Origin of the sequence: Streptococcus sp. CCH8-H5 (genome assembly GCF_001556505.1) — a bacterium.
Classification (GTDB): Bacteria; Bacillota; Bacilli; order Lactobacillales; family Streptococcaceae; genus Streptococcus.
On the sequence record NZ_LSIZ01000109.1, the window covers coordinates 1 to 57671 of the forward strand.

Sequence of the window (57671 nt, forward strand, 5' to 3'; positions counted from 1 at the left end):
CATTATAGTTCTTATGGGACTTTTTGTGTATACTCAAAAAGCTCTATAATCTCTATAGTGGTTTTACCCACTACAGAAATTATAGAGCCGTAATCAGATAAGATCAGCTTTGGCTGGTCTTTTTTTAACCATTTGTAGGCTAAAACTCTCCATTAATGATTTCTTGTAGCTTAATTTACGAACTTTTATTCTAAACGTTTCGGACGGGCTAGTTGGGTTTTGTGGCTCTTTAATTTAGGGATGATTGTTGCTATAATTAGTTCAAGCATAGGAGGATGAATCATGATTGGACCTGTGGAAATGGGTGCTTTGTTGAAAAAAATTCGTTTATCAAAGAATTTGACATTGAAAGAACTTGCTAGTGATTATTTATCAGTATCTTTCTTATCAAAATTTGAACGTGGAGAATCTGATATCTCATTATCTAGATTTTTTCTTTTGTTAGATAAATTGGATGTCAGTATTGAAGAGTTCTATGGTATTTTATCTCAAGATAATCCGACTCATACTGAAAAGTTATTAGAAAGTGCTAGTAAGGCTTATTATCAAAACGATAGTTTATCGTTACAGAAGTACGCTGGAGAAGAGCGTCGTAAATTTGAGCTCACACAAGACAAATCATTTCTCTATAACAGTATTATGCTAGAATCTTTTTTGGCAAGTGTTTCAAATAAAGAGGTTGATGAAAATAAGGTAAGGGAATTAACAGACTATCTTTTTAGCATTGAACAATGGGGAAAAAGAGAGTTAATCATATTAGGAAATAGTATGTCGTTTATTTCCACCCAGACACTTAATGTTTTGACCAAGGAGATTGTGTATAGAACTAGACTTTTTGGAAATAGCGACTCAAATCAAAGAATCCGAATTAGTCTTCTTATTAATGCAGCTTATGAATTTTTACGACGTGATGAACTAGATTCAGCGAAATACTATTTAGATTTAGTCAATGATAGTGGAATTCCTGAGGTCCTCTTATATGAAAGACATGAGTTGATATTTGTAATGGGGTCTTACTTGATAAAGTCGGGTGAAGTTGCTGAAGGGAGAAATCTAATTGAGGGGTGTTTAGAAACTCTTAGGACTTTAGGTGCGGAAAAGTTATTGCTTGCTAAGGAATCAGAGTATCAAGAGTTGTTAAATTCCACTATATGACAATTTTATAGAGTGAGTTAAAAAATAGAATAAACTAAGACCATAGTACGACATCACTATGGTTTTTAATTTTCAATGGATATATGGTATTCCAATGTCTTCAATTTATCCAACTGATTATATACCAAGGTGATTTAGATTGTGAGGAAATCTATGAGAACCTATATTCTTAAATACAAGTATGACAATTTAGTTCATATCCTACTGTTAGCACTGAATGCTGCTATTTTCGTGAGTGCCTCGGTAACCTTAGCTTTAATGACGAATCAGCTGGTATCTAAGCGAATCCAATCTTTTTTAGCTCTCTTAGGTCTAGAGGTAGGTCTTTACATTATTTATTTAGTTTTGAATTATATTATTGCGGTACATCAAACAAAATTAATCCAAAAAATGACTTTGTCTATTCGTCAGTCTTATCTTAGTAAAATTATTCACCATTCTTTTAGTGAATTTAGAAAGAGTGATATTGGAGAGCATCTCTCAGTATTAAATAATGATATCCAATTGATTGAATCAAATGGCTTTTCAAGTATTTATACTCTTTGTTCAACAGTATTCACCACTTTGTTTTCAATTATCGCCTTATTAAGTTATGATGTAAGGATTGTTCTGCTAGCCATTTTTTTAACTTTGTGTCTGACTTATCTTCCCAAACCATTTACCAATAAAATGCAGAAATCAATGGAGATATTTTCCAAAGCGAATGAGGAGCTTGTTTCTGGAATAAGCGATCAGTTATATGGATATGCGGATGTTTATTACGCTAGTCGTAAACAGATATTTCTTAGACAAGTGAGGTCCATTGTTGAGAAATATATTGTACAAAAAATTATTTTTACAAAAAGAAAGACTAGCACTGAGACGCTGATGGCTTTATTTTCAGTTATCGCCCAGATGTTGATACTTCTTCTAACTGGCTTGTTAATTATTTTTGGAAATATTACTGTTGGAACCATTACCTCAGTAGGACAGATATCAGGTAATATTTTTAACTCTCTATCCACCATTAATCAGCTGCAAGTGACCATTAAGTCTGTCAATCCTATCTTAAAAAAATTTCACGATTTTCCAGAGGGTCCAAAGACTTGTATAGCGACAATTCAGGATGTTCATTTTGAGAATGTAAGTTATCATTTTGGAGAGAAGGCTATTTTTGAGGGATTCACCCAAACCTTTAAAAAAGGAGGCAAGTATGCTATTACTGGATGCTCAGGTAGTGGGAAGTCAACCCTGCTTAATATATTCCTAGGCAATCTTAAAGATTACGAGGGAACAATCTTGTTTGGAAAATTGGAGTCAAAAGAGATTGATGAGAACTCAATCGTGTCTAAATGTGCCTATGTTGGGAGTCAAACTCATATCTATAATGATACCTTGAGGAACAATCTAACTCTTTGGAATGAAGTTATTACTGATACGCAGATCAAGGAAGTTCTTGAAAGAGTTAATCTTTTATCTTTCTTAAGTCGTATAGATGAGCAAGTAAGCGACGGTAGCTTTTCGGAGGGTCAAAAACAAAGAATAGGCCTGATAAGAGCGTTTTTAAAAGGAAGTTCTGTTGTGATTTTTGATGAAGCCACTGCAAATCTTGACCATAATAATGCTACTCGTATTGAGCACCTTTTATTAAGTGATCCTAATATCACTTATATCACGGTTACCCACCATCTTATAAAGGGAAATGAACCATATTTTGATAAGATTATTCGTTTGGGAGAGGGGACTGAGTAAATGTTTCATATGATAAATGCTTAGGATTTATTTCAATTTTACTAACGGCAGTCAAAGTGCTATAATGTAAGGGATTGTGAATTTAGCAAGCTTTGCTATTTTCAAAAAAGAAAAAACAAATCAGAGATACAAATCTCTTAGAAGAGGTGAATCCCATGGGACGTAAATGGGCTAATATCGTTGCTAAGAAAACTGCTAAAGATGGTGCAAACTCTAAGGTTTACGCTAAGTTTGGTGTCGAAATTTATGTGGCTGCTAAACAAGGTGAACCAGATCCAGAATCAAACTCAGCTTTGAAATTTGTTTTGGAGCGTGCTAAACAAGCGCAAGTGCCAAAACACGTTATTGATAAGGCCATTGATAAGGCTAAAGGTAACACTGATGAAACTTTCGTTGAAGGACGTTATGAAGGTTTTGGACCAAATGGTTCTATGATTATCGTAGATACTTTGACTTCAAACGTTAACCGTACAGCTGCTAACGTACGTACTGCCTTTGGTAAAAACGGTGGTAACATGGGTGCTTCAGGTTCTGTTTCATACATGTTTGATAAAAAAGGTGTTATCGTTTTTGCAGGTGAAGATGCAGACGCAATCTTTGAACAATTGCTTGAAGCAGATGTAGAAGTTGAAGATGTAGAAGCAGAAGATGGTACTATCACTGTTTATACTGAGCCAACAGATCTTCACAAAGCTTTGGAAGCTCTCCGTGCTAACGGACAAGAAGAGTTCCAAGTGACTGAACTTGAAATGATTCCACAAACTGAGGTTACTCTTGAAGGTGAAGACCTTGAAGTTTTCGAAGGACTTATTGATGCGCTTGAAGCAGACGATGATGTTCAAAAGGTATATCACAACGTAGCAGATATGTAATCTCATTCAGCACTTTCCGTCATAAGGAAAGTGTTTTTATGTGGTCTGTCTAAGGATTTGTCTTGCTTGTCCTGACTTAATCTGATATAGTAGTAGCCAAGTGAATTATTGGAGGAATACGAAATATGAATATGATGCTAGTTTTGGCCATTTATGTGGTCGCAATTGTTGCTTATGTGGCTTTCAGCCGTCGTCGCCAAGCAAAGGCCCAGGAAGATCGTTTTGCAGGTCTTGCTAAGGGTGCTGAAGTTGAAACAATTGGTGGTTTGATTGCTGTTGTTGATGAGATTGATAAAGAGAATAACCGTATCGTTTTGGATGCAGAAGGTGTCTTCTTGACCTTTGATTTGAGTCGTTCAATCATGAAAGTGATTACGCCAGCACCAACTACAGAGACAGCAGAAACAACTAAAAAGACAATTATTGAAGAAGATTCAGCAATTGAGTCTTCTGATGAAAACTAAGATGTGTATTTGAGACTAGGTTAAATCCTGGTCTTTTTGCGTTTTCTAATCTTATCGGTATTAAAAGCTGTTCAGAACCCCTGAAAATGTGGTAAAATAAAGGGTAAACTATATTTAGAGGATATTCCATGTTTAAATTTAGAAAAAAATCTCATCAAGAGGTTCTAGTCAATATTCCCAACCATATTGGCATTATTATGGATGGAAATGGCCGTTGGGCTAAAAAACGTCTACAACCACGTGTGATGGGGCATAAGGCTGGGATGGATGCCTTGCAAAAGGTAACTATCGAAGCGTCACAACTTGGAGTTAAGGTATTGACAGTCTATGCCTTCTCAACTGAAAACTGGTCACGCCCACAGGATGAAGTGAAATTCATCATGAATTTGCCAGTTGAATTTTTTAACAAGTATGTACCAGAATTAGATAAAAACAATGTTCGTATTTTAACTATTGGGGATAATAGTCGTCTACCTAAGGAAACCTTAGATGCTCTTGAAAAAGCAGTTGAGCAGACGAAACATAATTCTGGTTTGGTACTCAATTTTGCACTTAACTATGGTGGCCGTGCGGAGATTGTATCTGCAGTTCAAGCGATTGCTAAAGAAGTTGAAGCAGGCAAACTCTCTCTTGAAGCTATTGATGAAGATCTTATTGCTAAGCATTTGATGACAGACAAGTTGCCTTACCTCTATCGTGATCCGGATTTGATTATCCGTACAAGTGGTGAGCTTCGTCTTAGTAATTTCTTGCCTTGGCAATCGGCCTATAGTGAGTTTTACTTCACGGATGTTTTCTGGCCAGACTTTGACCAGAAAGGTTTACGTCAAGCTATCTCTGACTACAATAAACGTCACCGTCGCTTTGGTGGTGTCTAGAAAGGACCTCTCATGCAAGAACGTTTAATTGGTGGGGGTGTGGCAGCAGCCATTTTCCTCCCATTGCTCTTTATCGGTGGTCTTCCTTTCCAACTTTTAGTTGGAGCTATGGCCATGGTTGCGGTGTCTGAGATGCTTCGTATGAAGCACTTGGAGATTTTCTCTATCGAGGGTATTTTATCAATGGTGGCAGCCTTTATCTTGGCTGTTCCGATTGACCAGTATTTTATCAGCCTTCCAACAAATGCTAGTGTGACAGGATTTGCTGTTATTTCATTTTTGATTCTAGCAGGAACTGTCCTTAATAGCGACCACTATTCTTTTGATGATGCAGCTTATCCCATTGCTTCAGCCTTTTATGTTGGTTTTGGTTTCCAAAATCTTATTGCGGCACGTATGGATAGCTGGGAAAAAGTTCTTTTTGCCCTTTTTATTGTTTGGGCAACAGATATTGGTGCCTACCTCTTTGGTCGTCAATTTGGTCAGAACAAGCTATTGTCAAAAGTATCACCAAACAAGACTATTGAAGGTAGTGTCGGTGGTATCTTATCAGCAATCATTGTGGCCCTTATCTTTGGTTTGATTAACCACGGAGTTTATGCCCCTCATAACTTCTTCTGGTTGCTTATCTGTACGATTCTCTTTAGTATTTTTGGTCAATTTGGTGATTTGGTTGAATCAGCTATTAAACGTCACTTTGGCGTTAAAGACTCAGGCAATCTCATTCCTGGGCATGGTGGTATTTTGGACCGTTGTGACAGCTGGATTTTCGTTTTCCCAATCATGCACTTCCTAGGACTTTTTTAAGAGTGGGGGTGTCTAGATGAAAGCTATTATTACCTTTTTACTGATTTTCTGTGTGATTGTCGTTTTCCATGAGTTTGGTCATTTCTTTTTCGCCAAACGTTCAGGAATTTTGGTTCGTGAATTTGCCATTGGTATGGGACCGAAAATTTTTGCACACACTGGTAAGGATGGTACCGTTTATACTATCCGTATCCTCCCTTTGGGTGGTTATGTCCGTATGGCTGGTTGGGGTGAAGATACAACTGAGATTAAAACAGGTAGTCCTGCTAGTCTAACGATTGGGTCAGATGGTAAGGTAAGACGTATCAACCTTTCGGATCGCCAGGTTGACCAGACGGCTTTACCTATGAACGTCACTGCCTATGATTTGGAAGATAAGTTAACCATTACAGGTCTAGTCCTAGATGAGACCAAGACCTATGAGGTTGACCATGATGCCACTATCGTTGAGGAGGATGGTACAGAACTTCGTATCGCTCCTAAGGATGTTCAATATCAAAATGCTAGCATTTGGGGACGCTTAATTACCAACTTTGCTGGTCCTATGAATAACTTCATTCTTGGGGTGCTTGTCTTTATTATCTTAGCCTTTGTTCAAGGTGGTGTTCAAGACACATCAACCAACCGTATTCAGGTGGCTGATGGTGGTGCTGCTCAGGTAGCAGGCTTGAAAAATGGTGATGCTATCGAGGCCATTAATAAGGACAAGGTTACTGATTGGGACAGCTTGAAGGAAGCATTGACAGAGAATACTCAAAAATTCTCCAAAGGTGACAGCCTTTCTGTGACGGTTAAGAGAAGTAACGGTCAGGAAGAAACGGTTTCTGTTAAACCTAAGGAGAGTCAAGGTAGCTACTTTTTGGGTGTTTCTCCAGCCTTAAAAACAGGTCTAAAAGATAAGATTTTTGGTGGTTTCCAAATGGCTTGGGAAGGGGCCTTCAAAATTCTCGCGGCACTCAAGGGGCTTATCACCAACTTTAGTTTGAATAAACTTGGTGGACCAGTTGCCATGTTCCAGATGTCTGCCCAGGCTTCAGAAAGTGGCTTGATTTCCATTCTTAACCTTATGGGGATGCTCTCAATTAACTTGGGAATTTTCAATCTTATCCCAATTCCAGCCCTTGACGGTGGAAAAATTGTTATGAATATTATTGAAGCCATTCGTCGTAAACCACTTAATCAAGAAATTGAAAGCTATATTACACTTGCAGGTGTTGCTATCATGGTTGTTCTTATGATTGCAGTCACTTGGAATGATATTATGCGTGCTTTCTTTTAATTAGAAACAAAGAAACGAAAGGAAGTCTAAGGGACTTGACCCAAGGGCCAGCCTCCTTAGTATGTAAATGATGAAACAAAGTAAAATGTTGATTCCAACACTTCGTGAAATGCCAAGTGATGCTCAAGTTATCAGTCATGCCCTTATGGTACGTGCGGGTTACGTGCGTCAGGTTTCTGCTGGTATTTATGCTTATATGCCATTGGCAAATCGTGCTATCGAGAAATTCAAAACTATCATGCGTGAGGAGTTTGAAAAAATCGGTGCGGTTGAAATGTTGGCGCCAGCGCTTTTGACAGCAGATTTGTGGCGTGAGTCAGGCCGTTATGAAACTTACGGTGAAGACCTTTATAAACTAAAAAACCGTGATAAATCTGACTTTATCCTCGGTCCAACTCACGAAGAAACGTTTACAGCCTTGGTTCGTGATGCAGTTAAATCATACAAACAATTGCCACTTAACCTCTACCAAATCCAATCAAAATACCGTGATGAAAAACGTCCTCGTAACGGTCTTCTTCGTACACGTGAATTTATCATGAAGGATGCTTATAGTTTCCACCAAAACTATGAAGATTTGGATGTAACCTATGAAGACTACCGTAAAGCTTACGAGGCTATCTTTACACGTGCTGGCCTTGAATTTAAGGGAATCATCGGTGATGGTGGTGCCATGGGTGGTAAGGATTCTCAAGAATTTATGGCGGTTACTCCTGAGCGTACAGATCTCAACCGTTGGGTAGTTCTTGACAAGTCAATTGCTTCATTGGATGAGATCCCAGAAGATGTCATGGAAGAAATCAAGAAAGAATTGACATCATGGTTGGTATCTGGTGAAGACACAATTGCCTACTCTACAGAGTCAAGCTATGCAGCTAACCTTGAGATGGCAACAAACGCCTACACACCAGCGACTAAGGTTGTGACTCAAGAAGAAGTGACTCGAGTTGAAACGCCAGACTGCAAGTCAATTGATGAAGTCGCTGCTTTCTTGAATGTTCCAGAAGAACAAACCATCAAGACTTTACTTTTCATCGCTGATGATGAACCAGTAGTGGCTCTTCTCGTTGGTAATGATCAGGTTAACGATGTGAAGTTGAAAAACTACCTTGCAGCTGATTTCCTCGAACCAGCTACGGAAGATGAAGCACGTCAAGTCTTTGGTGCTAACTTCGGTTCCCTTGGTCCAGTTAACCTTCCTGAAAATGTTCGCATCGTTGCGGACCGTAAGGTTCAAGATGTGGCTAATGCGGTTGTTGGAGCTAACGAAGATGGTTACCACTTGACAGGAGTTAACCCAGAGCGTGACTTCAAGGCAGAATACGTGGATATTCGTGAAGTTAAAGAGGGTGAAATTTCTCCAGACGGTCAAGGTGTCCTTCAGTTTGCGCGTGGTATCGAGATTGGTCATATCTTTAAACTTGGGACACGTTACTCTGAAAGTATGGGTGCTAACGTTCTTGATGAGAATGGCCGTGCTGTTCCAATTATCATGGGATGTTACGGTATCGGCGTTAGCCGTATCTTGTCAGCTGTGATTGAACAACATGCACGTCTCTTTGTTAACAAGACACCAAAAGGTCAATACCGCTATGCATGGGGAATTAACTTCCCTAAAGAATTGGCTCCATATGATGTTCACTTGATCACAGTTAACACTAAGGATGAAGAAGCCAATGCTTTGACAGAACGTTTGGAAGCAGCTCTTATGGCTGAAGGTTATGATGTCTTGACAGATGATCGTAATGAGCGTGTCGGTTCTAAATTCTCTGATAGTGACCTCATTGGACTTCCAATCCGTGTTACAGTTGGTAAAAAAGCTTGCGAAGGTGTTGTTGAAGTTAAAATCAAGGCAACTGGTGATACTATTGAAGTTAATGCCGATAACTTGATTGAAACACTTGCTATCTTAACAACAGAACAAGATGCTTAAGATTAAAAAATCTTTTCTTGCTGGAGCAGGAAGAGATTTTCTTTTGCAGTGATAATGATAAATTGAGAGAAAAGAGAGTAAATTCCAATTTGACAGAATTGTCTAAATAGTGTAAACTTAAAACTATCGTAACTACGGAGGCATCACATGCTTAATAAAGCGACCCATTTGGGAAATCTTAAAGCTTTTTATTACTTTAGTTTCTTTAGATAGGACGTTTGTGTTTCAGGATACAAGCGTCAGTCAGTTTGTATCTATGAAGCTAAAGCATTTTGTGATGGATTAGCCGATTAGATGAATAGGTCTAACCGGTGACATAAGCTAGCCTGTGCTAGTCAAGATGCATAAAACCAGTTGGGCCTGTCCTAACTGGTTTTTTTCATACCGTGGTCTATTTTTAATTTTCTTTTGACCCTATCGTCTCGGAAAAAGCATAAAAGAAAATTGGAAATAGATAGAATAAAAAATAGAGGTATACAAGATGAAGAAATTCTTGGTCAGTATGATGGCTGTTATCACAGCTGTCCTCTTGGTAGCATGTTCCAATGCTTCTAATAAAGATTTGGTTCACGTCGGTGTGCTCCAATATGTGGAACATCCTTCCTTGTCAGCGACACGTAAAGGGTTCATTGAAGAACTCAAAGAGGAAGGTTATGTTGACGGTAAGAACATCAAAATTGATTATCAGAATGCACAAGGGGATCAGTCTAACTTGCAGACGATTTCTCAGTCGCTTATTGAAGATAACGATCTTATGTTGGCTATCGCAACCCCAGCAGCCCAGTCTTTGAGTAGTTTGACAAAGGACAAGCCAATTCTCTTTACAGCTGTCACAGATCCAGTCTCAGCTAAACTGGTTAAGTCTATGGACAATGTTGGAGGAAATGTGACAGGGACAAGTGACATGTCCCCTATCAACAAACAAGTTGAGTTGTTGAAAAAGGTCCTTCCAAATACTAAAAAAGTTGGGATTATGTACACGACCAGCGAGCGTAACTCGGAAGTTCAGGTTGAAGAAGCCAAGAAATACTTCAAGGAAGCTGGTATTGAAACGGTTATCAAAGGAATTTCATCAACCAATGATATCCAAGATACAGCCAAGAGCTTGATGAGTCAGACCCAAGTCATCTTCATCCCAACTGACAATACCATTGTTAGTGCTATTAATACCTTGGTAGATCTTTCTAAAGAGACTAAGGTTCCAGTTGTTGGTAGTGACGCTGGTAGTGTAGAAAAAGGTGTCCTGTTCACTTATGGAACTAACTATGAAGCGCTTGGACGTCAAACAGGTAAGTTGGCAGGCCGTATTCTCCGAGGTGAGAAGGTCACGGATGTCGATGCCGAGTATCCTAAAACCCTCAATGTTGTGGTTAACCATGACATGGCTAAAGAACTTGGTATTGATGTTTCTAGCATTAGTGACGAGGAATCTAAAGCATCAACGCAAGATGACAAACCAATTGCTAAAAAAGATAAGGGTGTCATTAAGCTTAAGGTCAATAAGTCTTCTAAAAAAGGATTTTCAAATGTGGTGCTAACAGCCATTTCTCAGGGCCTTCTCTGGGCTATTATGGCTATTGGGGTCTTCATTACCTTCCGTATTTTGGACCTTGCTGATTTGACAGCTGAAGGGGCCTTCCCACTTGGTGCTGCTACGACAACTATCATGATTATCCGTGGAATCAACCCAATCTTTGCGACTCTCGGTGGTTTTGTGGCTGGTATGCTTGCTGGAGCTGTGTCTGGCTTTATGCATACGAAAATGAAGATACCAGCACTCTTAACAGGGATTATTACCTTAACGGGGCTCTATTCCGTTAACCTTTTGGTTCTTGGAAGTGCCAATGTCTCTCTATCAGGACATAATACGCTAGTAACTATGGTGATGGGACTCGGTTTGTCTAAGCTGAATGGTGTGATTCTATTAGGACTTATCTTTGTGAGTCTTGTGGTACTCATGCTAGTTGTCCTCCTTAATACTCAGGTTGGTCTGGCCCTTCGTGCAACAGGTGATAACCTTGCCATGGGTGAAGCTAATGGTATCAAGGTTGACCGTATGAAGATTCTTGGCTACATGATTTCCAACGGTTTGATTGCCCTATCAGGTGCCCTCCTAGCTCAAAACAATGGCTATGCGGATATGAATATGGGTACTGGTACAATCGTAAATGGCTTAGCTGCAATTATCTTGGCTGAAGTTATCGTCAAGTATCTACCACTTGGTAAACGCCTGTGGTCAATTGTTGTAGGAGCTGTTCTTTACCGTCTAGTCTTGGTTATTATCCTTGCCATGAACGTTGATGCTCAAATGTTGAAATTGGCTTCAGCCATCTTGCTTGCTGTCATCCTATATGTACCAGAAGTACGACAAAAATTGAAAATCAAACCTAACAAATCCTTGACTTTAGGAGGTGACAAGTAATGGCTTTACTTAGTTTACAACAGATTCACAAGACCTTTGAAAAAGGCACAGTCAATGAAAATCACGTCCTTCGTGGTTTGGATCTCGACATTGAGCAGGGAGACTTTATCTCTGTTATTGGAGGAAATGGTGCTGGTAAATCAACCTTGATGAATTCAATCGCTGGTGTTCTTAGCATTGATGAAGGGGATATCTTGTTGGAGGGACAATCTATTAAGAAAGCATCTGTAGATGAGCGCTCTAAAGATATTAGCCGTGTTTTCCAAGATCCTCGAATGGGGACAGCGACAAACCTTTCTATTGAAGAAAATATGGCGATTGCCTATCGTCGAGGTAAGAAACGTAGCTTCTTTAAAAAGTCTATTACTGAGAGCGAACGTCAAGTGTTCAAGGAAGCTTTGATAGATCTTGGTCTTGGGCTTGAAAATCGTATGAAGACCGATGCTAATTTCTTGTCAGGTGGACAACGTCAGGCCTTGACACTTGCTATGGCGACCTTGGTTCGTCCAAAGATTTTGCTTTTAGATGAACATACAGCTGCACTAGATCCTAAGACAAGTGATATGGTTATGAATTTGACGCGTAAGATTGTTGAAGAACAAGAGTTGACAACTCTTATGATTACCCATAATATGGAACATGCTATCGAATATGGGAACCGTCTGGTCATGCTCTACCATGGTAAAATCGTCGTCGATGTGCGAGGTGAGGAAAAGAAAAATCTCACTGTTGCAGAACTTATGGATCTCTTCCACAAAAATAGTGGACAAGTCCTCAATGACGATGCCTTGGTACTCGGTTAATAAGCAAAAAGAAACTATCCAAAGTTCAGATTTTGGGTAGTTTTTTCTTGACTATTTTTGACCAAGTGCTAAAATAAATATATAGATTAGCACTCTTGATTAATGAGTGCTAAAAATAACGTTTCACACGTTACTAATAACAAATAACATTTGGAGGTAATTGGTATGGCATTGAAACCATTGGGCGATCGTATCGTTGTCCGTTTTGAAGAAACAGAAGAAAAAACAGCTAGTGGCTTTGTATTGGCAGGAGCCAGTCATGAAGCTACAAAGACTGCTGAGGTTTTAGCAGTAGGTGAAGGAATCCGTACTCTTACTGGTGAATTGATTGCACCTAGTGTTGCAGCAGGCGATAAAGTCCTTGTTGAAAATGGTGCAGGTGTCAATGTTAAAGACGGAGATGATTCCGTTTCAATTATCCGTGAAGCAGATATTTTAGCGGTCCTAGCTTAGGTCAATGCTAATCAGATATAAACTAAGATAAAGAAGGAGTAACTATGGCAAAAGATATTAAATTTTCATCAGATGCACGCGCAGCAATGGTTCGTGGTGTTGATACTTTGGCTGATACAGTTAAGGTAACGCTTGGCCCTAAAGGTCGTAACGTGGTTTTGGAAAAAGCTTTTGGCTCACCTCTTATCACTAATGATGGTGTGACAATTGCTAAAGAAATCGAACTCGAAGATCACTTTGAAAATATGGGTGCCAAACTGGTCAGCGAAGTGGCTTCAAAAACTAACGATATTGCCGGTGACGGAACAACTACAGCCACTGTTTTGACACAAGCTATTGTCCGTGAAGGTCTAAAAAATGTAACGGCTGGTGCTAATCCAATCGGTATCCGTCGTGGGATTGAAGCAGCTGTGTCTACAGCGGTTGAAGAGTTGAAAGCCATTGCTCAACCAGTTGCTAATAAGGAAGCTATTGCCCAAGTCGCAGCGGTTTCATCACGTTCTGAAAAAGTTGGTGAATACATTTCAGAAGCTATGGAACGTGTTGGTAATGACGGTGTTATCACTATTGAAGAGTCTCGTGGTATGGAGACAGAACTCGAAGTGGTTGAAGGTATGCAGTTTGATCGTGGTTATCTTTCTCAGTACATGGTTACTGATAATGAAAAAATGGTAGCTGACCTTGATAATCCATTTATCCTTGTGACGGATAAGAAAATTTCAAATATCCAGGATGTCCTTCCACTCTTGGAAGAAGTGCTTAAGACAAGTCGTCCACTCTTGATCATTGCTGATGATGTGGATGGTGAAGCTCTTCCTACACTTGTTCTTAACAAGATTCGTGGAACTTTCAATGTTGTTGCTGTTAAGGCCCCTGGTTTTGGTGACCGTCGTAAAGCAATGTTGGAAGACATTGCCGTATTGACAGGAGCAACTGTTATCACTGAGGATCTTGGTCTTGAGCTTAAGGATGCAACTATGGCAGCACTTGGTCAAGCTTCGAAAGTAACTGTGGATAAGGATAGCACAGTTATCGTTGAAGGTGCAGGAAGCGCAGAAGCGATTGCTAACCGTGTTAACCTCATCAAGTCTCAATTGGAAACAACAACATCTGAATTTGACCGTGAAAAACTTCAAGAGCGTTTGGCTAAATTGTCTGGTGGGGTTGCAGTTGTTAAGGTCGGTGCAGCCACTGAAACAGCTCTTAAAGAAATGAAACTTCGTATCGAAGATGCCCTTAATGCTACCCGTGCGGCTGTTGAAGAAGGTATCGTAGCAGGTGGTGGTACAGCCCTAGTTAACGTCATTGCAAAGGTCGCTGAACTTGATCTTGAAGGTGACGACGCTACAGGACGTAATATTGTACTCCGTGCTTTGGAAGAGCCAGTTCGCCAAATTGCCTATAATGCTGGTTATGAAGGTTCCGTTATCATCGATAAATTGAAGAATAGCCCAGTTGGTACAGGATTTAACGCTGCCAATGGTGAATGGGTAGATATGGTTGAAGCAGGAATCATTGACCCAGTTAAGGTAACGCGTTCTGCCCTTCAAAATGCCGCTTCAGTAGCAAGTCTTATCTTGACAACCGAAGCAGTCGTTGCCAACAAACCTGAACCAGAGGCTCCAGCAGCGCCAGCTATGGATCCAGGAATGATGGGTTACTAAGAGTTTAAAAAGCAAAAGAAAAAACCTAGGAAAAGTAGAGAAACTTTTTCTGGGTTTTCTTTTTTATTGTTAATGATTAATTAGTGAAAAGGGTTAAACATATTAGAATTTCCTTGTTCACCTGCCATTTGCATCATCATTTGTTGCTGCTTGATACGCTCTGCTTCCTTATTCATATTGATAGAAACAACAAGAAGGATGACCCAACCGATGAATGTCCAGTTTAGGAGGATAGATAAGACAAAGATTAGCCATTTCTTGTCTGTTTTATTTAGGAGGGCTGGTAAGATTATAAGTGCTACAAAAGGTAAAGAAAAAATTAGGAGGAAAAGTGCTAAGGGTAACGTTGCCCCAACTTCATCGCTAGCAACTCCAATTAAATATATTCCGAGGGCCCAGATGATAAATGGAATATCAGCGATGGCTAACATGATGAAGTTTGTCTGGGTTTTCTTGTCTTGTTTCTTCCAAGTTTCGTTTAGATTTTTACTTGCTTGTTGGAAAGTTTCACCAGTTTGATTCGCAAATTGGTTAACAGTCTGACTGGCAGTTTCTACAACAGGTTTAACTTGTTCCTGGAAGGTCTTTGATTGCTTTTCTTGAGATAAGTTAGTTGCTTGGAAAGTTTCTTCTTCATCTGCTGTAGAGTTAGTGAGTGGCTCTTCAGCGACGTCATAGCTGTCAACATCATTTTCGGTAGTTTCTACAACTTCTGTTGATGGTGCAGGTTCTGTAGGCTCAACACCTTCTGAGTCTTGCTTAGTTTCTACAGTGTCTTTTTGTGGGACAGGTTTTGTTATTTCGACAGTTTGTTTGGGAGTTTCTCGGACAAACTCGCCTTTCTGAGCTGCTTCAGCCATTTCTTGAATACTTGGATTACGACCATTAACTGCTTGGAAAAAATCGATCCAATCTTGTTGCTTCATGTGTATAACCTCCAGATATCTTGATTATAAAAATGTTGATAATTACAATTATAGCAATAGTGTAAGGGGACTACAATGGGAGTCTTTACTTTATTTCCTTATAATCTTCTTATCACTAAAGATGGGAAAGAGAAAGAAATAGGTTAGGATATAGACCACTAGAGGATATATCAGTGGATTATAGTCCCAGGCTCCTTGCCAATCTAGGTGTAAGAGTCTAACACTAGCGCGTGTTAGACCGGCACTCCAAGCTTTAAGGCCAAATGGTCTTAGGATTAAACTGAGTGGTGTTGGAAGATGTAAAAGGTAGACTCCATAAACTGCCACTAAAACTAAGAGATATAATCTAAAAAAACGCTGGTGGTAGGCCCACAAGCGTGTGAAATAGTTTTTCATTAGCCAATAACTGCAAATAGTTTTTGAGCGTTTGATTGGCGAGTAGCATCCATGATGAGGAATAAGTCAACGATTGACCAGATACCACATCCACCACACGTCAAAAGTTTACCAACACCGAGACCAATTTGTCCTAATAGAAAGCGGTCAATTCCAAGAGTCCCACCTAGAAGTGAAATAATCAACAACATTGTTGGATCTTGGAAGCTGATTGAGTAAAGCATTGAAAGTTGTTGCTCAGGAAGTGCTTCAAGACGTTGACGGATGTACTGAACTTGTTCTGTTGGGAAATACTTGGCGTTAATGGTTATCCATTGATCGACTGGATTCATAAATTAAATACCCCTCAAATTTTAAATGATATGTAAAGGATAACATATTGTAAAGGGAGATTCAAGGCGGTCAAGGCTTTTGAAGTCAATAAAAGCAACTTATTTGCAAGCTTCCACTGTGTCATAACTAGAGGATCATTAGGATAATCCTTTCGCACTATGCTTGAGAATGAGCCTACTTCTATTATTTGTGATTTCTCAACCCTTTTTCAAAACTGTCTGAACTCGCCTTAACAGTGATTTTTTCGAGTGTTAAGGGATGGGTGAAACTAAGAGTGTGGGCGTGGAGCATGAGTCGAGATGCGGGGCGGTGGCTATAAAGAGGGTCCCCCAGAATGGCATGACCATGGTGGGCCAGATGCACCCGAATTTGGTGGGTCCGTCCGGTTTTTAGTTGACAATTGACCAGACTGGCTCCTTTGAAGGATTTGAGGCGCGTGAAGGTTGTATAGGCAACCTGCCCTTTTCTAGGATCAACCACTCGTTTTCTACGATCATGGCGGTCGCGTCCAATCTTGTCGTTGTACACAGTCTCCTTGGTCTGAAATTTACCTTCAGCCAATGCCCAGTATTGACGCTGAATCTTCTTATCTTCCAAGAGTCGATTGAGAATAGGGAGAATAAAAGGATTTTTTGCGAAAAGTACAGCCCCACTAGTTTCCATGTCTAGTCGATGAACGACGTAACAGGTTTGCCCACAATAGGCCGAAACATGGTTAAGTAGAGCAATTTCTGTGGGTTCATTACCATGCGTCTTCATTCCTTCAGGCTTGTTGACCACGATGAGATGTTGATCCTCGTAGAGAGGCTCTATCAAATTAGCATTTCCCATAGGGATAATTTTTTCAGGGTAGTCCTCCTTGTCAAAAGTCAGACTAATCTTATCGCCTTTTTCAACAGGACTCTGCCAGTTAATAGCTTCTCCATTGATGAGGACGTGCTTTTTCGTGCGTAGGAAATGACGAATCTTACGAGGAATGAGGAGCTTGGTTTCTAGCAAGTCTTTGACAGTTGTTGCAGGATAGGGATTGATAATTTCTACGTGTAAAGTCATGGTTTCATTATATCATGAACGTTTAAAAGAGGACAGAATCTGTAAAAACTTGGTATAATAGGGTTATGACATTTTTTGATAATCTAAAAAACAAACTTTTTAAAGAAGAAAATAGCGGAAAGGGTAAGGATTCCCAGCCTGCTGAAAAATCGAAGAATTTACAAAATAAGATAAAGGGACTCTTTGCTAAGAAACCTGATGAGGTTGAACAAGCTGTTGAAGACTTAGATATGTCTCAGGAAAGTCAAGAGACGTCACGTTATCAACGTTCTAAGCAAAAGAAACCTATTGATACCACCAAACCTTTAGGTAAGGTTCAGGCGTTCTTGAGCAAGTTTACACTTTCGCCAAGAAATCCTATTCGTCGTTTCTGGCGTCGTTATCATATTGGTAAAATTCTCTTTATCTTGGTAGCTATGCTGGTTTTGACAGTTGGTTCCTACCTTTTCTATATTGCCAAGACGACCAATGTTTCAGATCTTCAAGATGCCTTGAAAGCAACTACGGTTATCTATGACAAAGAAGGCAATCAAGCTGGTTCTTTGTCAGGGCAAAAAGGGACCTATGTGGAGCTGGATGCCATTAGTGATAGCCTAGAGAACGCTGTTATAGCAACTGAGGACCGTACCTTCTACGAAAATAGCGGTGTTAACGTCAAGCGATTCCTCTTGGCCATTGTATCTATGGGACGCTTTGGTGGTGGCTCGACCATTACCCAACAGTTGGCTAAAAATGCCTTCTTGACACAAGAACAGACAGTCACTCGTAAGGCCAAGGAATTCTTCCTCTCTTTGGAATTAACCAAGAAATACAGCAAGCAAGAAATCCTTACTATGTACCTCAATAATGCCTACTTCGGAAATGGGGTTTGGGGTGTTGAAGATGCTAGCCAAAAATACTTCGGGACAAGTGCTGCCAATCTAACTGTTGATGAAGCAGCGACCCTCGCGGGTATGCTTAAGGGACCTGAAATTTATAACCCAATCGATAATATCCAAAATGCGACTAACCGTCGAAACACTGTCCTCGCCAACATGGTTGATGACAAGAAGTTGAGTCAGGCAGATGCCGACAGTGCGGCTGGAGTTGATATGGCTAGTCGTCTGGATGATACCTATCAAGGGACTGGCGATGACTACAAGTATCCGTCTTACTTTGATGCTGTCATTGAAGAAGCTACGAAAACTTATGGTTTGAGTGAGGATGAAATCGTTAAAAATGGTTACAAGATCTACATAGAGATGGATGCCAACTCACAAGCCAATATGCAACAAACCTACGAAAATACCTATCTCTTCCCTACATCAGAAAGTGATGGTAGTACAGCTCAGTCAGCTAGTGTGGCACTTGATCCAACAACTGGAGCGGTCCGTGGTCTAGTAGGTCGTGTAGGTGGTACCAGTGACACAACCTTCCGTAACTTTAACTATGCAACCCAAGGTAAACGTAGTCCTGGATCGACCATCAAACCTTTAGTGGTCTATGCCCCAGCTCTGGCTTCAGGATGGAGCATCAATAAGGACCTTCCAAATAAACCAATCGACTATAACGGCTATACTCCAACCAACTACGGTGGTGTTGAGACAGAGGATGTGCCCATGTATCAAGCTTTGGCCAACTCCTACAATATCCCAGCAGTTTACCTCTTTAATCAAATCGGTATTCAAAAGGGGATTAGTTACGGTCAAAAATTTGGTCTTAACTTTGACAATGTTCCGGAAGAACTTGGAATTTCACTTGGTGGTGGTGTGACAGCCAGTCCTCTTCAAATGGCTCAGGCTTATGCGACCTTTGCTAATGGTGGTGAGATGAATACAGCTTATTTCATCACTAAAATTGAAAATGCCAGTGGAGACATTATTGCTACCCATAGTAAGAAGTCTAAACGTGTTATCAGCCAGTCAGTAGCTAACCAGATGACCAGCATGATGCTTGGTACCTTCTCAAATGGTTCCGCTGTGAATGCCAACTACACGGGTTACACAATGGCAGGTAAGACAGGTACTGTTCAGGCTGAATTCAACAAGGATTTGACTAGTGACCAGTGGGTGATTGGTTATACTCCTGATGTGGTCATGACGACCTGGATTGGTTTTGATAAGACTGACGAAAGTCACTACCTAACAGGAGCTAGCTCGGGAACAGCTTCGACAATCTTCAGCTATATCGCTGCGGATGTTCTACCAAATACACCAGGTACTGAGTTTACTGTTGAAAATGCCTATGCAGCTGATGGTCAAACCCTAGACTATACGGCAGATCCAAATGACTCACGTAATAGTAGTAACAAGTCATGGACAGATAAGGCATCAGATGTTGTGAATGACGTTAAAGATCAGGCAAGTAGCCTATGGGATAAGATTACAGACTCCTTCTCAGGTCTGTTTAGATAGCTTGTCAATTGCACCTAAAAGTGGTAAGATAAAAAGAACGGAGGCGTTATGGCACAGAAAAAAGCAAGCCTAGCGTGTGCTGAATGCGGGAGCCGAAACTACTCAATTAATGTGAGTAGCACTCCCAAACCAACACGACTAGAAGTTAACAAATTTTGTAAACATTGTAAAAAATACACCTTGCATAAGGAAACAAGATAGGAGACACCGTGAGACAAACTGGAAGTATTTTCAAAGTCTTGAAAGACACGACTTGGCCAGACCGTAAACAACGCTGGCATGATTTTATTTCAGTTCTTGAGTATACTGCGTTCTTCACTGTCATCATCTATGCGTTTGATGAATTGTTGAGTCGCGCTATGTCAGCACTGATTAACTTTTTCTAAAGAAAACACAAAAAGAGTGGGAATGCCTGCTCTTTTTTGTTATAATAAATGCAGATAAAAGCGAGAACAAGGGCCATCAGGCTTTTTTATTACGCTTTGAATTAAACCATAGGCATTCATTTACATTTAACACTCGCATCTAGAAGATAGCTAGCCAAAGGTGTTTAAATGTCATTTAGAAAAAAGAAAGGAATCCTAAAATGCTAGATTCATTCGACAAGGGCTGGTTCGTCCTTCAAACGTATTCAGGATACGAAAACAAAGTTAAAGAAAACCTTTTGCAACGTGCCCAAACTTATAACATGCTTGAAAATATCTTGCGTGTTGAAATCCCAACTCAAACTGTCAATGTTGAGAAAAACGGTAAAGTTAAAGAAGTGGAAGAAAACCGCTTCCCTGGTTACGTTCTTGTTGAGATGGTAATGACAGACGAAGCATGGTTCGTTGTCCGTAATACTCCGAACGTTACTGGTTTCGTTGGTTCTCACGGTAACCGTTCTAAACCAACACCACTTTTGGAAGAAGAAATCCGTCAAATCTTGATTTCAATGGGTCAAACTGTTGATGTCTTTGATACTAATATCAAGGTTGGTGATGTGGTTCAAATCATTGATGGTGCCTTTATGGGTCAAGAAGGCCGTGTTGTAGAAATTGAAAACAACAAGGTTAAAATCATGATTAACATGTTTGGTTCAGAAACAGCTGCTGAACTTGAACTTTACCAAATCGCTGAACTCTAAGATAGACAAATAGAGGTCGAGATAAGAGACTTCAACCTCGGAAGACTATCTCATTAAACTTGAGGGGAGAGACTAGAAGCTAGATTTTTGAAATTTAGTTCTGTGTCACTCCCTTTTTTCTAACGGATGATGAATTATAAACGATTTTACGATAGGATTAGTACTCCTTTACGTCCTTACGCTAAGGTTTTAGAAGGCTTGAACAAAATTATAACTAGGACTTTTTACCTGCTTTTTCCTATATTTCTTATTTGGGTTTTGCTAAGGGGTGGCTGGTTTATTCTCTCTACGACAGTGCTTATTATGGGGGGAGGCTTTTTCCTTCTTTCTCTTGGTCGTAGTCTCTATAATCGACCGCGTCCATACCAGACTTGGGCTATCCAATCCCTTATTAAGAAGGACAGTCTAGGCAAGTCCTTTCCCAGCCGGCATGTTTTCTCAGCGACTGTTATTGCTATGTTGGCGCTGACGCTTAACCCCTGGCTAGGTGGGGCTATGCTTTTTCTGGCGGGCGCTCTAGCTCTTTTGCGCGTGCTAGGTGGTGTTCACTATCCTAGTGATGTTTTAGCAGGCTACGTCATTGGAATCCTTGTGGGTCTTCTTCTTTACCTATAGAAAATCTAGTCCTTCTTTGAAAGAGGAGGGCTTTTTTCGTTGAAAAAAGAAAGGTACCTCTGGGGCACCTTTCCTTTTGTTCTAAAATTCGAGTTGGCAATTAAAGGCTGTTCCCACCATTAGATATTGGCTTAGTTTAGGACATGTTCTGTAATAGCTTGAGCCACACCATGTTCATCATTTGAAGTCGTTACTAAGTTTGCAGTTTCCTTAACCCCTTCAGGTGCATTGCCCATAGCAATTCCCAGGCCAGCTAGAGCCAACATAGGACTGTCGTTGAAGTTATCTCCGATTGTCATGACTTCTTCAAGAGGAAGGTTGTAATATTTGGCAACCTCGATGAGAGCGTGTTCTTTAGAAACATGTTTGGCTGTGACTTCAAGATAGTTATCTTTGGATAAGTAAAAGGCTGTCTGTGGAAAATCCATGCTTAGGAGTTTTTGATGGAGGTCCTGAATAACTTTAGGTTCATCAATCAACAAAAGCTTGTGGATAGGAGGCTCTGAATCTGAGACCGTGTCTTGCAGCTCCTTAATAATAGGAGATTCACCCGTGATACTTCCTTCCAACTGAGACCATTTGTCTAGTTTGTTGGTAATCCAGTCCTTGCCAGAGTAGATATTCACAGAGACACTTGGATAATCTGTGGATAAGTAGCTAAGAAGTTCTTGAATTTCAGCTTTATCCACAGGGTGTTGGATGATAGTACGGTCACCCTCAAGTACTAAGGCGCCGTTGTAGCAGGCGATGGGATTGTCATGAAGTCCCAGTTTATGAGCGATTGGTTGCATCCCTAGTGGAGAACGGGCAGATGCTAAAACAAAGGGAATATTTGCCTTTTCAAGCTCTGGCATTACCTCAATCAGTTGTTCATCTACCTGGTGGTTACTAGTGAGAATAGTACCATCAATGTCACTGATAATCAAACGGATATTATTCATAATCGCTATCCTTTCCATCATATAAAATCGTTACTCTGTCTTTAAGGGCTTCGACCAAATCAGGATCAGGTTTTTTATCTGTAATCCAGTAGTCAAAGTCTTTAATCTTACCCAAGATATATTTGGAATGTTTTTCATACTTGTCTGATTCAGCAATAAGAATCTTGGTTCGGGCAGCCTGCATGGCCAGTTGCTTAACAGCAACATCCTCCTCGTCCTCATAACTGACCACTCCTTGATTGAGACTAGCCGCTCCAAAGAAGGCTAAGTCAAATTGTAGATGTTGCAAGAGCTGGGCTTCGTGAAGCGAATAGTAGAAGCGGTTTTTACTGTAAAATCTTCCTCCCAAGAGATGGAAGTCAACGCCTTCTTTGCCACTTAGGACCAAGGCGTTGTCCAAAGAGTGGGAGTAGATAGTGACCTTCTTAGTCAATTTTTGTGAGACTTCAAGTATCAAGGTAGAGACATCGAAGAAGAGTAGAGATTGGTCTTTGATCAAGCTAAGCGCTAGGTCTGCCATTTTTTTCTTGTCTTCAGTGAGTCCTTTCTGACGTTCTTGGAAGCCAAGAACAGTGGTATTTTTTACTGGAAGAATGCCACCATGGGTACGCTGAGCCAAATTCCTCTGGCTGAGGCAGTCGAAATCTCTTCTGACGGTATCTTTGGAAACACCTAATGCGTCAACCATTTCCTTGACAGATAGGTTTCCGCGCTCCTCCAAAAGTGTTAATATTTTCTCTAATCGTTGTTCCTGATACATGAGTCACCTTCTTTCTGATACTAGTATAGCATCTTTTTGCTTTTTTGTTACATAAAAGCGCAAAAAAACTTAAAAAGAACGAAAAAGATGCAAAATAGACTCAGGTGAATTTGCCTCTTAAAGTTCCCTTATCATCTTTAAAAATCCTTCAAAAATGCTATAATAGAAGCATTACGAATATTGGAGAGAAACCATGAGTTTTTACAATCATAAAGAAATCGAGCCTAAGTGGCAAAAATACTGGGCTGACAATCACACGTTTAAGACAGGAACAGACGCCTCAAAACCTAAGTTTTATGCGCTTGACATGTTCCCTTATCCATCTGGAGCAGGTCTGCACGTAGGACACCCAGAAGGCTACACAGCGACTGATATCCTCAGCCGTTTCAAACGTGCACAAGGCTACAACGTCCTTCACCCAATGGGATGGGATGCTTTTGGTTTGCCTGCAGAGCAATACGCTATGGATACAGGGAATGACCCAGCAGAATTCACAGCAGAAAACATTGCTAACTTCAAACGCCAAATCAATGCACTTGGATTCTCTTACGACTGGGACCGTGAAGTCAACACAACAGATCCGAACTACTACAAGTGGACGCAATGGATCTTCACCAAGCTTTACGAAAAAGGCTTGGCTTATGAAGCTGAAGTGCCAGTAAACTGGGTGGAAGAATTGGGAACAGCCATTGCCAACGAAGAAGTTCTTCCAGATGGAACATCTGAGCGTGGTGGCTATCCAGTTGTCCGTAAACCAATGCGCCAATGGATGCTTAAAATTACTGCCTATGCTGAGCGTTTGCTCAATGACTTGGATGAACTTGATTGGCCAGAGTCTATCAAGGACATGCAACGCAACTGGATTGGTAAATCAACTGGTGCCAATGTCACTTTCAAAGTGAAAGGAACAGACAAGGAATTCACCGTCTTTACCACTCGTCCTGATACTCTTTTTGGTGCAACTTTCACTGTCTTGGCTCCTGAGCATGACTTGGTAGATGCTATCACAACACCTGAACAAGCTGAGGCTGTAGCTGATTACAAACACCAAGCTAGCCTTAAATCAGACTTGGCTCGTACAGACCTTGCCAAGGAAAAAACAGGAGTTTGGACTGGTGCTTATGCCATCAACCCTGTCAATGGTAAAGAAATCCCAATCTGGATTGCTGACTATGTTCTTGCTAGCTACGGAACAGGTGCAGTCATGGCCGTACCTGCCCACGATCAACGTGACTGGGAATTTGCTAAACAGTTTGATCTTCCAATCGTAGAAGTGCTTGAAGGTGGAAACGTTGAAGAGGCTGCTTACACAGAAGATGGCCTTCACGTCAACTCTGACTTCTTGAACGGTCTTAACAAAGAAGAAGCAATTGCCAAAATCGTGGCTTGGTTGGAAGAAAAAGGCTTTGGTCAAGAAAAAATCACTTACCGTCTTCGTGACTGGCTCTTTAGTCGTCAACGTTACTGGGGTGAACCAATCCCAATCATTCATTGGGAAGATGGAACTTCAACAGCTGTTCCAGAAAGTGACTTGCCACTTGTCTTGCCAGTAACCAAGGATATCCGCCCTTCAGGTACTGGTGAAAGCCCATTGGCTAACTTGACAGACTGGCTTGAAGTGACTCGTGAAGATGGTGTCAAAGGTCGTCGTGAGACGAATACGATGCCACAATGGGCAGGTTCAAGCTGGTACTACCTCCGCTATATCGATCCACATAACACAGAAAAATTGGCTGATGAGGATTTACTCAAACAATGGTTGCCAGTCGATATCTACGTGGGTGGTGCAGAACACGCTGTGCTCCACTTGCTTTACGCTCGTTTCTGGCATAAATTCCTCTATGACCTTGGTGTCGTTCCAACTAAGGAACCATTCCAAAAACTCTTTAACCAAGGAATGATCTTGGGAACTAGCTACCGTGACCACCGTGGTGCTCTTGTGGCGACTGACAAGGTTGAAAAACGTGATGGTTCATTCTTCCATGTGGAAACAGGGGAAGAATTGGAGCAAGCACCGGCTAAGATGTCTAAATCCCTCAAGAACGTGGTGAACCCAGACGATGTGGTGGAACAATACGGTGCTGATACCCTTCGTGTCTATGAAATGTTCATGGGACCACTTGATGCTTCAATCGCTTGGTCTGAAGAAGGTCTAGAAGGAAGCCGTAAGTTCCTCGACCGTGTTTACCGTTTGATCACAAGTAAAGAAATCGTTGCGGAAAACAATGGCGCTCTTGACAAGGTTTATAACGAAACGGTTAAATCTGTTACTGAGCAAGTCGAGTCTATGAAATTCAACACAGCCATTGCCCAACTCATGGTCTTTGTCAATGCAGCTAACAAGGAAGACAAACTCTACGTGGATTACGCCAAAGGCTTTATCCAATTGATTGCTCCATTTGCGCCTCACTTGGCAGAAGAACTCTGGCAAACAGTTGCGGAAACAGGAGAGTCAATCTCTTATGTAGCTTGGCCAACATGGGACGAAAGCAAATTGGTTGAAGACGAAATCGAAATCGTTGTTCAAATCAAAGGTAAAGTCCGTGCCAAATTGATGGTCGCTAAAGATCTTTCACGCGAAGAGTTGCAAGAAGTAGCTCTTGCTAACGAAAAAGTCAAAGCAGAGATCGATGGCAAGGAAATTGTGAAAGTAATTAGTGTACCTAATAAACTCGTTAATATTGTCGTTAAATAACGAGTTTATTAGCCTTATCTGCTACCTTCAACAGTCCACTGGACTATTGAAGCCGAACAAACTTGTTAACATCGTTGTGAAATAAAAATGAATCCTTCGGAGCTAAGCTCTGGAGGATTTTTTACTCTTCTTGACAAGAAAACGACATTTTGTTAATATCATTAACAAAAAGAAGGAAACTATGAATAAGAAAGAACTGCATAAGTTTAATAATCGTTTTAACAGCTTTGTTTTAGCCTTTGAACGGTTGAAAAAGGATCAGCATAGGAATAGTATTGATAAATCAATCACGATTAATGAAGTCCATTTGATTAATCTAATAGGTCGGAATCAGCCTGTGAATCTAGTAAAATTATCTGAGTTACTTGAAGTATCAAGGAGTGCTATTACTCAGAGTGTTAGACGTTTAACCAAGAAAGACCTCATTACTTTTGAATTTGCACCGGATAATGAAAAAAATAAATATCTGATATTATCCAAAAAAGGGGTTGAAGTTTTTAACGTCCATAAAGAGCAGCAAGAATATATTGAAAAAACCATTTTTTCAGTTTTAAGAAACTATAGTGAAGAGGACCTTCAAATGGTTATGAAACTGATGGATGATGTTGAACAGGTATGGCGAGAGTTACCGTGGTAAAAGTCACGGTAATTTTAAAACCATATTATTAATTATGTTAACAAAAAAGAGGAAGATATGACTATACAAATTGAACTGATCTCAGAGTCTGAGTTAGCAGACGAATCTTTTAGTATTGTCATCGATGGCTTAAAACCAAGGGAAACATATCGAGTCGAAATGTTTCTATCCGATTATTATTGTATCAATGCTCCCATGCTTTTAGCTCATGATGGTTTATGGAGATCAACAGGGATTTTTGTATCAGATAAGAATGGTATTATTGATATGTCACAAACTCCATCTTGTTCTGGCTCTTATGAAGGCATTTCAACAATGGGACTATTTTCTAATGCAAAGCCCTTGACCAATAAGAAAAAGAAGCTCCCAACCTCTCTTTCTAAAATTCCTTTACTAGATCGGTTTTTTGTGGAAATCAAAATTATGCAAGGAAATACTGTCATTGCAGAGAGAACTTTCACAAGACATTACATGAGTTCGCAAATTAGTCATAAAGATATTTACGGGAAATATTTTCAAGGGAGACTCTTCTATGATAAAAAGGCAATAAAAACACCAGCATTGATTATTGTGAGCGGTAGTGAAGGACGGATTGAAAAGGCACAGAATATAGCTCAGCTTTTATCTTCTAGAGGTTATATTTGCCTAGCAGTTGCCTACTTTGGTTTAGAGAGGTTACCAAATTATTTAGAACGTATTCCTTTAGAGTGCCTTGTGGAAGCAAAGGATTATCTACGTCAGCATCCTCAAGTAGATAGTGAAAAAATTGGAATCTATGGACGGTCTAAGGGAGCAGAATTCGTTTTAGCTGAGGAGAGCTTTTTTAATGACGTTCAATGTTTGGTGCTAAATTCACCCTCTGATGTGGTGTATGAAGGGATAGAAGGGAAATGGAACTCTCATACTTCTTCTTGGACGCATTTGCAAAAAGAACTTCCCTATCAAAAGTTTCGACTTAGAGATTATCTGTTCAGCAAACTTTTTAGAAAACCTATCCCTAAAGATTGCTCTGCTAGGATAGACATTAGTCAATTACATTCGCCAATTTTATTGCTCGGAAGTACTGTTGATGAAATATGGGATGCTTCATCAGCAATTAATGATATTATCTCGCATTATAAAGGACACTACATTACCTTTAAAAAATATCATGAAACAGGTCACATGTTGACAGTGGCTTATCAACCAAATCACCGTTATCGAAAAGATTGGCGTTTATTGATGAAAGAGAGTAAGGATTCTTGGTTGGCTACGATTCATTTTTTTGATAGGCATTTGAAGAAGCAATGCTACAAATCCTATGGAAATGATATAAAAAAGTAATTCATTCCCACTTTTGATGAGTTATCTCTAGTGAGAGATTGTGTTACTGTCTTACTAGCAACTAAAGTTGAAAGTCAATTTTTTCTTTTTTTATTGGGGAAATTGATTTTTATGAAAAATACTATTAATCTCTTCCATCTCGCCACTTAGCTCTTCATTTTGACCACTTATCCCCAAAAGCCGTTTTTTAAGCGGCTTTTTTGCTAGACTGGTTCTATCAAAAGGAGAGAAAAAAATGATTTTACAAGCTAAAAATATAAGCAAACGGTATGGGAACTACCTTGCTGTTGATAATATTCAATTACAATTTAAAAGAGGGACCTTCAATGCGATTCTAGGACCAAATGGGGCGGGGAAATCAACGTCGATTTCCATGTTGATTGGTTTGAAACAACCAACGCAAGGTGAAATCATCTATGAACCCGATACTAAAATTGGTGTGGTCTTCCAAAACAGTGTTTTAGATGAGATGCTGACGGTTAGGGAAAATCTGACCATTCGTGCCAGACAGTACAAAGGCCTAAAACCAAATCGTGTGTCTGATCTTATTGATCGACTAGGCCTATCAGCTTTCCAAAAGCAGAAATATGGGACGCTTTCAGGCGGCCAAAAGCGTCGGGTTGACATTGCGCGTGCTCTACTGCACGGTCCAGATCTTCTGTTCTTAGATGAGCCAACGACAGGTTTAGACATTCAAACCCGGAAGTCTATTTGGGATTTGCTCTATCAATTGCAGAGGGAAGAGGGGATGACCGTTGTACTGACCACGCATTATCTTGATGAAGCAGATGAAGCTGATCAGATTTATATTGTGGACCATGGGAAAGTGATTGCTCAAGGATCGGCACTAGATATTAAGAGTCAGTATGCAAAAAACATCTTGAAGATTCGCTTCAAGGAGAGACAGCAGATAGAAAGTCTCAAATCTTCGGGAATGTCAGTAGAGCAACAAAGTCAATTAGAGTATGTTCTTCAACCCGAGAGTGAAAGGGAAGCCATTGATTACCTGGCGCAAGTTAGAGATAAACTAGCCCATTTTGAGTTTCGTCCAGGGACCATGGATGATGCCTTTATTGCACTTACAGGAAGGGAGGTCCGCTAATGCTAGCCTTACTAAAACGAAATTTTTTATTGTATTTTAGGAATCGTTCAGGGGTTTTCTTCTCCTTGTTGGGAGCCTTGATTTCCTTTATTCTCTATATTATTTTTCTTCAAAAGAATCTAACAGATGCTTGGGCTCAGCTCCCCAATAGTGGTCCTTTGTTAAATAATTGGCTAATGAGTGGAACGTTAGCAGTGACAGGGATTACGACTAGTCTGGCTGCCTTTACTCAGCTGGTAAAGGACCGTGAACGTCAAGTAGATCAGGACCTTTATTTATCGAATCATGGGAAATGGCGATTAGCATTTTCGTATCTAGAGAGTGCAATCATCATTTCTTTATCTATGCAGGTTCTTATGTATGTGCTGATGTGTGGCTATTTTAGAGAAGTTCCAACCCTTTCTCTATTACCTGAGGTGCTCCTCATCATGCTGCTTAGTAGCCTGCTTTCTAGCTTGGTGAATGCCATTTTTGTTCACTTTTTCCAATCAGTAGATAGTCTTGGAAAGTTTGCGACCATAGTGGGTACAGCTTCCGGTTTTTTGGTAGGGACTTATGTACCTTTGGGCGTTCTACCTAATTTTGCTCAACTACTAATGAAATGTACCCCAGCAACTTATATTGCTGCACTTTATCGGCAAGTCCTCATGAATGAAACATTAAGTGAGACCTTTAAAGGTCAAGGTGATCTTCGTCAAGAGTTCCAAGAGAAAATGGGTGTTCAACTCAAGTGGCAAGAGTTGTTGACAAAGGAAAATACTTACTTTATAGTGTTAGGAGGTATTCTTCTAGTAGGCATTCTTTGGGTTGTTTTAGTGAAAAGGTCTAGTAAGAAAAAATAAGTGAGAGTTGGAATAGGAATGAAACTTCGTTTTGAAGAAAAGTCAGGTATTTCGACAAAGGACCCCTGTGTGGTTATCCAAGCAGAGCGATTGTCTGATCAAGCACGAGAGGTAATGGATTACCTCGAACAATTTTCAGTTGTAAATCAAGTGGTGATTCCTATTAAAACGGATGATCATTTGGTTATGGTAAAAATTGATGATATTATCCTAGCTGAGATTGATAAGAATGTGTTAACGATTTATACAATAGACAAAACCTATACGATGAAAGAGACACTGACAAACTTTCAGCATCGCATCAATCGTCGAAGTTTTTTACAGATATCACGTCATGCTGTTATGAATATAGACCATTTGGAATCCCTATCGGATAGTTTTTCTGGCAATATGATGGCCAAAATGACAGGTGGAGTGAAGTCTAGTGTCAGCCGAAAATATGTCAAATCCTTGATGGATTATTTAGGGGTCTAGGAGGAGCCTATGAAACGTTTTATTGCTTATTTTGTATCCGGCGTGAGAACGGGATCGTTCTTCTATCTTGCCCTCCTTTTACTAGGTCAATTATTTCCCCAGATTATCTATCCAAAAGTTAGTGTGGGAAATATTTTAGCCCTCTTTATGATGAGTGGCTTAATGGGGATGCTCTCGTGGATTTTGGAAGACCTTGACCGTATGTCCTACAGACTTAGAGTAATCTTGCATTTCTTGTTGACGGCGATTGTACTGATAGGGACTTGTCTAATAGCGGGTTGGATTGATGCTGTGCTGAATCCTATCATATGGATTGTCTTCATTTCCGTTTATATTATTATCTGGCTTTACCTCATTTGGCAAATGCATATGAGAACCCAACGTATTAACCAAGCCTTAATACATCGTCGAAGCCAGAAAAAGAAAGAAAAGTAATAAATTATAGTAAACTTCAAAAAAATACTCTTTTCCCCTTGACCCTCACGCCACGTCATAGCCTATACTCTTAATCAGAGAGGAGTTCTAATGAAATCTGTAAAAGAAGTGAGCCAACTATCAGGTGTCAGTGTGCGCACCCTTCATTATTATGACGAAATTGATTTGCTGAAACCGTCGGTTGTGGCTGAAAATGGTTACCGTTACTATAATCGCGATGCGGTTGTCCGTTTGCAGGAAATATTGCTTTACCGTGAGTTAGACTTTCCTCTCAAAAAAATTAAGGAAATCGTAGGTCAACCAGGTTATGATAAAGTTCAAGCGCTTAGGGATCAGATTAAGCTCTTAGAGCTGAAAAAGTCCCGTTTAGAAGCCGTCATAGCCCATGCTAAGGCCTTACAAATGGAGGAAGAAGAAATGTCATTTGAAGCGTTTGATCAAAAAGCTGTGGAAGAATTTCAGGAAGAAGCTCAGGCTAGATGGGGTCAGACAGAAGCTTATCAAGCTTTTGCGGCTAAGGGAGAGGAGTCCTTCCCTGAAGTCACAAAAGAGATGACTGCAATTATGTCTACCTTTGGACAGCTCAAAGAGTCTAATCCTGATGACAATAGTGTGCAGGAGCAAGTAAGGGTGTTACAAGACTATATTAGTCAGCATTTTTATCCATGTGACCAAACGGTATTAGCTGGTCTAGGTCAGATGTACCAAACAGATAATCGCTTTTCTAGCTTTATCGATCAAGTCGGAGGATCAGGGACTGCAGTTTTTCTCGCAGAAGCTATTCGTATTTATTGTCAATAAACTAAAGCCAAAGCCAAAGTCTTAAGGATTTTGGCTTTTTCTCATGTCATAGTGACATTTATGTCACTATTTTTATAATCATTTAATGTTTATAATCAATGTATCGTTTTAGAAGGCGATTAGTTAAGTGTTTCTGCTATTTTGCTTGAAATTTCCATGCAGATAATCAGCTGAAATTTAACCAAACTCTAATTTAAATAAAATTTATGGAGGAAACCATGTCCATTTTAACCATTGACCACATCTCAAAGTACTATAATCTCGACGGTACGAACCAAGAGCGCGCTTTGAACGATGTTACACTTGAGATTGCACCAGCAAAGATCACTGCTATCTACGGTCCATCTGGCTGTGGTAAGACCAGTCTGCTCAGTATTATTAGCGGCTTGGATAGTCAGTATCAGGGAAATCTGTATTTCAAGAATCAGAACATGCGTGATTTTTCAGAGCGTGACCTGACCTATTTTAGAAAGGCCCATATTGGCTTTGTCTTTCAAAATTTCAATCTTATCCCTCATCAATCAGTCCTTGAAAATGTCAAGATGCCTCTTTACGTTAAAAATATGACTGATAAAGAGATGATCGAGATTGCGGAAAAGGAGCTCAGCCGTCTTGGAATCGGAGAATTTATCAAGAAAAATGTTAAGCAGCTTTCTGGTGGGCAAAAACAACGTGTGGCCATTGCCCGTGCCCTAGTTAATAATCCAGAAATGATTGTGGCTGATGAACCGACTGGTTCTCTTGATTCTCAGTCTCAGGAAAATGTTCTCGAAATTTTTAAAGAGCTAGCCGAGGCAGGTAAAACTGTGATTATCGTAACCCATAACCCTGAGGTGGCGGATTATGCGGATGTTGTCATTAAAATGAAGGATGGTGAAGTCGTTGAAACAATCGAAAAATAAGGGATTGACCCTCAAGAATAAACTTAAATTGTCATTGAGCAACTTTATGGAACGTAAGTGGCGTAATCTTTTGATTGCGACGGCAACTTCCATTGGTTTTATCGGTGTTTTAATTTCCTTTGGTTTGGGGAATGCTATCGTTGGTATGATTAATGACAGTACCGATGGTGGTAACATTCCATCCCAAATTCAGATTAGTCTTAGTGCTAAATCAGCAGCCAGAGGGGTTCTAAATGCGGATGATGAGAAGTTTATTCGTAGTCAGATTAAGAGTGAAGACATTAAGTATTTGGAAAGTCCCTTTGGCATGAATATGACTAGTCTTACCCTAGATGGCAAGACCATGGATTTCAGCAAGGACCTTCCTAACTATTCTCAGGTTATCAGTCTCTACAAGAACACAAAAATATCTACATCTCGCAATGGTAAGGATAAGATTTCAGCCGGGAAGCCTTTTAAATCCGCAGATGAAAAGGGTTTAACCCTTCCGATGAGTTTTGTCAAACATTACAATGAAGAAACAGGGAAGAAGCTCAAGGCTAAAGACTTTATCGGCAAAGAAATCTCAGCTCAGATTGTTGAAAATACTGCTGAGGGAACTAAAGTAGCGGATATCAAGACTAAGATTGTCCGTATTGTTGATGACAGCGAGGATACTGAAGAGAGCAATAGCTATATGCCAGCCAAACAATTGGAAGATTTGCTCAAAGAAAATGGCTTTACTAAAACAGTCTCTTACATGCTTTTGGAGCTTAAGAATCCAGCCAAGACTAAGGAAGTCACTAAAAAGTTACAGAAAAACAAGAAGTACCTGGTTCTTTCACAGCAAGCTATCCTCGATGTCATTATTAAATTCATCCGTGTTATCCAAGCACTCTTGATTATCCTTTCGTCACAAGCTATCCTAGTTTCAGCTGTCATGATTGGAATTATCATCTATATTAATATCATGCAACGCTCAAAAGAGATTGGTGTCATGAAGGCTGTCGGTTACCTTAATCGTGACGTGAAAGCTATCTTTGTTTATGAGGCACTCTGGATTACGGGTATCTCACTGGCTCTTGCCCTCCTTGTATCACAGGGGATTGGAAGCCTGACCAACATGATTGTTTCACATCTCTACCCAAGTGTCAGCAAGGTATTTGATCTAAATCTGACATCAATTCTCATCATGTTTGGCTTCTCGCTCTTGATGGGCTATGTATCAGCCTACCTTCCAGCCCGTAAAATCAGTAAAATGGACCCTGTCGAGTCCCTAAGATATGAATAGAAATGAAGAGTAGTCTCCCTAGGCTACTCTTTTTTGTCAAAACAAACATTAGAAAATTCAGAAAATCCAAACAATAATTAACTTTCTGAAAAGTGGAGACAATTGCTCAAAAATGCTATAATAGTCAGCATATACAGGCTATTAATAACAAAAAAAGAAGTACCTATTCGATAGGAGGAATTCCATGTATAAAGATGACAGTTTAACCTTGCACACTGACTTGTATCAAATCAATATGATGCAAGTCTACTTCAACCAAGGTATTCACAATAAAAAGGCCGTTTTCGAAGTTTATTTCCGTCAACTTCCGTTTAAAAATGGCTTTGCTGTGTTCGCAGGTCTGGAACGTATTGTCAACTATCTTGAAAATCTGACTTTCTCAGAAACTGATATTGCTTATCTAAAAGAGTTAGGCTATCCTGAGGATTTTCTAGACTATCTAGCCAACCTAAAACTCGAGTTGACTATCAATTCAGCCCTTGAGGGTGATTTGGTATTTGCTAATGAACCGATTTTCCAAGTGGAAGGTCCCTTGGCTCAGTGTCAGTTAGTAGAGACTGCCTTGCTAAATATCCTCAATTACCAGATTCTTATTGCTACCAAGGCAGCTCGCATTCGCTCTGTCATTGAAGATGCTCCTTTATTGGAGTTTGGGACACGTCGTGCACAAGAGATGGATGCAGCAATTTGGGGGACGCGTGCAGCCGTGATTGGTGGTGCTGATGCAACGTCCAATGTACGTGCGGGCAAGATTTTTGGCATCCCAGTTTCTGGTACCCATGCCCATGCCCTTGTTCAAGCCTATGGCAATGATTACGATGCCTTCAAAGCCTATGCATCAACTCATAAGGACTGTGTATTCCTTGTGGATACCTATGACACTCTCAAAATTGGTGTTCCGAATGCTATTCGTGTAGCTAAAGAGCTAGGTGATAAAATCAATTTCTTGGGTGTTCGTCTTGATTCAGGTGACTTGGCTTATCTATCGAAGCAGGTCCGTAAGCAGTTGGATGCTGCCGGTTTCCCTGATGCCAAAATTTATGCTTCAAATGACCTTGATGAAAATACCATCCTCAACTTGAAGATGCAAAAGGCCAAAATTGATGTCTGGGGAGTGGGTACTAAGCTTATCACTGCCTATGATCAACCAGCCTTGGGTGCTGTCTACAAGATTGTCTCAATCGAGGATGATCAGGGTGTCATGCATGATACTATCAAATTGTCCAACAATGCTGAGAAGGTATCAACACCAGGTAAGAAGCAAGTCTGGCGTATTACGAGTCGTGCTAAGGGTAAATCAGAAGGTGACTATATCACCTTCGCAGACACGGATGTTAATGCTTTAGAAGAAATTAATATGTTCCACCCAACATATACCTACATTAATAAGACTGTTCGTGATTTTGATGCAGTGCCACTCTTGGTCCCAATCTACGACAAGGGTCAACTCATCTATGACTTGCCTAGTCTTAATGAAATCAAGGCTTATGCGACTAAGGAATTGGATGAACTTTGGAATGAGTACAAGCGCGTGCTTAACCCTCAAGATTATCCAGTTGACTTGGCTAAAGATGTTTGGGATAACAAGATGACCTTGATTGATAATGTCCGTAAGAAAGCCCATGACTTGTCAGAGTAAAAGGAGAAATTATGACTTTGCAAGAAACTATTATTGCTCAACTAGGCGTTAAACCTAGAATTGATCCAAAGGAAGAAATTCGAAAATCTGTTGATTTTTTGAAGGCCTACATGCTCAAACATCCATTCCTTAAAACATATGTTTTGGGAATCTCAGGAGGTCAAGATTCTACATTGGCTGGCCGTCTAGCCCAACTTGCGGTTGAAGAGCTCCGTGCAGAGACAGGAAAAGACTATCAGTTTATCGCCATTCGATTGCCATATGGTGTCCAAGCAGATGAAGATGATGCCCAACGTGCTCTTGCTTTTATCAAGCCAGATGTGAGTCTTGTGGTTAACATCAAAGAAGCTGTAGATGGTCAGGTTGCTGAACTTGCCAAGGCAGGCGTAACCGTTTCTGACTTTAACAAGGGGAATATCAAGGCCCGTCAACGTATGATTACCCAATACGCGGTTGCGGGTGAAAATAGTGGGGCAGTTATCGGGACAGACCACGCCGCTGAAAACCTTACTGGCTTCTTCACAAAATTTGGCGATGGTGGTGCGGATATTTTGCCGCTCTTTCGTCTAAACAAGCGTCAAGGTGCAGCCCTTCTTGCAGAACTTGGTGCAGATAAGGCTCTATATGAAAAAGTGCCAACAGCTGACTTGGAAGAGGATAAACCAGGAATCGCTGATGAAGTGGCACTTGGTGTGACCTACCGTGAAATTGATGATTACCTTGAAGGCAAGGAAGTATCAGCCAAAGCCCAGGAAACTATTGAGAATTGGTGGCGTAAAGGTCAACATAAACGTCACTTGCCAATCACTATTTTTGATGAGTTTTGGAAATAAGAGGAGAAATGAATTATGATCAAAGCTTATATTGATTTTTGGAAACGTGCCTTTGACTTTAGCGGACGTTCGACTCGTCCAGACTACTGGTGGGCTTACTTGGTTAATGTCATTATTATTACTATTCTTACTGTTTTTTGTGTTCTTATTCCTTTCTTCAGTAATGTTGATCTTAGTGACCCAGCTCTGTTGAATAATCAGACTGAACTGCAAAAAATAATTATTACCTATGCTTGGCCACTAATGCTTTTTAGCTTAATTGAACTTATCCCTCAATTGTCTCTACAAATCCGTCGTTTGAGAGATGCAGGATTTCATCCGGCTTGGGTACTTCTAAGTTATATAGGGCTTGTACCAATCTTGGTTATCTTCTCATTGATTGGAAGCATTGTCCTCCTTATCATGTCGTGTCAGCCAACGAAACCAGCACCTGAAACGCAGTTTGATAAAGTGGAATAAGATTGTCATAACCCTAGGCTTTACCTAGGGTTATTTTTAAATTGAATTTTCAGAAATTAGTGATAAAATAGAGAGGAATAAGGCTTAAAAGGAGGAATCTTATGACTTCACTATCAACAGATTTCACAGATAAACTATTTGCAGAATATGAGGCCAATGCCAAGTACAGTGCTATTGAGAATGCTGTAACTCATAATGGCTTGCTCAAATCCATCGAAACACGTCAATCAGAAGTTGAAAACGACCATGTTTTCTCAATCGATTTGACTAAAGATGAGGTGTCTAACCAGAAAGCTTCAGGACGTTGCTGGATGTTTGCGGCACTAAATACTTTCCGTCACAAATTAATCTCAGACTTTAAATTGGAAAGTTTCGAACTTTCTCAAGCTCACACTTTCTTCTGGGACAAGTATGAAAAATCGAACTGGTTCTTGGAACAAATTATTGCCACAGCAGATCAAGAGATTGGCAGTCGTAAGGTTAAATTCCTTTTGGATACCCCTCAACAAGATGGTGGACAATGGGATATGGTCGTATCACTTTTTGAAAAATACGGTGTTGTACCAAAATCGGTTTATCCAGAATCTGTATCTTCAAGCAATAGTCGTGAGCTTAACCAATATCTCAATAAGCTCCTTCGTCAAGATGCTCAAATCTTACGTGACCTAATTGCAGGTGGTGCTGATCAGGCTACTGTTCAAGCTAAGAAGGAAGAGCTTCTTCAAGAAATTTTCAATTATCTTGCTATGACTCTTGGTTTACCACCACGTCAGTTTGATTTTGCCTACCGAGATAAGGATGACAACTATCAATCTGAGAAAAATATCACACCACAAGCATTCTTTGAAAAATATGTGGGTCTCAAACTCAGTGACTATGTGTCAGTTATCAACGCTCCAACAGCTGATAAACCTTACGGGAAATCTTATACTGTTGAGATGTTAGGTAATGTTGTAGGTGCACCAAGTGTTCGTTATATCAACCTCCCAATGGACCGTTTCAAAGAGCTTGCTATTGCACAGATGAAGTCTGGAGAAACTGTTTGGTTTGGTTCAGATGTTGGTCAAGTTTCAGACCGTCAAAAAGGTATTCTTGCAACTAATGTTTATGACTTTACAGCTAGCATGGATATTAACTTGACTCAAGATAAGGCAGGACGTTTGGACTACAGTGAATCTCTCATGACTCATGCCATGGTATTGACTGGGGTTGATTTGGATGCCGATGGCAAATCTGTTAAATGGAAGGTTGAAAACTCTTGGGGAGACAAGGTTGGACAAAAAGGTTACTTTGTCGCTTCTGATGCCTGGATGGATGAATACACTTATCAAATCGTTGTCCGCAAAGACTTCCTTACAGCTGAAGAATTAGCAGCCTATGAAGCAGAGCCACAAGTACTTGCTCCTTGGGACCCAATGGGAGCCCTTGCTTCAAAATAAGACAATACATGAAAACACTGGAAATTTTCCAGTGTTTTTTATAGTTTCTTTAAAATCTATCGGTAAAAAAAGAGTTATCCAATCAGATAACCCTTTTTATTTCTTATTCTTCTGCTGTAGCAGTGTTTGAATTTGAATGTTCAGAGCCATTAGAAGAGGCCGATGTCGATGGATTTGTTGAAGCATCAGGACCGTACTGTTGACTATCTTGTGAACTTGATGAGTCACTGCTTTGGCTTGAGTCTAAACTTGATGATGAGCTAGATGTTCCAAGTGATCCTGTGTAAACATTTGATGTTGAAGAACCAGTAAGGAAGACATAGCTACCATTATTATAAACACCGCTAGGCATATCGAAATCTTCAGAACCCGCACCATACATCTGGTTAAGGTAGCTACTTGTTACACCATAGATTTGTTTAGCGATATCAAGGTCTGAATCATGAAGTGGTGTTTTACGATTTTTATAACCTGTCCAAATCGCCATAGAATACTTGGTATTGTAACCAACGAAAGTTTCATCTGGAACCATAAGGTAAGCGTAGACGCCACTTTCTTTTTGTACCTTGTAGTATTCATCGTCACCATAGTTAGATGTACCGGTCTTAGCAGCGTTGAACGTACCAGGGACATAAGCTTCAGTCGCTGTACCACCTGTCATTACTTGTTTCAACATGCTTGACATCATGTAAGCTGTTTGTGGTGACATGGCTTCAACACCTTTAGAATCAAATGATTTTGTTGAACCGTCTTCAAATTTGATTGATTTAATGTAAGAAGGTTTATAGTAAGTACCACCATTTGCAAAGGCTGCATAGGCTGCGGCCATTTTCTCACTTGATGCACCATACTTAGGATCTGCTGATGATGTTGAAGATGAGATGGCATTGGAGTAGAACATTTCTGGATACTCAATACCTAAATCTTTCAAGAAGGACTGGGCATAGTCCAACCCAACAGCTTGAAGAGCTTTAACGGCTGTTACGTTACGCGATTGTTGAAGCGCATAAGTCAATGAGATACTTCCAAAGTACTTACGGTCCCAGTTGTAAACTGGCGTTGAGGAACCTGGGAAATTGTAAGGATTATCGTAAACAGTCGTACCAGTGTTTGTATAAATACCTTTTTCAATAGCAGGAGCATAGTCAGTGATTGGTTTCATTGTAGAACCCCAGTCACGGTCTGTTTGAACAGCTTGGTTAGTAGCGAGAGCAATATTTTCATCTTGGTGACGTGATCCCAATTGGGCAACGACACGACCGTTAGTAACATCAATAATAGTAGAAGCAACTTGGAAACTATCATTTGGATAGTAGATATAGTCATCAGTATTATAGACGTTCCAGATATATTTTTGAATATCTGGATTAAGGTTAGTGTAGACGTCGAGACCTGCTGAGTAGATATCAGCATTGGCATCAGTAGCTACCTGCTCAATAACTTGTTTGATGTAGTTATCTAAGTATGGCTCATAGCTAGCTTTCTTCGTAAGTGGAAGAAGGCCATCTGATACATCAGTTGCTTTAGCTTGCTCGTACTCTTCTTTGGAAATGTTTTTGTCTTCATACATTTCACTAAGAACAGTGTTACGACGCTCTTTGGCAGCATCTGGATTAGCATAAGGGTCATATTGTGTTGGTGCTTGTGGAATACCAGCAAGAAGAGCTGCTTGGGCAACAGAGAGGTCGCTCAAGTCCTTACCAAAGTAAGATTTAGCTGCCGTCTTCATACCGTAGTAACCATTACCCATATAAACCTTATTAATGTAGAAGGTCAAGATTTCTTGTTTAGTGAATTGACGCTCCATTTGGAGTGACAACCAGATTTCTTGTGACTTACGTTTAAGGGTTTGGTCAGAAGTGTTAGTTGAGAAGTAAGCCAACTTAATCAACTGTTGGTCGAGCGTAGACCCCCCTTGGGTGCTGCTACGACGAAGGTTGTTAACAGCTGCCCCCATGATACGGTAGACGTCAATCCCACGGTGAGTGAAGAAACGTTTATCCTCGATAGAGGTGATGGCATTAACTAGAGTTGTTGGAATTTCATCTGTTGATGCACTCTCACGCTTCTCAGCTCCCAAGTCGGCAATAAGACTACCATTAGCGTCGTAAATCTTACTTGAGTTTGTTGATTGCAGTTTGTTCTCGGTAAGTTTAGGAACACTGCTAACATAGTAGGCAAAGAGGCTACCACCAGCGATGACACAGACTACAAAGAAAGTGAGCAGTCCAATAAATCCGTATTTTGCAATACGCCAGCCCAAACTTTGGTCTGAAGCGGCAGAGCGTTTTCCTTTGCTATAGCGAGAAGAATCTGAACGCTTGACCTTGATGTTTTTAGCACGTTTAGTCAAACCGTTAAGTGATTCTTTAAAGTTGCTGAAATTAAATTTAGCCATTATGTGTTACCACCTAATAATTTTTCAATGATTTCTAAGTAAGGAACTTGAGGATAAGCTGCTTCTGCAATTGCATAGCCTCTTTTTTTGATATAATCAAGAGGCATTGATTTCGTCCCTTTATCAATCTGATAAAAAGCGATTAAGTCTTTGGCAGGCAGAAGGTAGGTTTCCTTAAGCGTCGAGAAGTGAAGTAGCACGAAGCAGATCCCATCTTGACTGATGACCTGAGACATGTGCTCAATTTGATGCGCATGAAAGTTTTTCATAGGCATGGATGTCTTTTGTCGTGTCTCTTTGGCTTCAAAATCAATGTAGTATCCTTTGTAAACGCCGGAGTAGTCGGTAGTAGAAGCTTGTCTAAAGTAAGCTTCTACAATCTTTGCCCGTGAGCGTTTGGGATAATCGACTTTGACAATTTGAACAGGGGTAGGTTTTTTATGAATAACGGCTAAACCACGCGACAAATAGTAATCATTAGTCGCGTTAATAGCAGATTCAAAGCTCATCCCCCGATTGGCAAAGTCAACTCTATTTGATTTTTTAGGACGTACTTGTGCTATCTTACGAGATATCTGATGGGGATAGTTTACCATTTCTTTCCCTTCTTCTTTATAAGATATGCATAAAGACTATTTCATTATACCATAAAATGAACGAGGAAAACAACAAATGACATCACTACTGGTAACTGGCTATAAGAGCTTTGAACTCGGTATTTTTAAAGACAAGGACCCTAAAGTAACCATTATCAAGAAAGCAATCAAACGTGATTTGATGCGTTTCTTGGATGATGGTGTGGATTGGATGATTTTTACTGGGAACCTCGGTTTTGAATTTTGGGCACTAGAAGTAGCCAAAGAACTTCAAAAAGACTATCCTTTGAAGTTAGCGACTATCTTCCCTTTTGAAACGCATGGTCAGAATTGGAATGAAGGTAATCAAACAAAACTAGCAGCCTTTAAGCAGGTTGATTTTGTCAAGTACAGCTTCCCCGCTTACCAATCTCCAGCACAGTTTAAACAATTTAATCAGTTTCTCATTGACAATACAGATCAGGCTTATTTATTTTATGAACCTGAAAATGAAACAAATCTGAAATATTTTTACGGTATGATGTTAGAAGCAAGGGGTTATCCCGTATCTAGACTGACTTTTGATGACCTCAATGAAGTCATGTCGGAATAGGATATAATTGAATTTTAAACTTGCATTTTTATCTTTTTTTCTGTATCATAAGAACATTAGACAGTAAAGTATTAGTAAGTTAGATAAGACAAGTATTGGAGAATAAAAATGGCTAAGATTAATTTAACGCCCAAGAAAATCTACGAACAAGAATTTAAAACAAGCATGCGTGGATACGATAAAAAAGAAGTTGATGAGTTTCTAGACGATGTAATCAAAGATTACGGTGTCTATATTGCTCTAGTTAAGGAATTGCAAGAAGAAAATGCAAAACTGAAGGCTAAGACTTCATCAGCTCCTGCTAGTCGCCCAGCATACGCAAGTGCGACAAGTGAGTCATCACGTGCGAATGCCAATGTTGCTTCGGCTTCAAACTATGATATCTTAAAACGTATCAGTCGTTTGGAGAAAGAGGTCTTTGGAAAACAAATCGTCGAATAAAACTGGTTTGTGCAATTTTCGGATAATCGCATGGTTGCTAGTCTTCCATGAGGAAAGTCCATGCTAGCACTGGCTGTGATGCCAGTAGTGTTTGTGCTAGGTGAATTAATAAGCCTAGGGACTTGATTTTCAAGTTACGGCGAGTGAACTGGCTAAGTCTTAGGATAGGTTTTAGTAGCTCTGAAAGTGCCACAGTGACGGAGTTTTTAGGGAAACCTAAAAAGTGGAACGCGGTAAACCCCTCAAGCTAGCAACCCAAACTTTGGTAGGGGCATGGGATGGCTGGAAACGAACGGACCATCCTGACTGCTTTGCAGTAGACAGATGATTATCGAAGGAAGTGGTACCTAGTCACTTCTGGAACAAAACATGGCTTATAGAAAATTGCATATAGGTGAGGCTGGGACACATGTCTCAGCCTTCTTTTAGCAAGAATTCTCTCTTTTATATTTAAAGAAAAGAGTGGGTAATAAGCTATCGGTTAAGAAAGTTTGTACTCGTAACAATGAGATAAAAGGATGACAATGAAAGAAACATTTACATTAGTAGCAACTGCAGCAGCAGGTCTTGAGGCTGTGGTTGGACGTGAATTGCGTGAGTTAGGTTATGACACGCAGGTTGAAAATGGTAAGGTGCGTTTCCAAGGTGGTGTTCGTGCAATTGCTGAAACTAACCTTTGGTTGAGGGCAGCAGATCGTATCAAGATTGTAGTGGGTGAATTTCCAGCACGTACCTTTGAGGAACTTTTTCAGGGAGTTTTTGCTTTAGACTGGGAAAATTATCTTCCGCTAGGTGTAAAGTTCCCAATTTCTAAGGCTAAATGTGTTAAATCAAAGCTTCATAATGAGCCATCTGTTCAGGCAATTTCAAAAAAAGCTGTCGTTAAGAAATTGCAGAAGTATTTCCACCGTCCAGAAGGAGTGCCTCTCCAAGAAACAGGAGCGGAATTTAAGATTGAAGTCTCTATTTTGAAGGATAAGGCTACGGTTTTGATTGATACCACAGGTGCTAGTCTCTTTAAGCGTGGCTACCGTACTGATAAAGGTGGAGCACCGATTAAGGAAAATATGGCGGCTGCTATCCTTGAACTTAGTAATTGGTATCCGGATAAACCATTGATTGACCCGACTTGTGGTTCAGGGACCTTCTGTATTGAGGCTGCAATGATTGGCATGAACATTGCACCAGGATTTAATCGTGATTTTGCCTTTGAAGCATGGAATTGGGTGGATAAGGATTTAGTACAGTCGGTACGTGATGAAGCAGATAGCAAGGCAAACTACGATATTGAATTAGATATTATGGGTTGTGATATTGATGGCCGTATGGTTGAAATTGCAAAAGCCAATGCTCGTGAGGCAGGTCTTGAAGATGTTATTAAATTGAAACAAATGCGTTTACAGGACCTGAAAACAGATAAAATCAATGGTGTCATTATTTCAAACCCTCCTTATGGTGAGCGTTTGTTGGATGACAAGGCTGTGGATATCTTGTATAATGAAATGGGTCAAACTTTTGCGCCACTTAAAACTTGGAGCAAGTTTATCTTGACCAGCGATGAACACTTTGAAAGCAAATACGGTATGAAAGCCGATAAAAAACGTAAGCTTTATAACGGGACCCTCCGTGTTGATTTGTATCAATATTTTGGAGAGCGTGTTCGCCGTTCTGAGGCTAGAAAGGTAAATTAAACGTGTCAGAAGATAAAACACAAAATGGCTATGAAGGTAGCCAAGAGCTAGATTTCCAAGATGCCAAGGAAATGACGGTCGGTGAGGCTGTCCGAAAAGAAGCTGAGATTAATGCTGGTGTAACAGAAACAGATAGCATTTTGGATAAGTATATCAAGCAACACCGTGAAGAAGTTGCCTCACAAAAATTTTCAAAGAAAATTGAAGCTGACGGCGATACATCACCTTTGGATGCCTTTATTCAAAAGCAACGTCAGGAGTTTGCGGATTCAGGTTTGATTGGTCAATCAATGGCTAATGAGTCAATCAACTCAACAACAGCTACTGAAGAAGTAACACCGGTCACATTTGGTTTTGGTGCTACAGATAACAAGGCTGATGAAACTCAATCTCATATTGACAAGCAGTTGCCAAATGCCCCTGTTGAACCTGAGGTTATTGCAGAACCAGAAAGTCAAAGTTCTGAAGTTATCATTACGTCAACAAATGCTGATCGTTTCATCACGTCAGAAACAGAAAAATTTGACCTTGGTGATGCACTCGCTGATTCCTCTACTTCAACTAATCAGCCAGCCTATAACGATGCATTGGTCGATAATGTTGATGATAACAATCCTTTGATTGCTAACATTGATGATCCAGAACCACAAAATTCTGCTGTTGCCAATATTGACGATACTGAGCCACAAGCTTCAAAACCTATGTTGGATGATGCTGCTATTTCAGACACTATTGATTTGGCAGCTATTGCATCAACGGTGGCAGGGGTAACTGGAGCAAAAGCTGATGAAGAAAAGACAACACCAAAAGTGTCTATGGCAGTCAATCGCCCATCTGCAGAAGACAGAATCTCTTCAGAGTCTATTTCACCATCGCATAAGAGTGCCTTTGATGGTGACATTCCAGTTTACCGTCGTAAAGGTGTTGTTATAGGTGCTCTAGCAGTTCTTGCTTTAGCTATTATCGGTGGTAGCTATGCTCTTTATAAAGGAACACATAGCCAATCGGCGAAAACAACAAGCACAGCTTCTTCAGCAGTGACATCATCATCAAGCAAGGATACGTCAGCTGCTGATAATAAGGCATTTGAAGAAATGTATAAGAATTTCTTCACAGATGACGAGCAAACAAAACTCGCTAATGATCAATTTGGTAAGTTATCAGATTTGGAAAAACTGCTCAAGAAATTGGAGAAAACCAAGTATTATGATGCAGCTAAGAAAAAATATGATAACTTGAAGAAACAAATTGAAGCTGTACAAAAGATTAACAGTCAGTTTGAGTCAGATGCTCTTGTAGATGGTAGCTATAATGCCTCTATCGCTGTTAAATCAGATGCTAACTTTAATAATCTTCCAGAAAGTGTAACAACAACTGGGAACGCGAGTCTCGATAGCACTATTCAAGAAACTATTAAGGGTGGTAAGACTCAACTTGAAGAAAAAGCTAAGGCTGCGAGTGCAACGTCTGCAGCGACAGCTTCTGAAAGTGTTAATACTGCTAGTCCTGCTGCACCTTCAGGTGATAACACATCTGGAGCAGCTTCTAATGGCGGTGGTGCGGCCGCATCAAATACTTCTGGAGCGCAAAATGGAGCAGCTAACTCAGCAGGTTCAACAGGTTCAACTGGTGCGACTGGAGGAACTACTGGTGGCTCAGCTGCAGCTTCAACAGTTGTAACACGCGGAATCACAAATTATAACCCATCAATCCTTCAACGTAATCGCTCACGTGTGCCTTATAATGCAAACGTAGTAGCAGATACAAGTAACCCAGCTTGGACATGGGCTGATGGTGTTCTTGATAAGATTATCGAAACATCACACTCACGTGGTTACTTCTCAGGAGATAACTTCATCCTTGAGCCAGTCAACATCATCAATGGTAATGGTTACTACAACTTGTACCTTCCAGATGGAACCTACCTCTTCAGTATTAACTGTAAGACAGGTTACTATGTTGGTAATGGTTCAGGTCACTCAGATAAACTTGATTACGAATAATAATCTGCGACACTCCTTCGGGAGTGTTTTTTGTTTTATCTTGGTGAAGGCCTAGTTTATAAGGATTTTATGCTATAATAGAGGGATAAGATAGGGGTGAATACTATGGCAAAATTGATGCCGGGTAGAGTCCGTAATGAGGGTATTGAACTTTTTGAAAAGGATCTCATTACCATTCATCAGGTCTCAGAAACTCAGTTGGATACAACAGTTGACCAACATCATTTAATTTATGCACTCAATGATTCTGAAATCACGTGTGACTGTGATTATTTCGCTCAAAAAGGCTATTGTCCCCATTTGGCAGCGATTGAGTATTATCTAAAAAACGACAAAGAAGGCCAGCGTCTCTTGATAGAATTGGAAGAGGAACAAGAGTCCTCTCAGGGCCAAGAGCGAGGACACTCTTTTGGTGGTTTATTTTTAGAAGGACTTTCTCTAAATGAGGATGATACTGTTAGATATAGCTTGATGGTAGAGGGAGAGGAATCTACCTTTGGTTCAGAGATTTGGTGGAGTATACGTTTACGTCGCTTACCAGATGAACGTTCTTATGTTATTCGAGATATTCCTGCCTTTCTCAAACTTGTAGAGGCTGAGAGTTATTATCAGATAGGTAAGAACTATTATGAACCCCTATCGCTTATTCAATTTGACCAGGCTTCACAGGCATTTTTAGACTTCTTAGGACGGATGATTCCAGATGAAGCCAAGACTAATTTAGACTTTATTTTACCGAATAATGCACGTCATCTTTGTCTCCCCTACGGTTTTTTTGAGGAAGGTTTGAGACGGATGCAAGATTTGGATGGCTTTAGGTTTGAATGGGAAGGAACCGAATATCACCGACTTTTGGTTGAGGATTTGACTGCTGATGCTCATCTCTTCTCGTTTGATATTTCTGTTGAGCCTAAGATGATTGAATTGACTGTTGCTGAGAAGAATAGTCAGGCCTTTTTTAATAATCGTATTCTCTTTTATCAAGGTGTTTTTTATCGTTTGAATCGAAAACAACAAAAACTTTTGGTTGGTTTACGCTCTCTTCCAATCGGAAGCGATTTGAATAAGCATGTCAGCTTTAATCTTGATGAACAAGCTATCTTGGCTGCTAGTCTTTTTGATTTTAGGACTATGGGACCAGTTAAAGCTCCTAAAGCCTTTAATATCAAGGATTTCACACCGAGATTTCACTTTGACCTGAAAGGTGACAGTGAGGTTATACTTACATTAGCCTTTGATTTTGATGGTTTCCTAGTCCATAATCGACAAGAGTTGAGTCATTTAGGATTTACGAGTAACTATCGTCATGAGCAGGCTGTGTTCCGTTTGATGGCTAAGCATGGATTCACCCCTGATTTTCAGTCATCTAAACGATTAGATAGCAGTCAAGAGCTCTATGATTTCTTTACGAATACTCTAGCAGAATTTGAAAATACAGGGACGGTTCTGATTGGGCAGGAGTTGCGTGACTTACGGGTTGAACAGAGTCCACAGGTTCAGGTAGAGCGTCAGGGGAATTTATTAGATATTTCCTTTGATTTTTCAAGTCTTGACGATGAAGATGTGGATCATGCTTTAGCAGCTTTGATGGAAAGTTCGCCCTATTTTATCAATCGTAGTGGTCAGTTGATTGTTTTTGACGAGGCGACGCATCGTATTAGTGAGAGTCTCAAAACTCTAAGAGCTAGATATTCAGGGCAAGGTCACCTAGAACTAAATCAATTGACTGCCTATCAATTAATGGATGCTCTTTCAGAAAGTGATTCTGTTCGTTTTTCAAAAGATTTCCAACTCTTAACGCAACATTTGAGTAAACCAGAGACCTTTGATTTGCCAACTTATAAGGTAGAAGCTGACCTTCGTCCCTACCAGGAAAAGGGTGTTCAGTGGCTATCTATGTTGCATCACTATGGTTTTGGCGGTATCTTGGCCGATGATATGGGGTTGGGGAAAACCTTGCAGACCATTGCCTATCTCTCTGCACATTTAGAAGAAGAGCAACGAGTCTTGGTTTTGTCACCATCAAGCCTGATTTACAATTGGCAGGATGAGTTTAAAAAGTTCGCTCCTCAGTTAGATGTAGCGGTTTCTTATGGACTCAAGCCAAGACGTGATGACATCATTGCTGAAGACCACCAGATTATTATTACAAGCTATGCTTCCTTCCGTCAGGATTTTGATGCCTACAAGGCTGGTAAATATGACTATCTCATTCTCGATGAGGCTCAGGTCATGAAGAATACACAGACAAAGATTGCCCAATATCTACGTGATTTTTCTGTTCCACATTGCTTAGCACTATCTGGAACGCCTATTGAAAATCATTTGTTGGAGATTTGGTCTATTTTCCAAATTATTCTACCAGGACTTTTACCGGCTAAGAAAACTTTCCTTAAGTTAACACCAAAGGAAGTGGCTAGGTATATTTCTCCCTTTATTCTAAGACGTAGGAAAGAAGAGGTCCTTCCTGATTTACCAGATTTGATTGAAATCACTCACCAAAGTGAATTGTCAGATGCTCAAAAGGCTATCTATTTAGCGCAATTGCAACAGATGCAGCAAGGTTTAATTTCTGCAAGTGATCAGGAAATCAACCGTCGTAAGGTGGAAATTTTGTCAGGAATTACCCGCTTACGACAAATCTGTGATACCCCAGCTCTTTTTATGGACTATGCTGGAGATAGCGGAAAATTAGATAGCCTAAGAGAGTTGCTTAGTCAAATTAAGGAATCAGACCACCGTGTTCTTATCTTTTCACAATTTCGTGGGATGTTAGATATTACAGAGGGGCTCTTACAAGAATTAGGTATTTCCTCTTATAAGCTAACAGGGTCAACGCCATCTGATAGTCGTCAAGAGATGACCAGAGCCTTCAATCAAGGAAGCCGAGATGCCTTTTTGATTTCTCTAAAAGCAGGAGGAGTGGGACTGAATCTAACTGGTGCTGATACGGTTATTCTGATTGACCTTTGGTGGAATCCAGCGGTAGAAATGCAGGCTATTAGTCGTGCGCATCGTATAGGTCAGGAACAAAATGTCGAAGTTTACCGTTTGATTACAAGAGGGACTATTGAAGAGAAAATTCTTGAGCTTCAAGAAGGCAAGAAGAACCTTGTAACAACTGTCTTGGATGGCAATGAAAGCCGTGCCAGCATGACCGTTGAGGATATTAAAGAAATTCTTGGTATTGTAATATCTTAATTTGTTATATTTGATATTGAAATACTAAGATGTGAAAATGCTACTAGGCAAATCTTTTGAATTAGGCTATAATAGAATACTGCAAGACGTATCTTCCCATTCCCGATTGTTTATATTAAGATACGCATCATCTCGAAAACGAAAGGAAGTCTTTTATGCATCGCCAAAGACGACAATTTCCGCTGATTCCAGACGGGGAATCTTGCTTGCAAGAACCGGTCTCTATGCGCCTATATGAAAATGAAGATTTAATCACAAATATCCGTGGCCCTTACCAAGATAAGGACTACAATGATTTGTTGCCGAACTATGATTTCTTGTCAGCTAAGCCTAGCAATCGTAAGCAGGCTTCAAAACGAGTGGAGACACAAGAAGCTGGCATGACTTATGCAGAGGAAGCCCGTGAAAAGGCTAAGCGTGATGTCCGTGAGAAACGCCAAAAATTCCTCCGCCAAGAAGTTCAACAAACCAAACATACTAATAGCCGTCAACTAACTGCTAAGCCTAAGGTAGAAGCTAAGCCAAGCTTTGAGGCTACTGTTGAGCCAGCTGCTGTAACAACGGATAAAGGGCCAGTGACAGCATCTATCTTGGGAGCTCCTGTAAGTGCTATCAAGCGAACTTTAGCACCTAACGGGAAACACTCAAAAATCCATCACTTGGCAAATCGTCTGCAACAGGATTCTTACATCTTGGCAGAAGTGGCTCCAACCTATCAACAGCCTAGTAACCCATCTCGTAAGAAGGTCAAGAAAAATAGCTATGACTTCTTGAAACGTAGCCAGGTTTATAATTACCCAGAACGTCAAACTTACCGTGAACACCGAGTTGCTCAAGAATTAAATTTGACGCATTTAGAAGACGCAAACTAATCGCAGTGCGATTGTAAGGAGAAACTATGTCAAAAACTTATCATTTTATTGGAATTAAAGGATCTGGTATGTCAGCTTTGGCTTTGATGCTCCACCAAATGGGACACAAGGTTCAAGGTTCAGATGTGGAAAAATATTACTTCACTCAACGTGGTCTTGAGCAAGCAGGTATTCCTATCCTTCCTTTCGATGAAAAAAACATCACAGAAGATGTTGAATTGATTGCTGGAAATGCCTTTCGTGAAGACAACAACGTTGAAGTTGCTTATGCGATTAAAAATGGCTACAGCTTTAAGCGTTATCACGAGTTCTTGGGTCACTTCATGGATCAATTCACTAGCTTTGGTGTGGCAGGTGCACATGGTAAGACTTCTACAACAGGTCTCTTGTCACATGTTATGAAAAATATCACAGACACGTCATACCTTATCGGTGACGGAACTGGTCGAGGTTCTGCTAATGCACAATACTTTGTCTTTGAGTCTGATGAATATGAACGTCATTTCATGCCATACCACCCAGCATACTCAATCATCACTAACATTGACTTTGACCATCCTGATTACTTTACAAGTATCGATGATGTGTTCTCTGCCTTTGATGATTATGCTAAGCAAGTGCAAAAAGGACTCTTTGTTTACGGTGAGGATCCACACCTTCGTAAGATTACAGCCAATGCGCCAATCTATTACTACGGTTTCGAAGAAAATGATGACTTTATGGCAACAGACATTGTTCGTACAACGACAGGGTCTAATTTCAAGGTAAAACACGATGGACAAATTCTTGGAGAATTCCATGTGCCAGCCTATGGTCGTCACAATATCTTGAATGCAACTGCGGTTATTGGGACCCTCTATGTAGCTGGTTTCGACATGGATTTGGTTGCAGAACACCTTAAAACTTTCTCAGGTGTTAAACGTCGTTTCACAGAAAAAATTATCAGTGGTACTGTTGTCATCGATGACTTTGCTCACCATCCAACTGAAATTATTGCAACGCTTGATGCAGCACGCCAAAAGTACCCATCTAAAGAGATTGTTGCTATTTTCCAACCACATACCTTCACACGTACCATTGCTCTTCTTGATGAATTTGCTGAAGCTTTGAACGAAGCAGATGCTGTTTATTTGGCGCAAATTTATGGTTCAGCGCGTGAAGTTGACCATGGTGATGTTAAGGTTGAAGATCTTGCTGCTAAGATCAATAAACCTGCCAAAGTGGTTACAGTTGAAAATGTCTCACCTCTCCTTGACCATGACAATGCTGTTTATGTCTTTATGGGAGCTGGGGACATCCAACTTTACGAACGCTCGTTTGAAGAGCTCCTAGCAAGCTTGCAAACACACATGTAATATATTAAGGGCTGTAGCGATTTCGCTCAGCTCTTTCTCTTAATAGAAAGGAATTTAATATGCTTATTCGACATGCCCGAGAGGATGATTGGGCTGATGTTGTCCGTATCGAACAAGATAATTTTTCACCTGAAGAGGCTGCAACTCCAGAGGCTATTGGGGAGCGTTTAAAGACGATTTGTGATACCTTTCTAATTGCTGAAATTGATGGTGTTGTAGCTGGCTACATTGAAGGGCCTGTGATTGCGGAACGTTATCTTACAGATGACTTGTTCCATAAGGTGGTTCCTAATGCTAGTCAAGGGGGCTTTATTGCAGTTACTAGTTTGTCTATCTTCAAAGATTTTAAAGGGCAAGGTATTGGGACAGCCTTGATTGCAGCGCTTAAGGATCTGTCTATCGCCCAAAAACGCCAAGGTATTAGTTTGACTTGCCATGATTACCTGATTGCCTATTATGAGATGAATGGTTTCACTGATGAAGGAGAATCAGAATCAAATCATGGCGGTAGCACTTGGTATAATATGGTTTGGGAGAATCCAGAAACCCATTGAATTCAGTGTTACGTTACTGTGACAAAGGACCAATTGATTTGCATTAACTGACTTTTTAAGATATAATGGCGTTTGTTACTATAGAGGAGGTATGCCTTGACGGACAAGTTTAATGAACACTCGGAATCTGCTGAAGATAGCCTAAGCTTTAAAGATCAGATTCTTCGAGATTTACAAGAAGCAACACGGCTCCGTTCTCTTCGCGAGGAGGAGCATAATAAAAGTGCAACTATGCCCGAGACACCACGTTCAACGTCAGCTGAGAGCGCTACAACACATAGTACCTCAGCGTCCAATAAAGTAAGTAACCAAGATTTTAGTTCACATTCTGTTTCTCATAGTGCTTTCGCTAAATCTATGACTTCTGAGACAGCTCAAGATTCTCAACAAGATAGTGTTGGCTTGTTTTCTGTTTCTCAAGCTGAGTCTTTAGTGTCTGATGCTCATTCAAATGTAGCATCTATTTCTAAAGAACCTATTGAGGAGGAGAAAAAGGTAAATATTCCTCAGGAGACTGAAACGTCGAAACGCCGTTTTAAACGTCCAGTTTGGGAAACTAGCCTTAACGAAGCATCTGAAGAGGAGTATATTCCTGCAGATGTTGCCAAGGAGCTCATTGAAGCTAAGTCTAACGAAGCTATTTATACAAACCCTAAAGAATTGGAGGCCAAATTGACCTCAGAACGTCAAAAAGAAGCATTCTTGCAGGAACATCATGCAACAAGTGACCAAACGTCGCAAGAAAAGGTTCAATCAGAGATAGTGGCTGATGGTAATGAGGATGATGAGAGTATTTCTCTAGAAGCCTCTGGAAAACCTAAGAAAAAGAAAGGTAAGAAAGTGAAGAAGAAAAAGTCTTCGCCAAAAGATGTTAAACAGGCTGACATTGTCGACGAAGAGCCGATTTCACGTTCTAACCGAAATCACAAACGCAATAAAAATAACCGTCGTGCTGGTAAAATTGCAAGAAATATTATTATCTTCTTGCTACTTATCTTGTCAGTAGCTGCATTCTTTGGTTATCGTTATGTTAGTGATGCTGTTGGCGCAAAAGATGTTAATTCAACTAAGTTTGTTAGTGTTGAAATTCCTGAAAATTCAGGTAGCAGTTACATTGGTCAACTATTGGAATCAGCTGGTGTCATTAAGTCTGGTAAGGTCTTTAATTACTATACCAAGTTTAAGAACATCTCAAATCTGAAAAGTGGTTATTACAACCTTCAGGCTAGCATGACCATGGATGAAATTATTGAGGCACTTCAGAAAAAAGGAAGTGATACACCTCAGGAGCCATCTCTTGGTACGGTCTTGGTCAAAGAAGGATACACCATTGATCAAATTGCTAAGGCAGTTGAAGTTAATTCCTCAGCGAAAAAAGGCAAAAAAACATCAACTGGACTTAAGGCAAAAGATTTCTTGAAGCTGATGAAGGATGATGCTTTCATTACTAAGATGAAAGCGAAGTACCCAACCTTGTTGGCCAACCTTCCGAATTCTACGGATGCTAAGTATGTCCTAGAGGGCTATCTGTTCCCAGCGACTTATAACATTCATGACGATACGACGGTGGAATCTTTGGCAGAGGAAATGTTGTCAACGATGGACACCTACCTATCACCTTACTATGCGACGATTTCATCTAGCGGGCACAATGTTAATGAAATTTTGACCCTAGCTTCTCTTGTGGAAAAAGAAGGAGCTACAGATGACGACCGTAAAAATATTGCGAGCGTCTTCTATAATCGTCTTAACTCAGACATGGCTCTACAAAGTAATATTGCAGTTCTTTATGCTCTTGGAAAACTTGGTCAGGAAACGACCTTGAAAGAGGATGCAACTATTGACACAAACATTGACTCCCCTTATAATGATTATGTTCATAAGGGGTTGATGCCAGGTCCTGTGGACAGCCCTAGTCTGTCTGCAATTGAAGCGGTTATCAATCCATCATCTACCAAGTACATGTACTTTGTTGCAGATGTAACTACTGGTAATGTTTATTTTGCTGAAAGCTATGAAGAGCATCAGCATAACGTTGAAACTTACATTAATAGCAAACTAAAAGATAAATAGTCTGATTGGCTCATTAAAATCAAGCAAACAAAGAGTGATTTTGAAAATAAAGCCAAGGGCTCAAAAAATAGGAAAGAGAAAAAAATGGCAGAAAAAACATATGTAATGACACAAGCGGAGAAAGAACAACTTGAAGCGGAATTGGAGGAGTACAAACTCGTCCGTCGTCCAGAAGTTGTAGAACGTATTAAGATTGCTCGTTCTTATGGTGACCTCTCAGAAAACTCTGAGTATGAAGCAGCCAAAGACGAACAAGCCTTTGTTGAAGGACAAATTCAGATTCTTGAAACAAAAATTCGTTATGCAGAAATCGTTGATAGTGATGCTGTTGCTAATGACGAGGTTGCAATTGGTAAAACTGTTGTTGTTCAAGAAGTTGGTACAAACGACAAAGATACTTACCATATCGTTGGTGCAGCCGGTGCTGATATCTTCTCAGGTAAGATTTCAAATGAAAGTCCGATTGCTCAAGCCTTGATTGGTAAGAAAGTTGGCGACAAAGTCGCTATCGAATCACCAGCAGGTAGCTACTCTGTGGAAATCCTTAGTGTAGAAAAAACAGCCTAAGTGACTGTTGGAATTAAGGTGTTCAATATTTGAAACTAGTGGGAGTGAGACAAAACAGCTGTTCTGTCGCACTCCTTTTTTGCTTGTTGGCGCTATTAGGAATTAGGTTAGTCTGAATTAATCTATAAGAAAAGCACTCTTGGCATTTGCCAAGAGTGCTTTGTAGCTTATTTACGATTTTGCTTACCGGCGTTACGGTTTTTCTTTGGTTTACTTGCAATTGCTTGAGTATTTTTTGGTGTCACATCTTTACGCTTGATTGGTGTTGTACGAGGTGCTTTTGGAGGGTTCTTTTTGAACTCTTCAGCAACTTTTTCTTTCAAGCGAGGTTTGATGATGTAGTTGGTAATCAACTGTTGGATAATAGAGAAGATACCACCAACGAACCAGTAGAGGATTACGGCTGCAGGTGAGCTAATACCAAAGAAAATCATCATGATTGGCATACTGTACATCGTCGCTGCCATTTGTTTACGTTGCTCTTCAGGAACTTGTTGAATAGACAACCAAGATTGGAAGTAGTAAAGAGCTGCGATGATGATAATCAATGGGAAGTCACGGTGACCAAGGTTAAACCAGAGGAAGTTATCTTGGAGTACACCAGGAGTGTAACGTGCTGCGTAGTAGAGTGCTGAGAAGAATGGGAACTGAATCAATAGAGGAAGACAGCCGACACCACCCATCAAGCTTAGACCGTTTTCACGCTGAGCTTGCATGAGTTCAGACTGGGCAGCCATTTTTTCTTCTTGTGTTTCAGCGTTACGCAAACGTTCGTTGATTGGTTCCAAGATAGGCGCAAGGTACTCACGTTTTGCTGATTGGTAGGCTGCGCTACGAGATTGGTGAAGACCAAGTGGCAAGATAATCAAACGAACAATGATAGTAACAAAGATAATACCAAGACCAAAGCCAAGACCAAGATTATCTGCGAAGTAGGTGATGACGTGGCTCATAGGGCGACCAAGGAGGTTCCAGACCCAACCAGTAGGATTACCAGACTTATCAAGGCTTACACATCCTGATAGGAAGAGTAGCATGCTGGCAGCAAGCCCCATCAGGGCTAGACGTTTTTGATTTTTATTCACAATATCATTCCTTTTGTTTTTTAGTTATACTTGTCTATTTTACCTTTTTTTAAGGAAGAGAACAAGCTAAAAACGGGGCTTCCTCTTAATTAGCCATCCGAAAATCGCTGTAATTTGAGAAGTTTGCCATGGTCACATCGACATAGGTTACTTTAGACCATTTTGAAGGTCCTTTTCGAACTTCTTGAATAAATTTAGCTAACTTAGCAGGATTATCTGACTGAGCTAGGATTTCAACAGTTCCGTCGTCATTATTCCAAACTCGACCGTATATATCTCCTATATCTAGTGCCAGAGCATAGGTTGAATAACGAAAACCAACACCTTGGACTCTTCCTGAGACTAATAATCTTACTTTTTGCATGTTCCACGACCTCCTTTTGAAAGCTCTTTCTTTTAGTATAATCCTTGCTATAAAGTCGGTCAAGTCCAAGATTTATCAAGGAATTTCTGCTATAATGAGTGTATGGAAATCATTCAATCAAAGCAAAATGCTAGCATTAAGTCTGCTAGAAAATTATTGCAGCGCAAGCACCGTAAAACTAGCTATCTTTTAGAAGGATGGCATCTTTTTGAGGAAGCAAAGGCAAGTGGTGCCGAGATTCTTCAAGTTTTCGTACTTGAGGAAATGGCTGATCGTGTGGCTAATATATCTAAGGTTAAGTTGGTTAGTCCAGAGGTGCTTAAGGAACTCTGTGAAACTCAGACACCTCAAGGGATTGTGGCAGAAGTTGCTAAACAATCTCAAGCCTTGCCAAAGTCTCTCTCAGGGAAGTATCTTCTCTTGGAGGATGTTCAGGACCCTGGTAATGTAGGAACAATGATTCGAACAGCAGATGCCGCAGGTTATGACGGAGTCTTTTTGTCGGATAAATCAGCTGATATTTATAATCAGAAGACCTTGCGTTCTATGCAGGGAAGTCATTTCCACCTTCCAATCTATCGTGGACCAATTCTTGACATGGTTGAGGCTTGCAGAAAACAAGGTATACCCGTCTTAGCAACGACTCTTTCCGATGTTTCCGTTGACTATAAAGCAGTTAAGACAGATGGCAATTTTGCCCTAGTGATGGGAAATGAGGGTCAGGGAATTAGTCAGGAAATGGCTGAGTCTGCTGATCAACTCGTACATATTAGCATGCCAGGTCAGGCGGAGAGTCTGAATGTTGCTGTTGCAGCAGGAATTCTCATGTTTAGTCTCTAGGTCTCAAGGATGATTTTAGGAGAAAACAACTGACTTTTAAAGTAATTTTAAGTACTAGTGGTATAATGAAGAAGCATTAGAAACATTAATGAGGTATTATTATGAAACGACCAGAAGATGATAAAGAATTCATGGAAGTTGTGGGACATTTGATTTCTCATCCACGTTTTCAAAAATTGGATGGGATTGTACAACACCATCATTCGACACGTTTAGAACACTCGGTTAATGTTAGTTACACCAGCTATAAGATTGCTAAAAAATTTGGCTGGGATGCCAAGAGCACAGCTCGAGGTGGTCTCTTACATGACTTTTTCTATTATGATTGGCGAGTGACTAAATTTAACAAGAGTCATGCTTGGGTACACCCACGTATTGCTGTTCGTAATGCCAGAAAGCTTGTTAATCTGAATAAAAAAGAAGAGGATATTATCCTCAAGCATATGTGGGGAGCAACGATTGCGCCGCCGAAGTATAAGGAATCTTATATTGTTACTATGGTTGATAAGTATTGGGCGGTTAAAGAAGCAGCGACACCTTTACGAAACCGAATCAAAAATCGTAAGTTTTTCCGTCGCAAGACTCTACAAAGCCACCACCAATAATTCATTATTTTTAGGAGATAACTATGGAATCAAATGCAATTTATACAACTAGTGATGCGGGCTTGAACCGCTTTTTCGGAAAGATTTATGGTCTTGTCGGTATGGGAGTGGGACTTTCAGCAGTCATCTCTTATCTGATGCTCTTCCCTCTTTCGCATCTTTTTGTCAACATTCTCATGAATTATTCTTGGGTTTACATGGCGGCACTCTTTTTAGAGTTTGGTTTGGTCTTTTTGGCTAGCGGTGCTGCAAGAAGGAATACACCTGCGGCTCTACCTTTATTTTTGGTTTATTCTGCTCTGAATGGATTTACACTTAGCTTTATCATCGTACAATATACGCAAGCCATTGTTTTCCAAGCTTTCCTTAGCACTGCCATTGTTTTCTTTATCATGGCACTTATCGGAGTTACCATTAAGCGAGATCTATCAGGCATGGCCAAGTTCCTTATGGCAGCCTTGATTGGGATTATTGTGGCTAGCTTGATTAATATTTTCTTTGCAAGTAGCATGATGAGTTTTGTGATTAGTATTGTATCAATTCTTATTTTCTCAGGTTTAATTGCCTACGATAACCAGA

General features: G+C 40.2%; 54 protein-coding genes and 1 other RNA gene (1 of these 55 running past the window's edge). 45 read left to right on the forward strand and 10 right to left on the reverse strand.

Features of this window, described 5'->3' with window-relative positions:
- Positions 1-282 precede the first annotated feature (282 nt).
- From AX663_RS07335 to groL, 12 genes are all read left to right on the forward strand, one after another.
- The gene (locus AX663_RS07335; protein ID WP_037600167.1) at positions 283-1155 is read left to right on the forward strand and encodes a helix-turn-helix domain-containing protein; all 873 of its coding nucleotides are present in this window, start codon (positions 283-285) and stop codon (positions 1153-1155) included.
- 153 nt (positions 1156-1308) lie between these two features.
- Positions 1309-2886: an ATP-binding cassette domain-containing protein gene (locus tag AX663_RS07340; RefSeq protein ID WP_022496557.1), complete on the forward strand. Its 1578-nt coding sequence runs from the start codon at positions 1309-1311 to the stop codon at positions 2884-2886.
- Positions 2887-3041: 155 nt separating this feature from the next.
- A complete protein-coding gene (locus tag AX663_RS07345; RefSeq protein WP_002883635.1) occupies positions 3042-3758 on the forward strand; it encodes a YebC/PmpR family DNA-binding transcriptional regulator in 717 nt (238 codons plus the stop codon).
- Between the two features lie 125 nt (positions 3759-3883).
- The gene (locus tag AX663_RS07350) at positions 3884-4222 is read left to right on the forward strand and encodes a preprotein translocase subunit YajC (RefSeq protein WP_022496558.1); all 339 of its coding nucleotides are present in this window, start codon (positions 3884-3886) and stop codon (positions 4220-4222) included.
- Positions 4223-4350: 128 nt separating this feature from the next.
- On the forward strand, positions 4351-5100 hold the full coding sequence (locus AX663_RS07355) for an isoprenyl transferase (protein ID WP_060972221.1): 750 nt from the start codon (positions 4351-4353) through the stop codon (positions 5098-5100).
- Positions 5101-5112: 12 nt separating this feature from the next.
- Positions 5113-5907 (forward strand): phosphatidate cytidylyltransferase, encoded by a 795-nt coding sequence (locus AX663_RS07360; RefSeq protein ID WP_060973130.1) that lies wholly within the window; start codon positions 5113-5115, stop codon positions 5905-5907.
- Between the two features lie 16 nt (positions 5908-5923).
- On the forward strand, positions 5924-7186 hold the full coding sequence (gene rseP / locus AX663_RS07365) for an RIP metalloprotease RseP (RefSeq protein ID WP_060973131.1): 1263 nt from the start codon (positions 5924-5926) through the stop codon (positions 7184-7186).
- 70 nt (positions 7187-7256) lie between these two features.
- The gene (locus AX663_RS07370; protein WP_142236163.1) at positions 7257-9119 is read left to right on the forward strand and encodes a proline--tRNA ligase; all 1863 of its coding nucleotides are present in this window, start codon (positions 7257-7259) and stop codon (positions 9117-9119) included.
- A gap of 481 nt (positions 9120-9600) precedes the next feature.
- Complete coding sequence (locus tag AX663_RS07375; RefSeq protein WP_037600173.1) at positions 9601-11541, forward strand: ABC transporter substrate binding protein; 1941 nt, start codon at positions 9601-9603, stop codon at positions 11539-11541.
- Positions 11541-12344, forward strand: coding sequence for an ABC transporter ATP-binding protein (locus AX663_RS07380; protein WP_002889814.1), 804 nt, complete (start codon positions 11541-11543; stop codon positions 12342-12344). The genes AX663_RS07375 and AX663_RS07380 overlap by 1 nt, the downstream gene beginning before the upstream one ends.
- A 165-nt stretch (positions 12345-12509) precedes the next feature.
- Positions 12510-12797 carry a co-chaperone GroES gene (groES, locus tag AX663_RS07385; protein ID WP_002883604.1) on the forward strand — a complete coding sequence of 96 codons (288 nt, stop codon included), beginning with the start codon at positions 12510-12512 and terminating at the stop codon, positions 12795-12797.
- Positions 12798-12841: 44 nt separating this feature from the next.
- Positions 12842-14461: a chaperonin GroEL gene (gene groL, locus AX663_RS07390; RefSeq protein WP_060973132.1), complete on the forward strand. Its 1620-nt coding sequence runs from the start codon at positions 12842-12844 to the stop codon at positions 14459-14461.
- An 80-nt stretch (positions 14462-14541) separates the two neighbouring features.
- Here the strand turns inward: groL and AX663_RS07395 are convergent, their stop codons facing one another.
- From AX663_RS07395 to AX663_RS07405, 4 genes are all read right to left on the reverse strand, one after another.
- Positions 14542-15387 (reverse strand): superinfection immunity protein, encoded by an 846-nt coding sequence (locus tag AX663_RS07395; RefSeq protein ID WP_002889817.1) that lies wholly within the window; start codon positions 15385-15387, stop codon positions 14542-14544.
- 90 nt (positions 15388-15477) lie between these two features.
- Positions 15478-15783: a DUF2752 domain-containing protein gene (locus AX663_RS10430; protein WP_073689661.1), complete on the reverse strand. Its 306-nt coding sequence runs from the start codon at positions 15781-15783 to the stop codon at positions 15478-15480.
- Positions 15783-16115 (reverse strand): TM2 domain-containing protein, encoded by a 333-nt coding sequence (locus AX663_RS07400; protein WP_013989998.1) that lies wholly within the window; start codon positions 16113-16115, stop codon positions 15783-15785. The genes AX663_RS10430 and AX663_RS07400 overlap by 1 nt, the downstream gene beginning before the upstream one ends.
- A gap of 184 nt (positions 16116-16299) precedes the next feature.
- A complete protein-coding gene (locus tag AX663_RS07405) occupies positions 16300-17169 on the reverse strand; it encodes an RluA family pseudouridine synthase (RefSeq protein ID WP_060973133.1) in 870 nt (289 codons plus the stop codon).
- 65 nt (positions 17170-17234) lie between these two features.
- Here AX663_RS07405 and pbp2a point away from each other — a divergent pair, with 65 nt between their 5' ends.
- The 5 genes from pbp2a (at position 17235) to AX663_RS07425 (ending at position 21303) form a co-directional block, all read left to right on the forward strand.
- Positions 17235-19562: a penicillin-binding protein PBP2A gene (gene pbp2a / locus AX663_RS07410; protein ID WP_060973134.1), complete on the forward strand. Its 2328-nt coding sequence runs from the start codon at positions 17235-17237 to the stop codon at positions 19560-19562.
- A 48-nt stretch (positions 19563-19610) separates the two neighbouring features.
- A complete protein-coding gene (rpmG, locus tag AX663_RS10435; RefSeq protein ID WP_002886472.1) occupies positions 19611-19763 on the forward strand; it encodes a 50S ribosomal protein L33 in 153 nt (50 codons plus the stop codon).
- Positions 19764-19771: 8 nt separating this feature from the next.
- A complete protein-coding gene (gene secE / locus AX663_RS07415; RefSeq protein ID WP_002883656.1) occupies positions 19772-19948 on the forward strand; it encodes a preprotein translocase subunit SecE in 177 nt (58 codons plus the stop codon).
- A gap of 200 nt (positions 19949-20148) precedes the next feature.
- Positions 20149-20688 (forward strand): transcription termination/antitermination protein NusG, encoded by a 540-nt coding sequence (gene nusG / locus AX663_RS07420; RefSeq protein WP_002883644.1) that lies wholly within the window; start codon positions 20149-20151, stop codon positions 20686-20688.
- 126 nt (positions 20689-20814) lie between these two features.
- Positions 20815-21303 (forward strand): phosphatase PAP2 family protein, encoded by a 489-nt coding sequence (locus tag AX663_RS07425; protein WP_060973135.1) that lies wholly within the window; start codon positions 20815-20817, stop codon positions 21301-21303.
- 131 nt (positions 21304-21434) lie between these two features.
- Here AX663_RS07425 and AX663_RS07430 read toward each other — a convergent pair whose 3' ends face one another.
- The gene (locus AX663_RS07430; protein ID WP_060973136.1) at positions 21435-22244 is read right to left on the reverse strand and encodes a Cof-type HAD-IIB family hydrolase; all 810 of its coding nucleotides are present in this window, start codon (positions 22242-22244) and stop codon (positions 21435-21437) included.
- Positions 22237-23004: a DeoR/GlpR family DNA-binding transcription regulator gene (locus tag AX663_RS07435; protein WP_060973137.1), complete on the reverse strand. Its 768-nt coding sequence runs from the start codon at positions 23002-23004 to the stop codon at positions 22237-22239. Before AX663_RS07435 ends, AX663_RS07430 begins: the two co-directional genes overlap by 8 nt.
- 193 nt (positions 23005-23197) lie before the next feature.
- Between AX663_RS07435 and leuS the strand changes: the two genes are divergently transcribed.
- The 14 genes from leuS to pepC all read left to right on the forward strand — a co-directional run bounded on the left by leuS (position 23198) and on the right by pepC (position 37855).
- On the forward strand, positions 23198-25699 hold the full coding sequence (leuS, locus tag AX663_RS07440; RefSeq protein WP_060973138.1) for a leucine--tRNA ligase: 2502 nt from the start codon (positions 23198-23200) through the stop codon (positions 25697-25699).
- 181 nt (positions 25700-25880) lie between these two features.
- Positions 25881-26336 (forward strand): MarR family winged helix-turn-helix transcriptional regulator, encoded by a 456-nt coding sequence (locus tag AX663_RS07445; protein ID WP_037597390.1) that lies wholly within the window; start codon positions 25881-25883, stop codon positions 26334-26336.
- Positions 26337-26393: 57 nt separating this feature from the next.
- Positions 26394-27659: an acyl-CoA thioesterase/bile acid-CoA:amino acid N-acyltransferase family protein gene (locus tag AX663_RS10825; RefSeq protein ID WP_002889831.1), complete on the forward strand. Its 1266-nt coding sequence runs from the start codon at positions 26394-26396 to the stop codon at positions 27657-27659.
- A gap of 235 nt (positions 27660-27894) precedes the next feature.
- Positions 27895-28761, forward strand: a complete 867-nt coding sequence (locus AX663_RS07455; RefSeq protein WP_002889832.1) for an ABC transporter ATP-binding protein — start codon at positions 27895-27897, stop codon at positions 28759-28761.
- Entirely contained in the window at positions 28761-29603 is an 843-nt protein-coding gene (locus tag AX663_RS07460) for an ABC transporter permease (RefSeq protein ID WP_060973139.1), read from the forward strand. The genes AX663_RS07455 and AX663_RS07460 overlap by 1 nt, the downstream gene beginning before the upstream one ends.
- An 18-nt stretch (positions 29604-29621) precedes the next feature.
- Entirely contained in the window at positions 29622-30077 is a 456-nt protein-coding gene (locus AX663_RS07465) for a LytTR family DNA-binding domain-containing protein (protein WP_038675237.1), read from the forward strand.
- Positions 30078-30086: 9 nt separating this feature from the next.
- A complete protein-coding gene (locus AX663_RS07470) occupies positions 30087-30512 on the forward strand; it encodes a DUF3021 family protein (protein ID WP_037600208.1) in 426 nt (141 codons plus the stop codon).
- A 90-nt stretch (positions 30513-30602) separates the two neighbouring features.
- Positions 30603-31313 (forward strand): MerR family transcriptional regulator, encoded by a 711-nt coding sequence (locus AX663_RS07475; RefSeq protein ID WP_060973140.1) that lies wholly within the window; start codon positions 30603-30605, stop codon positions 31311-31313.
- Between the two features lie 218 nt (positions 31314-31531).
- Positions 31532-32215, forward strand: coding sequence for an ABC transporter ATP-binding protein (locus tag AX663_RS07480; RefSeq protein WP_049545112.1), 684 nt, complete (start codon positions 31532-31534; stop codon positions 32213-32215).
- Positions 32184-33485 carry an ABC transporter permease gene (locus AX663_RS07485; protein ID WP_082759656.1) on the forward strand — a complete coding sequence of 434 codons (1302 nt, stop codon included), beginning with the start codon at positions 32184-32186 and terminating at the stop codon, positions 33483-33485. Before AX663_RS07480 ends, AX663_RS07485 begins: the two co-directional genes overlap by 32 nt.
- Positions 33486-33669: 184 nt before the next feature.
- Positions 33670-35124: a nicotinate phosphoribosyltransferase gene (locus AX663_RS07490; protein WP_060973141.1), complete on the forward strand. Its 1455-nt coding sequence runs from the start codon at positions 33670-33672 to the stop codon at positions 35122-35124.
- Between the two features lie 11 nt (positions 35125-35135).
- Positions 35136-35957, forward strand: a complete 822-nt coding sequence (nadE, locus tag AX663_RS07495) for an ammonia-dependent NAD(+) synthetase (RefSeq protein WP_060973142.1) — start codon at positions 35136-35138, stop codon at positions 35955-35957.
- Between the two features lie 15 nt (positions 35958-35972).
- Positions 35973-36416: a DUF805 domain-containing protein gene (locus AX663_RS07500; RefSeq protein WP_060973143.1), complete on the forward strand. Its 444-nt coding sequence runs from the start codon at positions 35973-35975 to the stop codon at positions 36414-36416.
- A 101-nt stretch (positions 36417-36517) separates the two neighbouring features.
- The gene (pepC, locus tag AX663_RS07505; protein ID WP_060973144.1) at positions 36518-37855 is read left to right on the forward strand and encodes an aminopeptidase C; all 1338 of its coding nucleotides are present in this window, start codon (positions 36518-36520) and stop codon (positions 37853-37855) included.
- 103 nt (positions 37856-37958) lie between these two features.
- Here the strand turns inward: pepC and pbp1a are convergent, their stop codons facing one another.
- On the reverse strand, positions 37959-40253 hold the full coding sequence (gene pbp1a, locus AX663_RS07510) for a penicillin-binding protein PBP1A (RefSeq protein ID WP_060973145.1): 2295 nt from the start codon (positions 40251-40253) through the stop codon (positions 37959-37961).
- Positions 40253-40849: a Holliday junction resolvase RecU gene (recU, locus tag AX663_RS07515; RefSeq protein WP_002886506.1), complete on the reverse strand. Its 597-nt coding sequence runs from the start codon at positions 40847-40849 to the stop codon at positions 40253-40255. The genes pbp1a and recU overlap by 1 nt, the downstream gene beginning before the upstream one ends.
- A gap of 76 nt (positions 40850-40925) precedes the next feature.
- Here recU and AX663_RS07520 point away from each other — a divergent pair, with 76 nt between their 5' ends.
- The 11 genes from AX663_RS07520 (at position 40926) to greA (ending at position 54198) form a co-directional block, all read left to right on the forward strand.
- Complete coding sequence (locus AX663_RS07520; protein WP_049545696.1) at positions 40926-41441, forward strand: DUF1273 domain-containing protein; 516 nt, start codon at positions 40926-40928, stop codon at positions 41439-41441.
- A 108-nt stretch (positions 41442-41549) separates the two neighbouring features.
- Positions 41550-41882 (forward strand): cell division regulator GpsB, encoded by a 333-nt coding sequence (gpsB, locus tag AX663_RS07525; RefSeq protein ID WP_049545697.1) that lies wholly within the window; start codon positions 41550-41552, stop codon positions 41880-41882.
- Positions 41883-41896: 14 nt separating this feature from the next.
- Positions 41897-42264, forward strand: an RNA gene (gene rnpB / locus AX663_RS07530) — RNase P RNA component class B.
- Positions 42265-42406: 142 nt separating this feature from the next.
- Complete coding sequence (locus AX663_RS07535) at positions 42407-43573, forward strand: THUMP domain-containing class I SAM-dependent RNA methyltransferase (protein WP_037598046.1); 1167 nt, start codon at positions 42407-42409, stop codon at positions 43571-43573.
- A gap of 2 nt (positions 43574-43575) precedes the next feature.
- Positions 43576-45576 carry a cell division site-positioning protein MapZ family protein gene (locus AX663_RS07540; protein ID WP_002889865.1) on the forward strand — a complete coding sequence of 667 codons (2001 nt, stop codon included), beginning with the start codon at positions 43576-43578 and terminating at the stop codon, positions 45574-45576.
- Positions 45577-45681: 105 nt separating this feature from the next.
- A complete protein-coding gene (locus AX663_RS07545; RefSeq protein ID WP_060973146.1) occupies positions 45682-48777 on the forward strand; it encodes a DEAD/DEAH box helicase in 3096 nt (1031 codons plus the stop codon).
- A gap of 155 nt (positions 48778-48932) precedes the next feature.
- Positions 48933-49649, forward strand: coding sequence for a hypothetical protein (locus tag AX663_RS07550; protein WP_037598958.1), 717 nt, complete (start codon positions 48933-48935; stop codon positions 49647-49649).
- 26 nt (positions 49650-49675) lie between these two features.
- Positions 49676-51004 (forward strand): UDP-N-acetylmuramate--L-alanine ligase, encoded by a 1329-nt coding sequence (gene murC / locus AX663_RS07555; RefSeq protein WP_002889872.1) that lies wholly within the window; start codon positions 49676-49678, stop codon positions 51002-51004.
- 59 nt (positions 51005-51063) lie between these two features.
- The gene (locus AX663_RS07560; protein ID WP_060973147.1) at positions 51064-51558 is read left to right on the forward strand and encodes a GNAT family N-acetyltransferase; all 495 of its coding nucleotides are present in this window, start codon (positions 51064-51066) and stop codon (positions 51556-51558) included.
- 96 nt (positions 51559-51654) lie between these two features.
- Complete coding sequence (mltG, locus tag AX663_RS07565) at positions 51655-53631, forward strand: endolytic transglycosylase MltG (RefSeq protein ID WP_060973148.1); 1977 nt, start codon at positions 51655-51657, stop codon at positions 53629-53631.
- A gap of 84 nt (positions 53632-53715) precedes the next feature.
- A complete protein-coding gene (gene greA / locus AX663_RS07570) occupies positions 53716-54198 on the forward strand; it encodes a transcription elongation factor GreA (RefSeq protein ID WP_002883697.1) in 483 nt (160 codons plus the stop codon).
- Between the two features lie 167 nt (positions 54199-54365).
- Here greA and yidC read toward each other — a convergent pair whose 3' ends face one another.
- Both yidC and AX663_RS07580 read right to left on the reverse strand, forming a co-directional pair.
- A complete protein-coding gene (gene yidC, locus AX663_RS07575) occupies positions 54366-55283 on the reverse strand; it encodes a membrane protein insertase YidC (protein ID WP_002886520.1) in 918 nt (305 codons plus the stop codon).
- 85 nt (positions 55284-55368) lie between these two features.
- Complete coding sequence (locus AX663_RS07580) at positions 55369-55647, reverse strand: acylphosphatase (protein ID WP_013990023.1); 279 nt, start codon at positions 55645-55647, stop codon at positions 55369-55371.
- 102 nt (positions 55648-55749) lie between these two features.
- Here AX663_RS07580 and AX663_RS07585 point away from each other — a divergent pair, with 102 nt between their 5' ends.
- The 3 genes from AX663_RS07585 to AX663_RS07595 all read left to right on the forward strand — a co-directional run.
- The gene (locus tag AX663_RS07585) at positions 55750-56487 is read left to right on the forward strand and encodes a TrmH family RNA methyltransferase (RefSeq protein WP_060973149.1); all 738 of its coding nucleotides are present in this window, start codon (positions 55750-55752) and stop codon (positions 56485-56487) included.
- A 101-nt stretch (positions 56488-56588) separates the two neighbouring features.
- A complete protein-coding gene (locus AX663_RS07590; RefSeq protein ID WP_002883682.1) occupies positions 56589-57092 on the forward strand; it encodes an HD domain-containing protein in 504 nt (167 codons plus the stop codon).
- A gap of 23 nt (positions 57093-57115) precedes the next feature.
- On the forward strand, positions 57116-57671 hold the 5' portion of the coding sequence (locus tag AX663_RS07595) for a Bax inhibitor-1/YccA family protein (RefSeq protein ID WP_049545705.1). The gene runs 134 nt beyond the window's last position; 556 of the gene's 690 nt are visible here — the first part of the coding sequence; its start codon is at positions 57116-57118; its stop codon lies off the right edge, out of view.

Bases quoted from the DNA above. Each gene is read 5' to 3' on its own strand.
- AX663_RS07480 (WP_049545112.1), top strand. From the start codon at position 31,532: ATGTCCATTTTAACCATTGACCACATCTCAAAGTACTATAATCTCGAC.
- AX663_RS07335 (WP_037600167.1), top strand. From the start codon at position 283: ATGATTGGACCTGTGGAAATGGGTGCTTTGTTGAAAAAAATTCGTTTA.
- AX663_RS07370 (WP_142236163.1), top strand. From the start codon at position 7,257: ATGAAACAAAGTAAAATGTTGATTCCAACACTTCGTGAAATGCCAAGT.
- AX663_RS07475 (WP_060973140.1), top strand. From the start codon at position 30,603: ATGAAATCTGTAAAAGAAGTGAGCCAACTATCAGGTGTCAGTGTGCGC.
- AX663_RS10825 (WP_002889831.1), top strand. From the start codon at position 26,394: ATGACTATACAAATTGAACTGATCTCAGAGTCTGAGTTAGCAGACGAA.
- AX663_RS07340 (WP_022496557.1), top strand. From the start codon at position 1,309: ATGAGAACCTATATTCTTAAATACAAGTATGACAATTTAGTTCATATC.
- AX663_RS07355 (WP_060972221.1), top strand. From the start codon at position 4,351: ATGTTTAAATTTAGAAAAAAATCTCATCAAGAGGTTCTAGTCAATATT.
- nadE (WP_060973142.1), top strand. From the start codon at position 35,136: ATGACTTTGCAAGAAACTATTATTGCTCAACTAGGCGTTAAACCTAGA.
- AX663_RS07560 (WP_060973147.1), top strand. From the start codon at position 51,064: ATGCTTATTCGACATGCCCGAGAGGATGATTGGGCTGATGTTGTCCGT.
- AX663_RS07500 (WP_060973143.1), top strand. From the start codon at position 35,973: ATGATCAAAGCTTATATTGATTTTTGGAAACGTGCCTTTGACTTTAGC.
- greA (WP_002883697.1), top strand. From the start codon at position 53,716: ATGGCAGAAAAAACATATGTAATGACACAAGCGGAGAAAGAACAACTT.
- AX663_RS07445 (WP_037597390.1), top strand. From the start codon at position 25,881: ATGAATAAGAAAGAACTGCATAAGTTTAATAATCGTTTTAACAGCTTT.
- rpmG (WP_002886472.1), top strand. From the start codon at position 19,611: ATGGCACAGAAAAAAGCAAGCCTAGCGTGTGCTGAATGCGGGAGCCGA.
- AX663_RS07380 (WP_002889814.1), top strand. From the start codon at position 11,541: ATGGCTTTACTTAGTTTACAACAGATTCACAAGACCTTTGAAAAAGGC.
- AX663_RS07395 (WP_002889817.1), bottom strand. From the start codon at position 15,387: ATGAAGCAACAAGATTGGATCGATTTTTTCCAAGCAGTTAATGGTCGT.
- AX663_RS07460 (WP_060973139.1), top strand. From the start codon at position 28,761: ATGCTAGCCTTACTAAAACGAAATTTTTTATTGTATTTTAGGAATCGT.
- AX663_RS07485 (WP_082759656.1), top strand. From the start codon at position 32,184: ATGGTGAAGTCGTTGAAACAATCGAAAAATAAGGGATTGACCCTCAAG.
- groES (WP_002883604.1), top strand. From the start codon at position 12,510: ATGGCATTGAAACCATTGGGCGATCGTATCGTTGTCCGTTTTGAAGAA.
- groL (WP_060973132.1), top strand. From the start codon at position 12,842: ATGGCAAAAGATATTAAATTTTCATCAGATGCACGCGCAGCAATGGTT.
- murC (WP_002889872.1), top strand. From the start codon at position 49,676: ATGTCAAAAACTTATCATTTTATTGGAATTAAAGGATCTGGTATGTCA.
- pepC (WP_060973144.1), top strand. From the start codon at position 36,518: ATGACTTCACTATCAACAGATTTCACAGATAAACTATTTGCAGAATAT.
- AX663_RS07545 (WP_060973146.1), top strand. From the start codon at position 45,682: ATGGCAAAATTGATGCCGGGTAGAGTCCGTAATGAGGGTATTGAACTT.
- gpsB (WP_049545697.1), top strand. From the start codon at position 41,550: ATGGCTAAGATTAATTTAACGCCCAAGAAAATCTACGAACAAGAATTT.
- AX663_RS07430 (WP_060973136.1), bottom strand. From the start codon at position 22,244: ATGAATAATATCCGTTTGATTATCAGTGACATTGATGGTACTATTCTC.
- AX663_RS07435 (WP_060973137.1), bottom strand. From the start codon at position 23,004: ATGTATCAGGAACAACGATTAGAGAAAATATTAACACTTTTGGAGGAG.
- AX663_RS10430 (WP_073689661.1), bottom strand. From the start codon at position 15,783: ATGAAAAACTATTTCACACGCTTGTGGGCCTACCACCAGCGTTTTTTT.
- pbp2a (WP_060973134.1), top strand. From the start codon at position 17,235: ATGACATTTTTTGATAATCTAAAAAACAAACTTTTTAAAGAAGAAAAT.
- AX663_RS07580 (WP_013990023.1), bottom strand. From the start codon at position 55,647: ATGCAAAAAGTAAGATTATTAGTCTCAGGAAGAGTCCAAGGTGTTGGT.
- AX663_RS07550 (WP_037598958.1), top strand. From the start codon at position 48,933: ATGCATCGCCAAAGACGACAATTTCCGCTGATTCCAGACGGGGAATCT.
- nusG (WP_002883644.1), top strand. From the start codon at position 20,149: ATGCTAGATTCATTCGACAAGGGCTGGTTCGTCCTTCAAACGTATTCA.
- AX663_RS07360 (WP_060973130.1), top strand. From the start codon at position 5,113: ATGCAAGAACGTTTAATTGGTGGGGGTGTGGCAGCAGCCATTTTCCTC.
- AX663_RS07400 (WP_013989998.1), bottom strand. From the start codon at position 16,115: ATGAATCCAGTCGATCAATGGATAACCATTAACGCCAAGTATTTCCCA.
- rseP (WP_060973131.1), top strand. From the start codon at position 5,924: ATGAAAGCTATTATTACCTTTTTACTGATTTTCTGTGTGATTGTCGTT.
- AX663_RS07470 (WP_037600208.1), top strand. From the start codon at position 30,087: ATGAAACGTTTTATTGCTTATTTTGTATCCGGCGTGAGAACGGGATCG.
- AX663_RS07375 (WP_037600173.1), top strand. From the start codon at position 9,601: ATGAAGAAATTCTTGGTCAGTATGATGGCTGTTATCACAGCTGTCCTC.
- AX663_RS07350 (WP_022496558.1), top strand. From the start codon at position 3,884: ATGAATATGATGCTAGTTTTGGCCATTTATGTGGTCGCAATTGTTGCT.
- AX663_RS07585 (WP_060973149.1), top strand. From the start codon at position 55,750: ATGGAAATCATTCAATCAAAGCAAAATGCTAGCATTAAGTCTGCTAGA.
- AX663_RS07590 (WP_002883682.1), top strand. From the start codon at position 56,589: ATGAAACGACCAGAAGATGATAAAGAATTCATGGAAGTTGTGGGACAT.
- AX663_RS07490 (WP_060973141.1), top strand. From the start codon at position 33,670: ATGTATAAAGATGACAGTTTAACCTTGCACACTGACTTGTATCAAATC.
- pbp1a (WP_060973145.1), bottom strand. From the start codon at position 40,253: ATGGCTAAATTTAATTTCAGCAACTTTAAAGAATCACTTAACGGTTTG.
- AX663_RS07535 (WP_037598046.1), top strand. From the start codon at position 42,407: ATGAAAGAAACATTTACATTAGTAGCAACTGCAGCAGCAGGTCTTGAG.
- AX663_RS07455 (WP_002889832.1), top strand. From the start codon at position 27,895: ATGATTTTACAAGCTAAAAATATAAGCAAACGGTATGGGAACTACCTT.
- AX663_RS07405 (WP_060973133.1), bottom strand. From the start codon at position 17,169: ATGACTTTACACGTAGAAATTATCAATCCCTATCCTGCAACAACTGTC.
- leuS (WP_060973138.1), top strand. From the start codon at position 23,198: ATGAGTTTTTACAATCATAAAGAAATCGAGCCTAAGTGGCAAAAATAC.
- AX663_RS07345 (WP_002883635.1), top strand. From the start codon at position 3,042: ATGGGACGTAAATGGGCTAATATCGTTGCTAAGAAAACTGCTAAAGAT.
- AX663_RS07465 (WP_038675237.1), top strand. From the start codon at position 29,622: ATGAAACTTCGTTTTGAAGAAAAGTCAGGTATTTCGACAAAGGACCCC.
- recU (WP_002886506.1), bottom strand. From the start codon at position 40,849: ATGGTAAACTATCCCCATCAGATATCTCGTAAGATAGCACAAGTACGT.
- AX663_RS07520 (WP_049545696.1), top strand. From the start codon at position 40,926: ATGACATCACTACTGGTAACTGGCTATAAGAGCTTTGAACTCGGTATT.
- AX663_RS07425 (WP_060973135.1), top strand. From the start codon at position 20,815: ATGATGAATTATAAACGATTTTACGATAGGATTAGTACTCCTTTACGT.